General features: G+C 73.8%; 53 protein-coding genes (2 of these 53 only partly in view). 26 read left to right on the top strand and 27 right to left on the bottom strand.

Annotated features, from left to right (window positions below):
* Positions 1-16, top strand: the end of a protein-coding gene (locus ACZ7BZ_RS21990) for a thiaminase II/PqqC family protein (RefSeq protein ID WP_470359744.1). Its footprint begins 632 nt before the window's first position; the window shows 16 of its 648 coding nt (coding positions 633-648); its start codon lies beyond the left edge, outside the window; the stop codon is at positions 14-16.
* Positions 17-24: 8 nt separating this feature from the next.
* Here ACZ7BZ_RS21990 and ACZ7BZ_RS21985 read toward each other — a convergent pair whose 3' ends face one another.
* Complete coding sequence (locus ACZ7BZ_RS21985) at positions 25-522, bottom strand: hypothetical protein (protein WP_470359743.1); 498 nt, start codon at positions 520-522, stop codon at positions 25-27.
* A gap of 336 nt (positions 523-858) precedes the next feature.
* On the opposite strand from ACZ7BZ_RS21985, the gene ACZ7BZ_RS21980 reads away from it, so the two are divergent.
* A complete protein-coding gene (locus ACZ7BZ_RS21980; protein ID WP_470359742.1) occupies positions 859-2,043 on the top strand; it encodes a S1 family peptidase in 1,185 nt (394 codons plus the stop codon).
* A gap of 132 nt (positions 2,044-2,175) precedes the next feature.
* Here ACZ7BZ_RS21980 and ACZ7BZ_RS21975 read toward each other — a convergent pair whose 3' ends face one another.
* Both ACZ7BZ_RS21975 and ACZ7BZ_RS21970 read right to left on the bottom strand, forming a co-directional pair.
* On the bottom strand, positions 2,176-3,396 hold the full coding sequence (locus tag ACZ7BZ_RS21975) for an ROK family protein (RefSeq protein ID WP_470359741.1): 1,221 nt from the start codon (positions 3,394-3,396) through the stop codon (positions 2,176-2,178).
* A gap of 229 nt (positions 3,397-3,625) precedes the next feature.
* On the bottom strand, positions 3,626-4,498 hold the full coding sequence (locus ACZ7BZ_RS21970) for an SDR family NAD(P)-dependent oxidoreductase (protein ID WP_470359740.1): 873 nt from the start codon (positions 4,496-4,498) through the stop codon (positions 3,626-3,628).
* A gap of 183 nt (positions 4,499-4,681) precedes the next feature.
* Between ACZ7BZ_RS21970 and ACZ7BZ_RS21965 the strand changes: the two genes are divergently transcribed.
* Positions 4,682-6,478, top strand: coding sequence for a PP2C family protein-serine/threonine phosphatase (locus ACZ7BZ_RS21965; protein WP_470359739.1), 1,797 nt, complete (start codon positions 4,682-4,684; stop codon positions 6,476-6,478).
* 354 nt (positions 6,479-6,832) lie between these two features.
* Here the strand turns inward: ACZ7BZ_RS21965 and ACZ7BZ_RS21960 are convergent, their stop codons facing one another.
* Positions 6,833-7,219: a hypothetical protein gene (locus ACZ7BZ_RS21960; protein ID WP_470359738.1), complete on the bottom strand. Its 387-nt coding sequence runs from the start codon at positions 7,217-7,219 to the stop codon at positions 6,833-6,835.
* Positions 7,220-7,439: 220 nt separating this feature from the next.
* On the opposite strand from ACZ7BZ_RS21960, the gene ACZ7BZ_RS21955 reads away from it, so the two are divergent.
* Positions 7,440-9,089 carry an LCP family protein gene (locus ACZ7BZ_RS21955; protein WP_470359737.1) on the top strand — a complete coding sequence of 550 codons (1,650 nt, stop codon included), beginning with the start codon at positions 7,440-7,442 and terminating at the stop codon, positions 9,087-9,089.
* Between the two features lie 114 nt (positions 9,090-9,203).
* Here ACZ7BZ_RS21955 and ACZ7BZ_RS21950 read toward each other — a convergent pair whose 3' ends face one another.
* The 6 genes from ACZ7BZ_RS21950 to ACZ7BZ_RS21925 form a co-directional block, all read right to left on the bottom strand.
* Positions 9,204-9,863 carry a double zinc ribbon domain-containing protein gene (locus tag ACZ7BZ_RS21950; RefSeq protein ID WP_470359736.1) on the bottom strand — a complete coding sequence of 220 codons (660 nt, stop codon included), beginning with the start codon at positions 9,861-9,863 and terminating at the stop codon, positions 9,204-9,206.
* 97 nt (positions 9,864-9,960) lie between these two features.
* Positions 9,961-10,203: a hypothetical protein gene (locus ACZ7BZ_RS21945; protein WP_470359735.1), complete on the bottom strand. Its 243-nt coding sequence runs from the start codon at positions 10,201-10,203 to the stop codon at positions 9,961-9,963.
* 151 nt (positions 10,204-10,354) lie between these two features.
* Positions 10,355-11,242 carry a signal peptidase I gene (gene lepB, locus ACZ7BZ_RS21940; RefSeq protein ID WP_470359734.1) on the bottom strand — a complete coding sequence of 296 codons (888 nt, stop codon included), beginning with the start codon at positions 11,240-11,242 and terminating at the stop codon, positions 10,355-10,357.
* A gap of 64 nt (positions 11,243-11,306) precedes the next feature.
* Positions 11,307-11,903 (bottom strand): helix-turn-helix domain-containing protein, encoded by a 597-nt coding sequence (locus tag ACZ7BZ_RS21935; protein ID WP_380463949.1) that lies wholly within the window; start codon positions 11,901-11,903, stop codon positions 11,307-11,309.
* A 277-nt stretch (positions 11,904-12,180) separates the two neighbouring features.
* Positions 12,181-13,716: a hypothetical protein gene (locus ACZ7BZ_RS21930; protein WP_470359733.1), complete on the bottom strand. Its 1,536-nt coding sequence runs from the start codon at positions 13,714-13,716 to the stop codon at positions 12,181-12,183.
* A gap of 245 nt (positions 13,717-13,961) precedes the next feature.
* The gene (locus ACZ7BZ_RS21925) at positions 13,962-15,131 is read right to left on the bottom strand and encodes a magnesium and cobalt transport protein CorA (protein ID WP_470359732.1); all 1,170 of its coding nucleotides are present in this window, start codon (positions 15,129-15,131) and stop codon (positions 13,962-13,964) included.
* 489 nt (positions 15,132-15,620) lie between these two features.
* Here ACZ7BZ_RS21925 and ACZ7BZ_RS21920 point away from each other — a divergent pair, with 489 nt between their 5' ends.
* Together ACZ7BZ_RS21920 and ACZ7BZ_RS21915 are read left to right on the top strand one after the other, a co-directional pair.
* Positions 15,621-17,042, top strand: coding sequence for an NAD(P)/FAD-dependent oxidoreductase (locus ACZ7BZ_RS21920; protein ID WP_470359731.1), 1,422 nt, complete (start codon positions 15,621-15,623; stop codon positions 17,040-17,042).
* A 257-nt stretch (positions 17,043-17,299) separates the two neighbouring features.
* Positions 17,300-18,901: an ABC-F family ATP-binding cassette domain-containing protein gene (locus tag ACZ7BZ_RS21915; RefSeq protein WP_470359730.1), complete on the top strand. Its 1,602-nt coding sequence runs from the start codon at positions 17,300-17,302 to the stop codon at positions 18,899-18,901.
* Positions 18,902-19,023: 122 nt separating this feature from the next.
* On the opposite strand, the gene ACZ7BZ_RS21910 is transcribed toward ACZ7BZ_RS21915, so the two are convergent.
* From ACZ7BZ_RS21910 to ACZ7BZ_RS21900, 3 genes are read right to left on the bottom strand one after another with little or no spacing between them, the layout of a single operon-like run.
* Entirely contained in the window at positions 19,024-19,785 is a 762-nt protein-coding gene (locus ACZ7BZ_RS21910; RefSeq protein ID WP_470359729.1) for a class I SAM-dependent methyltransferase, read from the bottom strand.
* A 7-nt stretch (positions 19,786-19,792) separates the two neighbouring features.
* Complete coding sequence (locus ACZ7BZ_RS21905) at positions 19,793-20,173, bottom strand: hypothetical protein (protein ID WP_470359728.1); 381 nt, start codon at positions 20,171-20,173, stop codon at positions 19,793-19,795.
* Positions 20,170-20,718 carry a hypothetical protein gene (locus tag ACZ7BZ_RS21900; RefSeq protein WP_470359727.1) on the bottom strand — a complete coding sequence of 183 codons (549 nt, stop codon included), beginning with the start codon at positions 20,716-20,718 and terminating at the stop codon, positions 20,170-20,172. Before ACZ7BZ_RS21900 ends, ACZ7BZ_RS21905 begins: the two co-directional genes overlap by 4 nt.
* 228 nt (positions 20,719-20,946) lie before the next feature.
* On the opposite strand from ACZ7BZ_RS21900, the gene ACZ7BZ_RS21895 reads away from it, so the two are divergent.
* A complete protein-coding gene (locus ACZ7BZ_RS21895) occupies positions 20,947-21,492 on the top strand; it encodes a hypothetical protein (RefSeq protein WP_470359726.1) in 546 nt (181 codons plus the stop codon).
* 10 nt (positions 21,493-21,502) lie between these two features.
* Entirely contained in the window at positions 21,503-22,285 is a 783-nt protein-coding gene (locus tag ACZ7BZ_RS21890) for a class I SAM-dependent methyltransferase (protein WP_470359725.1), read from the top strand.
* 234 nt (positions 22,286-22,519) lie between these two features.
* On the opposite strand, the gene ACZ7BZ_RS21885 is transcribed toward ACZ7BZ_RS21890, so the two are convergent.
* From ACZ7BZ_RS21885 to ACZ7BZ_RS21870, 4 genes are all read right to left on the bottom strand, one after another.
* Positions 22,520-23,767, bottom strand: a complete 1,248-nt coding sequence (locus ACZ7BZ_RS21885) for a glycosyltransferase (RefSeq protein WP_470359724.1) — start codon at positions 23,765-23,767, stop codon at positions 22,520-22,522.
* Positions 23,764-24,561: a MerR family transcriptional regulator gene (locus tag ACZ7BZ_RS21880; protein ID WP_470359723.1), complete on the bottom strand. Its 798-nt coding sequence runs from the start codon at positions 24,559-24,561 to the stop codon at positions 23,764-23,766. The genes ACZ7BZ_RS21885 and ACZ7BZ_RS21880 overlap by 4 nt, the downstream gene beginning before the upstream one ends.
* A gap of 150 nt (positions 24,562-24,711) precedes the next feature.
* On the bottom strand, positions 24,712-25,821 hold the full coding sequence (locus ACZ7BZ_RS21875) for a DUF6745 domain-containing protein (RefSeq protein ID WP_470359722.1): 1,110 nt from the start codon (positions 25,819-25,821) through the stop codon (positions 24,712-24,714).
* 168 nt (positions 25,822-25,989) lie between these two features.
* Positions 25,990-26,316: a hypothetical protein gene (locus ACZ7BZ_RS21870; protein ID WP_465743164.1), complete on the bottom strand. Its 327-nt coding sequence runs from the start codon at positions 26,314-26,316 to the stop codon at positions 25,990-25,992.
* Positions 26,317-26,517: 201 nt separating this feature from the next.
* Between ACZ7BZ_RS21870 and ACZ7BZ_RS21865 the strand changes: the two genes are divergently transcribed.
* The 7 genes from ACZ7BZ_RS21865 (at position 26,518) to ACZ7BZ_RS21835 (ending at position 33,460) form a co-directional block, all read left to right on the top strand.
* Positions 26,518-27,483, top strand: coding sequence for an STM4015 family protein (locus ACZ7BZ_RS21865; protein WP_470359721.1), 966 nt, complete (start codon positions 26,518-26,520; stop codon positions 27,481-27,483).
* A 50-nt stretch (positions 27,484-27,533) separates the two neighbouring features.
* The gene (locus tag ACZ7BZ_RS21860) at positions 27,534-28,466 is read left to right on the top strand and encodes an STM4015 family protein (protein WP_470359720.1); all 933 of its coding nucleotides are present in this window, start codon (positions 27,534-27,536) and stop codon (positions 28,464-28,466) included.
* 14 nt (positions 28,467-28,480) lie between these two features.
* Complete coding sequence (locus ACZ7BZ_RS21855; protein ID WP_470359719.1) at positions 28,481-29,632, top strand: STM4014 family protein; 1,152 nt, start codon at positions 28,481-28,483, stop codon at positions 29,630-29,632.
* Between the two features lie 53 nt (positions 29,633-29,685).
* Complete coding sequence (locus ACZ7BZ_RS21850) at positions 29,686-30,546, top strand: STM4013/SEN3800 family hydrolase (RefSeq protein WP_470359756.1); 861 nt, start codon at positions 29,686-29,688, stop codon at positions 30,544-30,546.
* Positions 30,543-31,874 (top strand): STM4012 family radical SAM protein, encoded by a 1,332-nt coding sequence (locus tag ACZ7BZ_RS21845; RefSeq protein WP_470359718.1) that lies wholly within the window; start codon positions 30,543-30,545, stop codon positions 31,872-31,874. Before ACZ7BZ_RS21850 ends, ACZ7BZ_RS21845 begins: the two co-directional genes overlap by 4 nt.
* 11 nt (positions 31,875-31,885) lie before the next feature.
* Positions 31,886-32,797, top strand: a complete 912-nt coding sequence (locus tag ACZ7BZ_RS21840; RefSeq protein WP_470359755.1) for an STM4011 family radical SAM protein — start codon at positions 31,886-31,888, stop codon at positions 32,795-32,797.
* Positions 32,798-33,079: 282 nt separating this feature from the next.
* Positions 33,080-33,460, top strand: a complete 381-nt coding sequence (locus ACZ7BZ_RS21835; RefSeq protein WP_470359717.1) for a VOC family protein — start codon at positions 33,080-33,082, stop codon at positions 33,458-33,460.
* A gap of 132 nt (positions 33,461-33,592) precedes the next feature.
* Here the strand turns inward: ACZ7BZ_RS21835 and ACZ7BZ_RS21830 are convergent, their stop codons facing one another.
* Positions 33,593-36,319 carry a glycosyl hydrolase gene (locus ACZ7BZ_RS21830; RefSeq protein ID WP_470359716.1) on the bottom strand — a complete coding sequence of 909 codons (2,727 nt, stop codon included), beginning with the start codon at positions 36,317-36,319 and terminating at the stop codon, positions 33,593-33,595.
* Positions 36,320-36,562: 243 nt separating this feature from the next.
* The gene (locus ACZ7BZ_RS21825; protein WP_470359715.1) at positions 36,563-37,285 is read right to left on the bottom strand and encodes a rhomboid-like protein; all 723 of its coding nucleotides are present in this window, start codon (positions 37,283-37,285) and stop codon (positions 36,563-36,565) included.
* Positions 37,286-37,578: 293 nt separating this feature from the next.
* On the opposite strand from ACZ7BZ_RS21825, the gene ACZ7BZ_RS21820 reads away from it, so the two are divergent.
* The 4 genes from ACZ7BZ_RS21820 to ACZ7BZ_RS21805 all read left to right on the top strand — a co-directional run bounded on the left by ACZ7BZ_RS21820 (position 37,579) and on the right by ACZ7BZ_RS21805 (position 41,869).
* Entirely contained in the window at positions 37,579-38,298 is a 720-nt protein-coding gene (locus ACZ7BZ_RS21820) for a rhomboid-like protein (RefSeq protein WP_470359714.1), read from the top strand.
* Positions 38,299-38,395: 97 nt separating this feature from the next.
* Positions 38,396-39,229, top strand: a complete 834-nt coding sequence (locus ACZ7BZ_RS21815; protein WP_380452403.1) for an SAM-dependent methyltransferase — start codon at positions 38,396-38,398, stop codon at positions 39,227-39,229.
* Positions 39,230-39,566: 337 nt separating this feature from the next.
* On the top strand, positions 39,567-40,979 hold the full coding sequence (gene argG, locus ACZ7BZ_RS21810) for an argininosuccinate synthase (protein ID WP_380452401.1): 1,413 nt from the start codon (positions 39,567-39,569) through the stop codon (positions 40,977-40,979).
* A gap of 221 nt (positions 40,980-41,200) precedes the next feature.
* Positions 41,201-41,869: a GAP family protein gene (locus tag ACZ7BZ_RS21805; protein WP_470359713.1), complete on the top strand. Its 669-nt coding sequence runs from the start codon at positions 41,201-41,203 to the stop codon at positions 41,867-41,869.
* A 92-nt stretch (positions 41,870-41,961) separates the two neighbouring features.
* Here the strand turns inward: ACZ7BZ_RS21805 and ACZ7BZ_RS21800 are convergent, their stop codons facing one another.
* From ACZ7BZ_RS21800 to ACZ7BZ_RS21790, 3 genes are all read right to left on the bottom strand, one after another.
* A complete protein-coding gene (locus ACZ7BZ_RS21800) occupies positions 41,962-42,657 on the bottom strand; it encodes a hypothetical protein (RefSeq protein ID WP_470359712.1) in 696 nt (231 codons plus the stop codon).
* Positions 42,654-43,190 (bottom strand): RNA polymerase sigma factor, encoded by a 537-nt coding sequence (locus ACZ7BZ_RS21795; protein ID WP_470359711.1) that lies wholly within the window; start codon positions 43,188-43,190, stop codon positions 42,654-42,656. Before ACZ7BZ_RS21795 ends, ACZ7BZ_RS21800 begins: the two co-directional genes overlap by 4 nt.
* A 417-nt stretch (positions 43,191-43,607) precedes the next feature.
* A complete protein-coding gene (locus ACZ7BZ_RS21790) occupies positions 43,608-44,081 on the bottom strand; it encodes a MarR family winged helix-turn-helix transcriptional regulator (RefSeq protein WP_470359710.1) in 474 nt (157 codons plus the stop codon).
* Between the two features lie 185 nt (positions 44,082-44,266).
* Between ACZ7BZ_RS21790 and ACZ7BZ_RS21785 the strand changes: the two genes are divergently transcribed.
* The gene (locus tag ACZ7BZ_RS21785) at positions 44,267-44,677 is read left to right on the top strand and encodes an organic hydroperoxide resistance protein (RefSeq protein ID WP_380452391.1); all 411 of its coding nucleotides are present in this window, start codon (positions 44,267-44,269) and stop codon (positions 44,675-44,677) included.
* A 149-nt stretch (positions 44,678-44,826) separates the two neighbouring features.
* Here ACZ7BZ_RS21785 and ACZ7BZ_RS21780 read toward each other — a convergent pair whose 3' ends face one another.
* Positions 44,827-45,219: an SHOCT domain-containing protein gene (locus ACZ7BZ_RS21780; RefSeq protein WP_470359709.1), complete on the bottom strand. Its 393-nt coding sequence runs from the start codon at positions 45,217-45,219 to the stop codon at positions 44,827-44,829.
* Positions 45,220-45,428: 209 nt separating this feature from the next.
* Here ACZ7BZ_RS21780 and ACZ7BZ_RS21775 point away from each other — a divergent pair, with 209 nt between their 5' ends.
* On the top strand, positions 45,429-45,800 hold the full coding sequence (locus tag ACZ7BZ_RS21775) for a hypothetical protein (protein ID WP_470359708.1): 372 nt from the start codon (positions 45,429-45,431) through the stop codon (positions 45,798-45,800).
* Positions 45,801-45,873: 73 nt separating this feature from the next.
* On the top strand, positions 45,874-46,302 hold the full coding sequence (locus ACZ7BZ_RS21770; RefSeq protein ID WP_470359707.1) for a DUF6210 family protein: 429 nt from the start codon (positions 45,874-45,876) through the stop codon (positions 46,300-46,302).
* A gap of 86 nt (positions 46,303-46,388) precedes the next feature.
* On the opposite strand, the gene ACZ7BZ_RS21765 is transcribed toward ACZ7BZ_RS21770, so the two are convergent.
* Positions 46,389-47,039 carry a LamG domain-containing protein gene (locus ACZ7BZ_RS21765; RefSeq protein WP_380452383.1) on the bottom strand — a complete coding sequence of 217 codons (651 nt, stop codon included), beginning with the start codon at positions 47,037-47,039 and terminating at the stop codon, positions 46,389-46,391.
* A gap of 244 nt (positions 47,040-47,283) precedes the next feature.
* Positions 47,284-47,913, bottom strand: a complete 630-nt coding sequence (locus tag ACZ7BZ_RS21760; protein WP_380452381.1) for a CBS domain-containing protein — start codon at positions 47,911-47,913, stop codon at positions 47,284-47,286.
* 421 nt (positions 47,914-48,334) lie between these two features.
* Between ACZ7BZ_RS21760 and ACZ7BZ_RS21755 the strand changes: the two genes are divergently transcribed.
* Positions 48,335-50,182: a hypothetical protein gene (locus ACZ7BZ_RS21755; RefSeq protein ID WP_470359706.1), complete on the top strand. Its 1,848-nt coding sequence runs from the start codon at positions 48,335-48,337 to the stop codon at positions 50,180-50,182.
* On the opposite strand, the gene ACZ7BZ_RS21750 is transcribed toward ACZ7BZ_RS21755, so the two are convergent.
* Positions 50,166-51,386 carry an FAD-dependent monooxygenase gene (locus tag ACZ7BZ_RS21750; protein ID WP_470359705.1) on the bottom strand — a complete coding sequence of 407 codons (1,221 nt, stop codon included), beginning with the start codon at positions 51,384-51,386 and terminating at the stop codon, positions 50,166-50,168. The two genes, ACZ7BZ_RS21755 and ACZ7BZ_RS21750, sit on opposite strands and share 17 nt — an antisense overlap.
* Before the next feature lie 111 nt (positions 51,387-51,497).
* Between ACZ7BZ_RS21750 and ACZ7BZ_RS21745 the strand changes: the two genes are divergently transcribed.
* The 3 genes from ACZ7BZ_RS21745 to ACZ7BZ_RS21735 all read left to right on the top strand — a co-directional run bounded on the left by ACZ7BZ_RS21745 (position 51,498) and on the right by ACZ7BZ_RS21735 (position 53,558).
* A complete protein-coding gene (locus ACZ7BZ_RS21745; RefSeq protein ID WP_470359704.1) occupies positions 51,498-52,217 on the top strand; it encodes a TetR/AcrR family transcriptional regulator in 720 nt (239 codons plus the stop codon).
* Between the two features lie 78 nt (positions 52,218-52,295).
* Positions 52,296-53,096 carry a HEAT repeat domain-containing protein gene (locus ACZ7BZ_RS21740; protein ID WP_470359703.1) on the top strand — a complete coding sequence of 267 codons (801 nt, stop codon included), beginning with the start codon at positions 52,296-52,298 and terminating at the stop codon, positions 53,094-53,096.
* Between the two features lie 192 nt (positions 53,097-53,288).
* Entirely contained in the window at positions 53,289-53,558 is a 270-nt protein-coding gene (locus tag ACZ7BZ_RS21735; RefSeq protein ID WP_470359702.1) for a GlsB/YeaQ/YmgE family stress response membrane protein, read from the top strand.
* A 53-nt stretch (positions 53,559-53,611) separates the two neighbouring features.
* Here ACZ7BZ_RS21735 and ACZ7BZ_RS21730 read toward each other — a convergent pair whose 3' ends face one another.
* Positions 53,612-55,008, bottom strand: partial view of an APC family permease gene (locus ACZ7BZ_RS21730; protein WP_470359701.1) — the 3' portion only. The gene runs 484 nt beyond the window's last position; the window shows 1,397 of its 1,881 coding nt (coding positions 485-1,881); its start codon lies off the right edge, out of view; it ends in the stop codon at positions 53,612-53,614.

Raw genomic sequence — 55,008 nt, 5'->3', positions numbered from 1 at the left:
GGACACCCTGGGCTGAGCCCGGCCTCAGGCCTGCCAGTGCGGCTTTCCGCTGACCATCCGGCAGTAGATCACCCGTCCACCGGCGTCGTGGGTGCTCCGGCCCAGGTCGGCGTCGCGACAGAACTGCCCGGCCGCGTAGCAGTTGCCCGCGTTGGAGCGGATCTCGCAGCCCGAGCCGCCGACCGCCGCCTGGGTGTGCTGCGGCTCGGGATCGGTCGGCGGCTGCGCGGTGGTCACCTTGGGCTGCGGCTTGGCGGTCGGCGTCTGCGGGTGCCCGGTGGTCGGCGCGGACGGCGGGGCGGCGGACGGCGGCACCGACTGCGTCGGGGCGACCGGCGAGGACGGCGCCGAGGAGACCGCGACGGTCGGTGCGGCGGAAGCGGCGGCGGTGGGCGACGCCGTCGCCTTGCCGTCCGCCGCCGACGGGTCGCAACCGGTCAGCGCCAGGCCGACGGTGAGGACGAGTCCGGCGAATCCGGCCAGGCCGGCCGCCCGGCGACGCCCGGGTATCGGTGAAGCCATGAGAGGAGAACGCTCCGTTCCGTATGGGTGAGGCGTGCGATTCAAGCAGAGCCCGCACACGCCGCGACCACGGTTTCCCCACTCGTTGGCAGATCGAGACCTTCCGACCACCGAACGTGACGACCGGCAACGGCGACTGACACACGGCGGCCGAACGTGACGACTGCACGCGGCGGCCGAACGTGACGGCCACGAACCTGACGGCTGGGAGCGGGCGGCCACGGCCTGGCGACCGGGGGTATAGCGCCGGAGCGCGGGGCTTTATGACATGTTCCGGACAGCACCGGCGGATCGCTACGGTTCCGGCAACCCCCACACCGTACGAGGAGATGCCCCATGCTCCGATTCCGTGCGCTCGCCGTCGCCGCCGCCTTCGCGACCGTCGCGCTCACCGCAGCCCCGGCCGTCAGCGCCCCCGCTGACGACCCGTCCATAGCCGCCGCCCTGGCCGCCCCCACCCCCGCCTCCGCCCGCGCCGCCGCCGTACCGGCCGCCCTGCTGCACGCGATGCAGCGCGACCTCGGGCTGTCCCCGCAGGCCGCCGCCGACCGGCTCGCCCGGGAGGGCCGGGCCGCCGCCGTCCGCAGTGCCCTCACCCGGGCGCTCGGCGACCGCTGGGCCGGTGCCTGGGTCGACGGGCCGCGGGCCGAGCTGATGGTCGCCACCACGGACGCCTCCGCCGCCCGGACCATCACCGCCGACGGCGGCCGGGCCACCGTCGTCCGGCACTCGCTGAAGTCCCTGGACCAGGCCAAGGAGGCGCTCGACCGGGCCGCCACGGCCGCCGCACCGGATGCCACCCCGGTCTGGTACGTCGACGTCCGCGCCAACACCGTCGTGGTGCAGTCCGTCGACGACGCGCGCACCGCGGCCTTCCTGGACCGGTCGGGCGTGGACCGCTCGCTGGTCCAGGTCGAACGGGCCACCGAAGCGCCCCGGCCGCTCGCCGACCTGCACGGCGGGGACGCCTACTACATCGACAACGCCGCCCGCTGTTCGATCGGCTTCCCGGTCACCCAGAACGGCCAGCCCGGCTTCGTCAGCGCCGGCCACTGCGGCCAGCCCGGCTCCAACGCGGCTGCCTCCGACGGCAGTTCGATCGGCACCTTCCAGGGCTCGACCTTCCCCGGCAACGACTGGTCCTGGGTGGCGGCCGGCTCCGACTGGACGGCCCAGCCGCAGGTGAACGACTACCAGGGCGGCGCGGTGACGGTGGCCGGCTCCAACGAGCAGTCGGTCGGCGGCTCGATCTGCCGCTCCGGCTCCACCACCGGCTGGCACTGCGGCACCGTCGAGGAGCAGAACGCCACCGTCAACTACCAGGAGGGCAGCGTCTACGGCGTCACCCGCACCAACGTGTGCGCCGAACCGGGCGACTCCGGCGGCTCGTTCATCTCCGGCGACCAGGCCCAGGGCGTGACCTCGGGAGGCTCCGGCGACTGCACCTCGGGCGGTGAGACCTACTTCCAGCCGGTCAACCCGATCCTCAGCACCTACGGGCTGACCCTGGCCACGGGCTGACCGGCTAACCGGTCCGGGGCCGATGGATCCCGCGGAACCCACCGGCCGCGGAGCCCACCAGCCCCGGCCTCACAGCCCGGCCGACCCCGGCGTCACAGCTCCACAGCCTCACGGCCCCACCGGCCCCCGGCCTCACAGCCCGGCCGTCCGACGCTCGAACACCTCGGGGCGGGCGGTCTCCAGCGCCGTGGAGACCGCGCCGAGGAGCACCGCCTCCTCCCCCAGCAGGCTCGGTGCGAGCGTCGGACGCATCGGGGCGAAGCGGCCCAGGGCCCGCTCCAGCGGTTCCAGCAACAGGTCGGAGCTGCTGCCGATGCCGCCGCCGAGCACCAGGAGGTCCGGGTCCAGCACGGCGGAGAGCACCGCGACCGCGTAGGCGAGCCGGTCCGCCTCCCACTCCACCGCCCGCAGTGCCGCGTCGTCCCCGGCCCGGGCCCGCTCGAAGACCTGCTTGGCGGTCAGCCGCCGGCCGCCCGTGCCTTCCAGCCCGAACTCCCGTGCGGCCCGCACCACCGCGTCCGCCGCGGCCTCCTGCTCCAGCGTCGTCCCGGCCGGCTCGCCCGGTCGGGCGGGCAGCGGCACCAGGCCGATCTCGCCCAGCGCGCCGTGGGCGCCGACCAGCAACTCGCCGTCCTTGACCACACCCACCCCGAGCCCGGTGCCGACCAGCAGGTAGGCGAACATCCGGCTGCCCCGCCCGGCGCCCAGGGTGTACTCGCCGAGCGCGGCGAGGTTGGCGTCGTTGGCCACGGTCACGGCCGCGCCCAGCCCCTCGCCGATCCGGTCGAACAGCCCCGGCCGGCCCCAGTCGGGCAGGCTGGTGGCGTAGCGCACCCCGCGCCGCTCCTCGTCCCACACGCCGGGCGTGCCGATCACCGCGTGCACGATGTCGGCGGGCACCAGGCCCGCCTCGGCGGTGGCCTCGTGGGCAGCGGCGACCACGGCGTCCGCGACGGCGTCCGCCGTCCGCCCCCGGTTGGGCACGTCCCGCCGGGCGACCACGGTGCCGGCCAGGTCCGCCACCGCGACCCGCAGCCGGGCCCGGCCGACGTCCACGCCGAGCACGTGCCCGGCCGTCGGGTCGACCTCGTAGAGGACGGCGGTGCGTCCCCGCTCGGGTGCCACCCGCCCGGCCTCGCGGACCAGCCCGGCCTGCTCCAGTTCGGCCAGGGCGGCGGACACGGTGGGCTTGGACAGGCCGGTGTCCCGGGCCAGTTGGGCGCGCGAGGTGCCCCCACCGGTGCGCAGCAGCTCCAGCAGCAGCCACTCGTTGTTGCTGCGCAGCCGCTGCCGGTTCCACGGCACCCCTGGGGCCCCGGCCGCCGGGCGACTGGTCGGCTGGTGGGGGCTCATCGGTTCCTCCGGTCTGGGCTGCTGACGCGCCGCCCCTGGCGGCCCGTTGCTGCGAGCGGCGCCGTGGCACCGCCGGCGGCATCCGGTGTCGGACGCCGCCGCCCAAGTATGACCGGTGATCACCCGGCGCCCGGCGGACGACCGGTGACACCCGGCACCCCGACACCCAGCAGACGACCGGTGACACCCGACACCCGGCGACCGGACCCGCCCGGCCGCCGCCCCGGGGTCAGGCCTCCACGGAGCCGACCCAGCCGCCCGTCATCGTCCGCACCGCCGAGCCGTCCAGGTCCGCCAGCTTGACCCCCGCGAAGGCCCGGGCCGCCTCGGAGGTCTGCACCCGCAGCGGCGGGTTGTCGGCGGTCAGCACCTCGACGATCGGCGCGGCCGCCTCCTCCGGGGTCTGGGCGGCGCCGAAGGCCTTCAGCGTGCGGTCGACGTACGCCTGCAGCGCCGGTCCGTACGGGCCGGCGGCGGCGACCAGCGCGGGCACGTCCAGATCCTGGTTGCCGATGAACTCGCTGGCCACCGCGCCGGGTTCGACCACGGTGACGGCCACCCCGACGGTGGCGGCGACCGGCGCCAGCGACTCCATGAAGCCCTCGACGGCGAACTTGGCCGCGCAGTAGGCCTCGTTGAAGGGCTGCCCGACCACCCCGCCGACGCTGGTCACGGTGACCACCCGGCCACCGGCGGCCCGCAGGTGCGGCAGCGCGGCCCGGGTCACCTCGACCACGCCGAAGTAGTTGACCTCCATCGCGGCGCGCACCGGCGCCAGGCCGTCCTGCTCGATGGTGCCGACGAAGCCCGCGCCCGCGTTGTTGACCACCGCGTCCAGCCGCCCGTGCCGCTCGAGGACGACGTCCAGGCAGTCCGCGACGGAGGCCGGGTCGGTCACGTCCAGCCGCTCGATCTCGATCAGCTCGGCGACGCCGGCCTGCTCCGCCGCGCGGAGGAGGCCCCCGGCCCGGCCGGTGTCGCGCATGGTGGCCACCACTCGCCAGCCGGCGCCGGCGGCGGCCACGGCGGCGGCCAGGCCGATCCCGGAGGAGGTGCCGGTGATCAGAACGATCCGAGTGCCGTTCATCGGGGTGACTGCCATGGGGCCCTCCTCCCGGCCTCCGGACCGAGCCCGAACGCCGAAGACTGTGTGCGTGTGCACGCACTCTACAAGTGTGTGTGCGCGCACGCAACTGGTCGCCGTTTCGACGCACCAACGTCTCCGGGCAGTCAAGGTTTCACCCGGTCATGGGCGTGCCGCGCCCCGACGCGTGATCATGGACCTATGCACTTCCGGCACGGCAACCGATCAGAGGGCACCCCTCCCCCGGACGCCCGCTCCCTCGCGGCGACCGCGGCGGCCCTCGCCGCGCGCCTCGACTCGATCACCGGCGGTGACCGCCCCGGCGATGACCGCCCCGGTGGCGACCGCCCCGGTGGTGATCCCGGCGGCGACCACCCCGCCGCCGTCCCGGACCTGCTCCGCGACGTCCTCGCCGCCGCCCCGGTCGGCGTCGCCCTGCTGGACGAACACCTGTGCTGGCGCTACCTCAACCCCGCCTTCACCGCCGTCACCGGACTGCGCCACGCCGACCTGCTCGGCCGCGCCGCCGAGACCACCGCCTTCGCCGGCGCCGTAGCCACCCTGCGCCGCGTCCTCGCCGACGGCCACGACCGCGAACACATCACCGGCGGGCCCGACGGCATCGGCTCCCCCGTCCCGCCCGGCCTCCGGGTGCGCTACCGCCCGCTGCGGCACGCCGGACGGACCACCGGCCTCGTCATCGCCGTCCTGGACGACCCGTCCCCGGCCCGCGAGCAGCTGCACGAACTCGAACAGGCCCGCGCCCGGCTCGCCCTGCTGGACGCGGCCGCCGAGCGGATCGGCACCACCCTCGACGTCGACACCACCAGCGCCGAACTCGCCGCCTTCGCCGTCCCCGGCCTCGCCGACCTGGCCACCGTCGACGTGCTGCCGCCCGAGACCGAGCCCACCCGCCCCGGCCGCGGCGGCGCGCGACGGCTGCACCGCGCCGCCGTCCGGGCCGTACCCGAACTGACTACCGCCCTCGCCGCACTGGCCCGCCCCGGCGAATCCGTCCGCCACCGCGAGGGCACCGCCGCCGCCCGCAGCCTGGCCACCGGCGTCACCGTGCTCGGCGAACCCGGCCCCGCCGACGCCTGCCCGGCCGGCACCGCCTCCCTGCTCGTCCTGCCGCTCGCCGCCCGCGGACGGCTGGTCGGGCTGCTCACCCTCGGCCGCACCGCCGCCAGCCCGGCCTTCACCCCCGACGAGGCCGCCCTGCTCGGCGACCTCGCCGCCCGGGCCGCCACCGGCATCGACAACGCCCGCAGCTACACCCGCTCCCAGGGCATCGCCCTGGAACTCCAGCGGGCCCTGCTGCGCGAGCCCGGCAGCCCGCACCAGAACCTCTCCCTCGCCTCCCGCTACCTGCCCTCCGGCAGCAGCTCAGTGGTCGGCGGCGACTGGTACGAGACCGTCCGGCTGCCCTTCGGCCGCACCCTGCTGGCCATGGGCGACGTCATGGGCCACGGCGTGGAGGCCGCCGTCGACATGAGCCACTACCGTTCGGCGCTGCGCGACATCGCCGGCATGGACCTGCCCCCGCACCGCATCCTGCGCCAGCTCGACAACGTCATCTCCGCCGACGACACCGCCCGGCCCGCCACCTGCCTGCTGGTCCTCGCCGACCCCGGCCGCGCCCGCTGGACCCTCTCCAGCGCCGGCCACCTGCCGCCCGCACTGATCACCCCGGACCACCCCACCGAACTGCTGCGGGTGCCCACCGGACCACCGTTGGGCACCGGCCTCGGGGGCTACGAGCAGTCCACTTACCCGCTCGTCCCCCGACAGACCCTGCTCCTCTACACGGACGGCCTGGTCGAGCGCCGCCACGAGGACATCGACACCTCACTGGAGCGCCTCGCCGCCCTCCGGCTCCCCGTCACCGGCGACCTCGACGACCTCCTCGACGCCGTCCTGCACTCCCTCGTCCCACCCCCGGCCCCCGCCGCCGAGGACGACATCGCCCTCCTCGCCGCCCGCCCCAAGGCCCGCTGACGGGCCCCGGCCGCACTACTCCTCGAAGCTACTCCTCGAACCAGACCACCAGCCGGACGTGCTCCCCACCGTGCACCTCCGCCGGGGTCCGCATCACCGTCCGGACCCCGGCTGCCACGGCCCGTCCGCGGGCACGGCGTCGCGGCGCCGGTCGCGCTCGGCCCCGAAGACCAGCCGGTGAAGTCGCTCATGCCGCCCATGCTGCGACGCCCGGGTCGGCCGGGGCAGGGCCAATCGCGGCCAAGTGGCCTGCCCCGGGCGCTACTTCGGCTCCCAGGGCGGGCCACAACGGCTCAGCGACTCAGTCTCTCGGCGACTCAGCCACCCGACTGCTCAGCGAGTCAGTGCCTTGCCTCAGCGGCGCCGGAACATCTTCCGCACCAGGTGAACGATCCCCCAGATCACCAGGATGATGAACAGGATGATCAGAATGACGACGACCAGCAGGAACTTGCCGAGCTTGGCGAAGAAGCCGGACTTCTTCTTCTCCTGCTTGGCCGCGAGCTGCTGGACCGCGCCGTCCTTCGCCGCGGCCTGCCGCACCCCGGCGGGGGCGCCGACGGCGAGGCCGGCGGCCGGGGCCCCGGCGGCTTGCGCCCCGGCGGCGGGGGCGGCAGCCGCGGTCGCGACGGGCCGGGGTGCGGCCACCGCCGTCGCGCTCGACGCTGCGGCGCCGAGGCCGACGGCGCCCAGCAGTGCCACCAGGGCGCCGGCTATCGAACGTGCGATCCGGTGAGTCATCGTGCTCCTCGTGCGAGTACGGAGCGACGGAGATGAGACCAGGTCGACCACCTCTCATGGTCTGACCAGTATTTTTCTCATCTGCGCCTAGTATGCTCCTCTGAAAGTTCTACAGCGGTGTAAAAGTTTAGCGACGGGCCGACCCGGATCGAATCCAACCCAGGACCACGCAAGCCACCGCTCCGACGGGGGTTCCGTGGCAACTGTGGAGGATGACGCCGTGTCGGGTCGCAGGGGTTCCACCGAGACCGAGGATTCGTCGCGCCGAGCCGGTGGACGCCGAGCGGCGAACCGCGGATCTGGTGCGGACAAGGGCCGTTCGGACAAGGACATATCGGGCGACCGGCCGACCGGCCGGGCCAAGCCGAAGCCCAAGCGCAGCACCAAGCAGAAGGTGCTCTGGGTGACGGCGGGTTGCACCGCCCTGCTGGTGCTCGCCGGCGGCGCCGTCTACTACCGGCTGAACGCCAACATCACCACCTTCGACGGCGGTGCCCTCAGCAAGGACCGCCCCGAGGCGGCCGCACCGGACGCCCAGGGGCGCACCCCGGTGAACGTGCTGCTGATCGGCTCGGACAGCCGTGGCAACGGCAACAGCGACCTGGGCGGTGGCGGGGACGACGGCGCCCGCTCGGACACCGCGATCCTGCTGCACATCTACGCCGACCACAAGCACGCCGTCGGGATCTCGATCCCCCGCGACTCCCTGGTCAACATCCCGCCGTGCAAGCTCCCCAACGGCAAGTGGACCAGGGAGCAGACGAATGTGATGTTCAACAGCGCCTTCTCGGTCGGCAACACCAACCAGGGCAACCCGGCCTGCACCCAGAACGCCGTGGAGAAGCTCACCAACCTGCGCGTCGACCACACCATCGTGGTGGACTTCAGCGGCTTCGCCTCGATGACCTCGGCGGTCGGCGGCGTCGAGGTCTGCCTGCCGAACAACGTCTACGAGGGGGACCTCAACCCCAACCTCGGCCACAAGGGCAAGCTGGTCTTCGCCAAGGGCAAGCAGAAGGTCGAGGGCCAGTCCGCGCTGGACTACGTCCGGGTCCGGCACGGCATCGGCGACGGCTCCGACATCGGCCGCACCAAGCGCCAGCAGGCCTTCCTGTCCTCCCTCATCAAGGAGGTCAAGTCCCGCGGCATGGACCCGACCGCCCTGCTGCCGCTCGCCGACGCCGCGACCAAGTCGCTGACCGTCGACCCCGACCTCGGCTCGGCCGCCAAACTGATGTCCTTCGCCATGTCGGTCAAGGACGTCAACCTGCACGACGTCAAGTTCCTGACCGCGCCCTGGCGTTACGAGGGCCCCCGGGTCGCCCTGGTGCACCCCGACGTGGACCAGCTCTGGGCCGCGCTCAAGGCCGACCGCACCATCGACGGCCAGGACGCCAGCGCCCCGAGCCCGGCCGCCACCGACTCCGCCGCGCCCAGTTCTCCGCCCGCCGCCGAGGCCACGCCCTCCCCCACCGCGGCCGCCAGGAACGACGTCAAGGTCGCCGTGCTCAACGGCACCGGCGAGGGCGGTGTGGGCAGCAAGGCGGCCGAGGCCGTCAAGGGCGCCGGCTACACCGTCACCACCATCGGCAACGCGGCCGGAAAGGCCCGCAGCACCACCGTGGTCGAGTACGGCACCGGTGAGCGCACCGCCGCCGAGGCGCTCGCCAAGCTCTTCCCAGGGGCGACCGTCGAGCCCGGCGGCAAGGGCCTGAGCGTGGTCGTCGGCCGGGACTTCGCCGCCGCCCCGGCCTCCGGCGCCACCGCGGCCCCCGGCGCCCCGAGCACCCCGGCGCCGCTGCCGACCAGCGTCAGCGGCACCGCCCGCTCGGCGGACGACGACCCGTGCGCCAACGTGTCGTACGGCTGACCGGCCACCAGGGGAACGGAAGAACGGGCGGGGCGCCCGCGGACACTTCGTCCGCGGGCGCCCCGCCCGTTGCCGCAAACGGCTACCGGGAAGTGGCCACCGACTACCGGCCGCTCAGCGCCTCGCCCCGCAGGACGGGCAGAACGCGGCCCCCTCCGGCACGTCCTGGTGGCACTGACCGCACTGGACGGGCTGAGCCAGCTTGAAGCCGCAGCCGGGGCAGAACGGCGTGCCGTGGGTCTCCGTCCGGCACTGCGGGCAGACCAGTTGGCGCGGCGTGCGGACGTCGTACTCCGCACCGGACTGCCGGCCGAACTGGTAGGCCCGGTCCGTCACCATGTCGTTGAGGCCGCGCCGCTGCGCCGCCACCGCCTCGGCCGCGGTGTCCGGGGCGCAGCCGAAGCACAGGCCCTGCTCCGGGTTGAAGCAGCGGCCGCAGACGTAGTGGGTGCACCGGGCACAACGGCTGAAGTGCGGCCGGGCGTTGTCGATCGCGCGCTGGAAGGCGGCGTCCCGCGCGGTGCCCCAGGTCTGGCCGGCCAGGCCGTCCGCCGCGTTGCTGATGGTGTTGGCGTTGCCGCCGATCAGGTTCCAGGCCGCGCTGACGCCCTTGCCTATCCAGCCGGCCACCTGCCCCGTGGTGAACCGCTCGAACGGCGAGCGCCAGGTGTCGGAGCAGCGGTAGCAGGAGAACTCGAACTGGAAGCCCGCCCCGGTGCCGTGCTGTTCGCACATGTCGCGGTAGTTGTTGCTGAAGTTGATCTCGGAACTCACGTCGTCCCCGGTTGCTGAAGAGTGGCCTCGTCGGCGTTCGCTCCCAGGGACGACAGGGGCCCTCGAACGGTTCCGCCAAGAAGTTCTGACACTCTCTTCACAACCCGGAGGTCGGTAGCAGCCGTACCCGCTCGGGGTCGAACGGCCGCCAGCCGGCGGCCAGTCCGCCGCGGCAGAGCCGCAGTCGGCACCAGCTCCGCCCGACCGGGTCCTGCCACCAGCCGCTGATCCGGCCGGGCGCCCAGGCGCCGTCACCGAGGTCGACCTCGACCGGCTGGTACACCCACCGGACCTCGCAGTCAGCCGGATCCACCGACGGGCCGCCCGGACTGTCAACCACGGCTCCGCCTCCTGCCCCGACCACACGGACCGACCGTACGGGCCGAATACCCGGACCGACCGGCACGGCCGCGCCCGGCGCCACGGCCCGTCGCCGGAACTCTACAGCTGTGTAGAACACGGCCGCCGGAGTTCCGGCGAAGCCGTCCGGCTCAGCCCGCCGCGCGCCGCGAGCGACGGCGCCGCCACAGCGCGATCGGCACGACCCCCGCGAAGGCGAGCGCCGCCGGTGCCGGGGGCGTCTCCAGCGGGGTGCCCGCAGCCCTGGAGGGCACCTTGTCGAAGGTGTCCGGGACGGGCAGGGTCGACCAGTCGGAGATCGGCCAGGCCACCACGAAGGCCCGGCCGACCACGTCGTCCACCGGTACGAAGCCGTCCCCGGTGAGCAGGTGGTGCGGGCGGGAGTCCCGGGAGTTGTTGCGGTGGTCGCCCATCACCCAGAGCTTGCCCTTCGGCACGGTGACGGTGCCCACCGGGTCGTTGTCGCAGGGCGCCGCCCCGGGGAACACGTACGGCTCGTCCAGCGCCACGCCGTTGACCTTCACCGGGCTGCCCGCGTTGCACTCGACGGTGTCCCCGCCGACCGCGATCACCCGCTTGATCAGGTCCTTCTCGTCCGCCGAGGGCATCAGGCCGACAGTGCTCAGCGCCTTCTGGACGGTGTTCATGAAGCCGCCGGAGCTGGTCGTCGGACCGCCCTCCAGCCAGCCGCCCGGATCGTGGAAGACCACCACCTCGCCGCGCTCCGGCTCGGCGCCGAACCACGGGGTGAGCTTGTCGACCAGCACCCGGTCGCCGATCTGCAGGGTCTTCTCCATCGAACCGGAGGGGATCGAGAAGGCCTGCACGAAGAAGGTCTTGATGCCGAGCGAGAGCAGCAGGGCGATCACCAGCAGGATCGGCAGCTCCTGCCAGAACGGGCGCTTCTTGCGCGCCGGCTTCGCGGCCGCCCCGGCCCCCGCCGCCGCCTCCGGTCCGGCCGTCGGCCCTTCCCCGGTTCCGTCGCTCTCGCCGGACTCCGTGCTCTGCTGCACACTCATGTGATCGGCCCCTCCCGATGGCCTGGTGGGAGCCCGAAGCGGAGACCCCCTGTCGGGAACGAACCTACCGAACAGAGGTTCCCGGGCGCGCCCTGATGTGGATCCGCTCGCCCTGCGGGCCGAACAGGCTGAGGAACTCCACCGGCTGCGGACCGGCGTTGCCGAAGGCGTGCGGGGTCCGGGTGTCGAACTCGGCGGCCTCACCGGCCGTCAGCTCCAGGTCGTGCGGGCCGAGCACCAGGCGCAGCCGGCCGGACAGCACGTACAGCCACTCGTAGCCCTCGTGGACCTTCAACTCCAGTTCGGGCCCGCTGTTCCGGCCGGGCGGCACGATGTGCTTGTACGCGTGCAGACCGCCCAGGTGGCGGGTGAGCGGCACGATGGTCTGACCGTTCCTGGTCACCGGGCGCGGGTGGATCCGCGGGTCGCCGGTGGCCGGGGCGCCGACGAGCTCGTCCAGCGGCACCCGGTACTCCCGGGCCAGCGGCAGCAGCAGTTCCAGGGTGGGCTTGCGCTGCCCGGACTCCAGCCGGGACAGCGTGCTGAGTGAAATGCCCGTCGCGGCGGCCAGTTTGGCGAGCGTGGTGCCACGCTCGCGGCGCAGGGCCCGCAGCCGGGGGCCCACCGTGGTGAGGACGTTCTCGAACTCTTCGTCGGCCATGCCTGCTATTTGCCGGGACGGCAAGGGTGTTTGTCAATCCGGCACACCGGTGACGGCTCGTCCCGGGCCCTCCCGCCGGGGAGGCGCACGGCAGGGCCCGGTGGCGATCCGCCGATCGCCACCGGGCCCCCGTCTCCGGCTTCCCGGATTCCGCTCTTCCAGTCACGGTCCCGGCACTCCCCCGGCCGCCCCGCCTGGTATTCCCCGGCCGCCCAGCCGAGTACTCCCCCGGCCCGCCGCCAGGCCGGTCAGCGGCCTGCCCGGGCCCTGCTCCGCGCTAGCGGTACTCCCGCAGCCGGGGCCGCACCCCCAGCGCGGTCAGGCCCAGCGCCGCCACCAGGACGGCCCCGCCCAGCACCGCCGTGGTGCCGTCGAGGTCGCCGTCGGTCGCCGCGAGCGCCGAGTCCATCGCCTTCTGGTTGACCGTGATGGTGTCCCCCATGGCGGTGCTCAACTGCTCGAACTGGTAGTTGGACTGGCCCTTGGCCAGCCCGGTGTTGAGCGTGATCGCGTCCTTGAGCGCCCCCGCGGCGCGCAGGTCGCGCATCCGGTGGTCGATCACCTGGTACTCCTCGAAGGCGCCCAGGACCCGCTCGGCGGCCTCCTGTTCGCCGGGGAAGGTGATGTTGTTCAGCTCGCTGCCGAGGAAGCCGCCGAAGGGCACGACCGAGCGGTCCGCGCGGTGCCGGTCGGCCTCACCCTGCAGCTGGGTGCGGTAGCTCGACAGGGTCGCGCCGTCGAGGTGGGCGATCGCCTGGCTCTGCTCCAGGTAGGCCTGCTCCCAGACGGCCGCGCGGCCCGGGTCGATCAGGTAGCGGCTCTCGTCGGCGTTCATGTCGTAAGCGACGGCGCGGGCCCGGCTGAGCGCTATCACCGAGTCGTAGGCGTTGCTCTTGGCGGTCACCAGGTGGTCCTCGGTGCGGCCGACCAGGGTCAGCCCGGTCACCAGCACCACGCCGGTCAGCAGGGTGACGGCCGCTACCGCCGGGTTGATCACCCGGCGGTAGCGCACGGCCAGCGCGCGCTGGAGCCCGAGCAGCGCCGCGAGGGCCAGCAGACCGACAGCGAACAGCCACCACCAGCCGCTGCCCAGGGCGTCGCGCTGCTGGGCGTAGACGTGGTCGACGGTGGCCTCGTTGGCGGCGGTGACCTGGTCGGCGGCCGGCAGCAGCTGGCTGCGCAGCAGGTCGGAGGCCTGCCGGTAGGCGTCCAGGGCGGCGGGCGAGGGCTGGCCGGCCGGGGCCTTGGCCTGCTCCTCCAGCAGCTGGGCGCGGGCCACCAGTGCCTCGTAGCTGCCGAGCCGGCCGAGCACCAGCTGGACGGCGCGCTGCCCGGCCGGGTCGTCGCCGGCGGACTGCGCGGCCTGCTGGAGGTCGTCGTCGGCCTGGTTGCGGCGCTGCTCGTAGGTGTCCAGGGTCTGCTTGCGCAGCGTGGCGTAGTCCTGGTCGTCGCCGACCAGCAGCAGGTTGGCGGCCTGGGCGTCCATGTCGCTGAGCGCGAAGTAGAGGTCGGCGGCACGGGTGGCCTGCGGTGCGGCCTGGTGGCCGATGGTGTCGGTGCCGTCGCGGGCGCCGCCGAGCACCGCGGTGGCGGTGGCACCGAGGCCGATCAACGTGGCCAGGCTCAGCGCGGTGAGGCCGCGGACCAGGCGCGGGGTGGTCCAGTAGGAGCGGCTGCCGACCGTCCGCAGGCCCCGGCCGAACCGGGCCAGGGCGCCGGGCGGAACGCCCGGTCCGGCAGGCCCGGGACCGTCGTCCCCGCCTTCGGCCTCCTCCTCCGAGGTGGTCTCCCTGCCCGCTGTCGAGGTGGTCATGACCGCACGTCCCTTCCCCCGTGACACGGTCCGCCTGGGTCCCCGGTGGGAACCGAACACAGAACCGTTTCTCTCCGCCGCGCGACGCTAGTGCCGCGCCACCAGCGATGAGACGCTTCCTGACGCCTCCTTGACGCCGCCCGGCGGGGTCCTTGACGCTTCCTTAGCGCGGAGGTCGCCGGGGCCCGTCGGGGGGGGGTCGTCGGGGGGGTCGTCGCGAGCCCTCGGGGGCCGTCGGGGAGGGGTCAGAGCCAGTTGCGGCGCTTGAAGGCCAGGTACAACCCGGTACAGACCAGCGCCATCAGACCGATCGCGAACGGATAACCGAACGCCCACTTGAGCTCCGGCATGATCTCGAAGTTCATCCCGTAGACCGTGCCGATCAGGGTCGGCGCGAACAGGATGGCCGCCCAGGAGGAGATCTTCTTGATCTCGTCGTTCTGCGCGTGGCCCGCCTCGGCGAGCTGCTTCATCTCCTCGTTCTGCCGCTGCGCGACCAGGGTGGCGTTGACCGTGAGGATGTTCTGCAGCATCTGCCGGAAGCCGTCGACCCGCTCGGCCGCGTACGTGGCGTGGTCGGCGACGTCCCGCAGGTTGCGCTGGAGCTCGTCGTCGGTGCCGTACTTGCCGAAGCCCGCCTCCAGGCTGCGCATGATCTCCAGCAGCGGCCGGGTCGCCCGCTGCAGTTCGATCACCTCGCGGGACAGCTCGTAGATCCGGCGGGAGACCTGAGGGTCCCCGCCGAAGACCTCGGTCTCGATCTCGTCGATGTCGTGCTGCAGCCCGGCGATGACCGGCGCGTAGCCGTCCACCACGGCGTCCAGCACCGCGTACAGCACGGCCTCCGGGCCGAGCGCCAGCAGCTCCGGGTCGCCCTCCAGGCGCCGGCGCACCGCGGACAGGTCCGGGGCCTGCGAGTGCCGGACGGTGATGACGAAGTCGGGCCCGACGAACAGGTGGATCTCGCCGAAGTCCACCTCCTCCGCCTCGTCCAGGTAGCGCGCGGCGCGCAGCACCACGAACAGGGTGTCGCCGTAGCGCTCCAGCTTCGGCCGCTGGTGGGCCACGATGGCGTCCTCGACGGCCAGTTCGTGCAGGTTGAACCGGTCCGCGGCCTCCAGCAGCTGCGCCTCGGCCGGGCGGAACAGCCCGATCCAGGCCATCGCGCCCGGCTGCTCCGGCAGTTCGCGGTAGATGTCGGCGAGGTCGGCCGGCGCGGCGGTCCGGCGACCGTCCCGGTACACCGCCGCGTCGACCACGGAACGCTCCAGCGCCACCGGCTCGACGGCCTGGTCGGGCCTCGGGTCCATCGAATGCTCGGGCGCCGACCGGGGGTCGACGGGCCGCCGCGGGGCCGCCGGACGGGAGAACGGACGCTTGCTCGCGCGCACGGCGCGCACACGCCAGTCGGACATGGCGGGGAACCTCCACGATGGGTGCCCGGCCCGCGCCGCACACGGCACGGCGAGCCGGTGGCGCCCGGCCGGCCGCCACCCGCACGGCGCGACCGGCAGCACCCCGCCCGACGGCGGGATCAGAGCTGCGCGGGAGCCGTACCGGAGGAGGAGTGCCGGGGGCCGCGAATCCTGCGGGACAACCGGGGGCGGGGCCGACTTCGGCCCGTACTACTGCACTCCACGGCTCTCACCTCCTCGGTCCCCGCGCCGGGGACGCCGACGCGACCCGGCCGATTTTAGTACCCACACGACCGACCCTTCACACCGGGGCTCGCGGCGGCCTCCGGCGGCTCGACCGCTGCCGCCCGCTGCGCCCCCTGCCGCCCCCCTGGCGCCCCCTGCGGCTCGGCGCGGGACCCGAGGCGGCGTCAACTGGCGATCCCCTGCTGCGGGTTCGTCCAGCAGGACCGATTACGGACCGGCGCCGCCACCACTACGCTACGTCGCATGACTTCTTCGGAGACGGCCCCCGGGCGGGGCACGGCGGTGGTGATCGGCGGCGGGCTGGCCGGCGTGGTGGCGGCCTGGGCCCTGCGGGGCTTCGCCGAGCGGATCGTCGTGGTGGAGCGGGACCGCTACCCGGACGAGCCGGCGTTCCGGCCCGGGGTGCCGCAGGGGCGGCACGCGCACCTGGTGCTGGAGGCGGGCCACCGGGCGCTGGAGGAGCTGATGCCCGGCATCAACCAGGAGTTGACGGCCGCGGGGGCGCGCCGGGTGTCCACCTCGGGTGACCTCAAGTGGCTCAGCTCGGCCGGGTGGATGGTCGACTACCCGGCCCGGGTGTCCTTCCTCTCCTGCACCCGGCCGGTGCTGGACAAGCTGGTGCTGGACCGGGTCCGCACCGAGCCGTCGATCGAGTTCCTGGAGGGCACCGACGTGGTCGGGCTGCTCGGCTCGGGACGGGCGGTGACCGGGGTGAAGGTCCGCGAGCGGGGCTCGGGGCGCGACTCGGAGCGTGGGTCTGGGCGTGGGTCCGAGCGCAGCTCTGAGCGTGGGTCCGAGCGTGGGTCCGAGCGCAGCTCTGAGCGCGGCGAAGTCCGGGACATCCCGGCCGAGTTGGTGATCGACGCCTCCGGCCGCTCGACCTCCGTACCCAAGTGGCTCGCCGAACTGGGCTGCCCCGCGGTGCCCGAGGAGCGGGTGGACGCCGGCGTCGCCTACACCTCCCGGCTGTTCCACCGCCCGCCCGGCGTCGACCTCGGCTACCAGGCGATCTACCTCCAGACCAAGGCCCCGGACAAGCCGCGGATGGGCGTCCTGCTGCCGGTGGAGGGCGACCGCTGGATCGTCAGCCTGGCCGGGATGCGCGGTGCCGAACCCGAGCCCGGCACCGAGGGCTTCACCAAGCACCTGTCGCAACTGCGCGACCCGGCCCTCCAGGAGATGCTGCGGGAGGCCGAACCGGCGGGCGAGGTACGCGGCTTCGTCCCCGGTCCGGGCGTGCGGCGGCACTACGAGCGCAGCGCCCCGGACGGCCTGGTGGCGGTCGGCGACGCGGCGAGCACCTTCAACCCGGTGTACGGCCAGGGCGTGACCGTCTCGTTGTTCTGCGCCCAGGTGCTGCGCCGCACCGCCGCGCGGCACGGCGGCGTCGGACACGCCACGGCCCGCGACGCCCGGCGGGAGGTCGCGACGGTGTCCAAGACGGCGTGGATGATGTCCAGCGCCGAGGACGTCCGCTTCAGCGCCACCACCGGTGGCCCCTCCGGCGCCCTGGTCCGGCTGCAGCACCGCTACCTGGACAAGGTGCTGCAGGGCGCCACCCACAACCCCGAGGTCACGGCGGCCTTCCACGAGGTGCTGTCCCTGGTGGCGCCGCCGACCCGCCTTTTCCACCCCTCGGTGGTGGCCGCGGTACTGCGCGGCTGACGGCCGTCGCGGACGTACCCGTACGTGCCCTACCCCGGGTCGCGCACGGGTACGTCCAGGCACGTCCGGGCACGTCCTGGTATCTCCGGGTACGCCCCCGAGCACGTCCGCGCGCATCCGGGCGCATCCGTTATTCGGATGCGCCCGTTCCGACCGGTCGCTAGCCTGGCCGACATGTCTACGCCCCGAATCTCCTAGCTGACGGACCCGCCTCCACGCCACCCGTGTGTCCGTTAGTCGTTTCGGAGCGTTATCCCATGATCACCACCCGTGGTGTCGACCTGCGCGTCGGCGCCCGCCTGCTGCTGTCCGACGTCACCCTGCACATCGCCCCCGGCGACCGGATCGGCCTGGTCGGCCGCAACGGCGCCGGCAAGACCACCCTGCTCGCCACCCTCGCCGGGCAGCTGCCGCCCGCCGCCGGCACCGTCACCCGGACCGGGCCGGTCGGCTACCTCCCGCAGGACTCCCGCGCCGCCGACCCGACCGTCACCGTCACCGACCGCATCCTGTCCGCCCGCGGCATGGACGCCTCCGTACGCGCGCTGCGCGCGGCCGAGCAGGCCATGGCGCTGGCCGGCTCGCCCGCCGGGGAACGCCGGGCGATGGCCGCCTACGCGCGCGCCGACGCCGAGTTCCAGGCCAGCGGCGGTTACGCGGCCGAGGCCGAGGCCGCCCGGGTCGCGGCCGGGCTCGGACTGCCCGCCCGGGTGATGGACTCCGCCGTCGGCACGCTCTCCGGCGGTCAGCGGCGCCGGGTCGAGCTGGCCCGCATCCTGTTCGCCGACCACGGCACCCTGCTGCTGGACGAGCCCACCAACCACCTGGACACCGACTCGGTCGCGTGGCTGCGCGGCTTCCTCGTCGCCCACCAGGGCGGGCTGGTGCTGGTCAGCCACGACCTCGGCCTGCTGGCGGAGACCGTCAACCGGGTCTTCCACCTGGACCCGCAGCGCGCCGCGATCGACGTCCACAACACTGGCTGGCAGGCCTACCTGGACCAGCGCGCGGCCGACGAACGCCGCCGCACCCGGGAACGGGCCAACGCCGAACGCAAGGCCGCCGCGCTGCACGCCCAGGCCGACCGGATGCGGTCCAACGTGGCCACCGCGACCACCGCCCGCAGCATGGCCCGCCGCGCCGATCGGATGCTCGCCGAACTCGAACCCGTCCGGCAGGCCGAGCGCACCGCCCGGATCCGGCTGCCCGAGCCCGCGCCCTGCGGCCGGATGCCGCTCGGCGCGGTCAGCCTCGCCAAGGCCTACGGCGACCGGACCGTGCTGACCGATCTGGACCTCGCCGTCGACCGGGGCGCCCGGCTGGTCGTGCTCGGCCTCAACGGCGCCGGCAAGACCACCCTGCTGCGCGTCCTGGCCGGCCACGAGCGACCGGACTCCGGCCGGGTCGTCCCCGGCACCGGCCTGCGGATCGGCTACTTCGCCCAGGAGCACGACACCCTGGACCCGGCACTCAGCCTCCGGGACAACCTCGCCGCGGCCGCGCCCGACCTGACCGACGGCGAGCTGCGGACCGTCCTCGGCGCGTTCCTGTTCCGCGGCGACGACGCCGACAAGCCGGCCGGCGTGCTGTCCGGCGGCGAGAAGACCCGGCTGGCGCTGGCCGGCCTGGTCCACTCCGGCGCCAACGTGCTGCTGCTCGACGAGCCGACCAACAACCTCGATCCGGCGTCCCGGGCGGAGGTACTGGCCGCGGTGGGCACCTACCCGGGCGCGATCGTGATGGTCACCCACGACCCGGACGCCATCGAGGCCCTGCGCCCGGACCGCGTGCTGCTCCTGCCGGACGGCGACGAGGACCTCTGGCACGACGCCTACCTGGACCTGGTCACCCAGGCCTGAGCCCGGGGCCGGGCGGGCTCCCCGGCCCGCCCGGCCTGCCCGGCCTGCCCGGCCTGCCACCGCCTGCAGGCCCGGCCCACGACGGCTTGCTACGGCTTGCTGGCCCCGCCCGCCACGGCTTGCTACGGCTTGCGCGCATCGATCAGGAAGCGCGCCGAATGCGCGACGAACGGCCCCTCGGCCCGGATCAGGGCGTCCAGCTCGTGCAGCCGGTCCAGGTGGGCCTCCACGGTGAAGCCGGGGACCATCCAGATCACCTTCCGCAGGAAGTACACCACCGCACCGATGTCGCGGAACTCCATCCGCAGCCGCTCGGAACGCAGGTCCACGACCTCCAGCCCGGCCGCCCGGGCCTCCGCGCTCTCCACCTCGGGGCGGCGGCCCTCGCGGGCCTCCGGCTGCGGCCCCAGGAAGTACTCGACCAGCTCGAAGACCGAGGCGGGGCCCACGTGCTGGGCGAAGTACGCGCCGCCGGGCCGCAACACCCGGGCGATCTCCGCCCACCAGGCCTTCACCGGGTGCCGGCTGCTGACCAGGTCGAAGGCCTCGTCCGCGAACGGCAGCGGCGGCTCGTCCGGGTCGGAGACCACCACCGCGCCCAGCGGGTGGAGCAACCGGGTGGCCTGGGCCAGGTTCGGCGGCCAGGACTCGGTGGCCGCCAGCACGGGCGGGCGGCCACCCTGCCGCAGGGCGCCGGCCAGCACCTCGCCGCCGCCGGTCTGGATGTCCAGGGCCGCCGTCGCCGTGCCCAGCCGCCCGGCCAGCAGCCGCTGGTAGCCCCAGGAGGGGCGTTCCTCGGTGGCCCGGCCGTCGAGCCAGGAGAAGTCCCAGCCGTCCACGGAGACGGACTCGGCCTCGGCGATCAACTCTTCGAAGGTGCGCATCGTTGCATCATCGCGGCCCCGGCGCCGCCCTGCCATCGTATTCGGGGCCGCTGCGGTGCCGCAGCACCATCCCGGGCCGCACCTCCACGCCGCCGGCGGCGATCAGCCCGCTCACCGGCTCCGCTCCGCCGCCATCCGCCTCGAAGGCGAGCAGCACGCCCGGCTGTTCGCCGCACTGCCGCCCGACCAACCGACGCTCCTCGGGGGTCGGCTCGCGGAACACCGGGTCCTGGAAGGACGCCGGGCAGCGGACGTACACCGGGTCGGTGAGGACCAGCTCCAGGCCGTGGTGGTAGCCGAGGTCGTACCCGGCGGCCAGCCGCAGCTCGCCCGGACGCCAGGAGTACACGTCCCAGTCCCACCAGGACCCCTCCGGCAGCTCGATCACCCCGGCCACCGGGCCGCGCCGTCCGCCACCGCGGCGATGGCCGGGTGGCGGACGGCCTCCAGTTCGGCATCGGCGAGCAGGTCGGCGATCAGGGCGGGCGGGCCGAAGACCTCGGTCGCGCTGAGGTCGCAGTCGGTGAGGACGAACCAGGAGCGGTCCGCCGGCCACCAGTGCGCGGGGAACCGACCACCCTCCGGCCAGGCGTCATGGTGGGCCACCGCCTGGTCCAGCCGGCCCCGGCGGGCCGTCACCGGTCGCAGCAGGTCCTCGACCGCGGCCGAGGCGAACCGGCAGTCCGTGGCCGGACCGTCGGTGCTGTGCCGGGCCAGCACCTCCACCAACCGGGCGAGGCAGGCGCGGTCCGGCTCCCCGATCCGCGGCTGCTCGACCTCGCCCGCGAGCGCCCCCGGCCCGTCGAACACCAGGTGCGACAGGGTGAACGGCCAGTCGGCGAGGCGCAGCCCCGAACCGGCCAGCGCCTCGGCCGAGCGAGCCCGCCGTCCGTCCACCCGCAGCGTGTGCAGCACCCAACAGCGGTCAGCCAAGCCCTGCCCGTTTCTGCTGCCGTTGCTGTTGCCGCTTCCGCTTTCGCTTCCGGGCCAGGAGCCTTCCGGCTCGTAGCCGAGGACCGCCCCCCTCCAGCAGCGGGCGCAGTCCGTCCAACCGGTCCTCGTCCGGCATCCGTTCCACGGACCGCCCCCTCCCCCGGTTCCGAAACCGCGGCACGGAAAACTGGTGCTCCGTGCCGGTACGTCTGGGCGAGGATAGCCGCCATGACGGACGAACAGACCGGCGAGCCGCTCGGCCACGGAGTCGTCGCCAACGTCGCCCGGGAGACGGCGCACGGCGAGGGCGGGCTGGAGATCCGCCGGGGCCTCAAGCACTTCGGCCCGGGCGCCAAACTGTGGATCGCCCCGCCGCGCTGGCACCCGTTCGACGACGTGGTGGTGGTAGGACGCCACCGGGGCAACGGCCGCCGCTACGTCACGCTCGTCACCAAGGTCCGCTTCCTGGAGAACTTCCGGGTCCGTGGCGTCTACAGCCCCGCCCTGCTGCGCGCCCTGTCCCGCCCGGAACCCGGCTTCGAGCAGCACGGCGGACTCTGGACCGTGGAACGGGCCGAGGAGTACGCCGAGTTCCACAACACCCACCGGCTGGAGGTACGGACCGACGGACCCGACCGGGTCCGGCTGCTGGTGTCAGACCCACCGCCGATGGAACTCGGCCACCAGGGCACCACCTTCCACCTCGCCCACTTCAACGCCTACTACGCCCGCTACTCCACCCAACCACCGCCCGTGGAGACCCCGACACCATGACCCCGACACCATGACCCCAAGGCCCGCGTCCGCCCTCGGCCGCTTCTACGACGACTTCGCTGAGGACTACCACCTGCTCTACGCCGATTGGGACGCGTCGCTCGCCCTCCAGGGCGCCGCCTTGGACGCCCTGATCCGTGCACACCTCGGCGAGGGCCCCGCCGAGGTGCTGGACTGCGCCTGCGGCATCGGCACCCAGGCGATCGGCCTGGCCGCGCTCGGCCACCGGGTCACCGGCACCGACCTCAGCCCGGTCGCCGTCACCCGGGCCACCGCCGAGGCCGCCGCCCGCGGGCTCCGACTGCCCACGGCGGCCGCCGACATGCGCGCACTCCCCTTCCCGGACGGACGGTTCGACGTCGTGGTGTGCGCGGACAACGCCCTGCCCCACCTGCTCACGGCCGAGGACGTCCACACCGCCCTGACCGAGCTGCGCCGGGTCCTGCGCCCGGGCGGCCTGCTGCTGCTCTCCACCCGCCCGTACGACGAACTGCGCCGGACCCGCCCGGCCTCCACCCCACCACGGACCACCGAACGGGACGGCCGGCGCTCGGTCCACTTCCAGCTCTGGCAGTGGCACGAGGACGGCGAGCGCTACGACCTCGAACTCTTCCAGCTGCTGCCCGCCGACACCGGCCAGTGGCGGGTCGCGGTCCGCCGCACCAGCTACTGGGCCCTCACCCAGGCCCAGTTGGGCACCTTCGCCACTGTGGCAGGTCTCACCGAGACCACCTGGCAACAGCCCGCCGCCACCGGCTTCTTCCAACCCCTGCTGATCGCCCGGGCACCCTGACTCCTACGTCACCACCTGACCACATGACCACCTCACCGGCCCCGCCGCCTCCTTCCATCGCCTCGTCCATTCCCTCGTTCACGTCAAGCAGAGGGCCAACGTTGCTCCGATCCAAGGCCGTCTGGCAGCTTCCTCCCCACAGTCCGGCCACCTCGCCTCACTGACCCATCGCATCGCCCGCGCCCGGGCCGGAGGCCCGCGTCCGCACCTCGGCCATCGCCACGTCAGCCACCGTCAGGCGGACCACAGGCCCGAGCACCGCCGCAACGGCAGCTCCGCCACCGCCTCCGCGACCTGCGCCGCACCGTCCTCCCCCGCCATCCGGCCGGCCGTCGCCTCCGCCCGGTCCCGGTACGACCGGTCCTCGACGGCCTGCCGAATGGCCTCGCCCAGCCCGGCTGCGGTCAGGTCGGCGAACGGTATCGGTCCGGTGGCCGCTCCGAGCCGGGTGAGCCGTCCGGCCCAGAACGGTTGATCAGCCGTCACCGGGACCGGGACGCTCGGCACCCCCGCGCGCAGCGCCGCGGCCGCCGTACCGGCACCCGCATGGTGGACGACGGCCGCCGTCCGCGGGAACAGTAGGGAGTGCGGCAGTTCGCCGACGGTCAGCACGTCGTCCCCGTTCGCGCCGAGCCCCGCCCAACCGGACTGCAGCACGCCCCGCACACCCGCGCGCCTCAGCGCCTCGACGGCGAGGCCGCTGAGCCGCTCGCCATGGCCGCCAGCCATGCTGCCGAAGCCGATGAACACCGGCGGCGGCCCGGCCTGCAGGAAGTCCTCGACCTCTGCCGGGAGCCGCTGGTCAGCCGCAACGTGCGGCCACCAGTTGCCGACCACCGTCAGCCCCTCCCGCCAGTCGGCCGGGCGCGGGACGAGCGTCGGGCTGAACCCGTGCAGGACCGGCCAGTTCGCCCGTTCCACCGCCCGTCGGCGCGCCGTCTGGGAGCAGGCGGGCAGCCCCAGCCGCGTCCGCAGTCGCCGCGCCGCCCCCGCGTGCAGCCGGTCCACCACCCGCTGGCCGAACGCACCCGTCGCCCGGTTGCCCCAGCGGCCGAGCGGCCGGCCGGGGCCGACCACCGGCGGGAACTCCCCTGTCGGCAGTGTGGGTTGGAGGTAGACCCCGAGACTCGGCACCTCCATCGCCTCGGCCAGGTGCCAGCCGAGCGGTGCCGTCGTCGTGGCGAGCAGCAGCAGGTCTGCCCCGGGAACGGCCGCATCGGCGAGCCCGTCACCGAGCCCCTCCACGAAGGCGGCGGCCCGCGCCAAGAGCGAGGATCGGCCCTCCTGCTCCCCCGCGGTCGCCCCGCCCCGCGGGTCGACCGGCAGCGAACGGAACTCTAGGCCGCTGCCGCTCACCAGGTCGCGGAAGGTCTCCGGCGCGGCGAGGGCGACCTCGTGCCCTTCGCTCCGGAGCCGAACCCCGAGGCCGGTATAGGGGGCGACGTCGCCGTAGGAGCCCGCCGCCGTGACCAGGATCCTCACCGGGTCACCTCCGGGCGGCCCGCCCCGGCCTGCTGCTCCGCGTTGGCGCCGATGGCGCTCCGGAGGTAGCCGGCCAGGCCCGGGCGCTGCTCGGCCGACGGCACGACGAGCGCGAAGGCCCTGGCGTCCGCCTCGTAGTCGTCGGCGATCCGGCAGTGCGTCTCGGGAGGGCAGGGTGTGAACCAGCGGATGATGTGCTGGCGGTGCTCCTCCGCGAGCTCCAGCACCTGCTGATGGTCGACGGGCAGGTCCTGGTCGAAGGCGGCGAGCAGGCGCCCGCGCCAGTCGGCGGCCTCCGCCATCAGGCGTCGCCAGTCCTCCTTGGTGTGGGTGGCGGCGCGGGCCAGGGCCTCCTGATGGCCTTCCCCGTCGCCCCACTTGAGGTGGGCGTCGGCGGCGTAGCTGAGGTCGAAGAGGACGTCGCCGAAGACCTCGAACCGCTCCTCCGGGGTGAGTTCGATCCCGGTACGCTGGACCTCGATCGCCCGCTCCGCGACATCAACCAGTCTCTGCAGCCGCGCGATCTGCTCGGTGAGCGCGTCGCGCCGGGCCTGCAGGTGGTCCAGCGCGTTGGCGAGTGGATCAGCCAGGATGGTGGCGATCTCCTCGAGCGGGAAGCCGAGTTCCCGGTAGAAGAGGATCTGCTGGAGCCTGGCGAGGTCCTCCGCGTTGTAGCGGCGGTAGCCGGCCAGGCTGCGTTCGCTGGGCGACAGCAGCCCGGACCGGTCGTAGTGATGCAGGGTCCGCACCGTGACTCCGGCGAATCCGGAGACCTGTCCGACCGACCAGCTCATGGTTCCTCCCGGTGATCCTGTGGTCCGCGTCCGTGTGTTCGCGCCTCGGGCAGCTGGGTGCTGCGCCGTCCCCACCGTGAAGCCTGACGTGGGGTAAGGGTCAACACGCGCAGTCCGTCGGCCCGTGCCGGGCGCCGGAGGCCGGGCCGGTCAGGTCTCGCGCTGCGGGTGGTAGGCCGTCTCCGGTATGCCGAAGGTCCACGCGACCCCGGCCCGGGCGGTGCGGATGCCCGGCGGGACGCGCAGCCAGTAGGTCCGGAAGGTGCCGTCGGGCTCGGGGGTGGAGTTGACCACCTCGACCATCACCACCGGTTCGTCGTCCGGCAGCACGATCCGCCACAGCACCCCGGCCTCGTCGTGGTGGACGGGCTCGGCGCCGGAGTCGGCCAGGTAGCGCTCGTAGCCGTAGTACTCCAACAGGACGCGGCGCAGCTCGGCGTTCTCCTCGGTGCGGATCCGCTCGACCGTCACCCCGCCGAGGCCCGCCAGGAACTCCGCGGGGACGGGCATGCCGCGCCAGGCGTGCAGGGCGAAGCCGTCGGCGTACTCCAGGGCCGGGCCGTCCGCCCGGTCGAGCCGGCCGGCCTCGTCCCGGTGCAGGGCGACCGGCCGCTCCGAGACCAGCGCCACGTCCCGGTACGGCCACCACCAGCCCGCCTCCCGCGCTACCTCGGCGAGCGGTGCGACGGCCTCGGCGCCCGCTCCGGCGGCCTCGAGGGCGGCGAACCAGGGCGCGTCGTGCTGGCCGCGCACGGCGTCCAGCAGGGCCAGGCGGACGGTGGTGCGGCGGGCCCGGGCGGCGGCGGCCGCCTCGGCGGAGTCCTCGTCGCGGTCGGCCTCGGGTGCGAGCCGGTCGAGCACGGCGTTGCGCACCCGGTCGGCCAGCGGTGTGGTGACCGGGCCGAGTTCGCCGCCGGTGAGCGCCCAGTGCGCCGCCCAGCCGGCCGCGCCGACCTGCTCGACGGCCTGCCGCCGGGCCTCCTCCCAGGGCCGGGTGCGGACCGCCTCGCGCACGCTCACCGCGCCGTCGGCCCGCAGCTCCAGCGCCGCCTCGGCCGCCGCGAGCGGCGAACCGAACCAGTGCACGGCGGTGGGTTCGGGCAGCCCGGCCGCCCGGTAGGCGGCCCGGACCGCGCGTTCGACCGCCGTCCGGTCGGCCGGCCCGGTGGCCGCCGAGGCCGTCCGCCACCGCGCCGTCACCCCGCCGGTGCCGTCCGCCGGCGCCGCGTCCGCCGGGTTGTCGCGGGTCACCGTCTCCATCGTCCACTCCGTTCCCCGGCCGGGCTCCCACTCGGCCATCCGTTCTGCTTCCCGTTCCGCGGTCCACGCCCGCCGGCCGCTTGCCGACCGGCCGACCGGCCCTCCGCCGCACCGCCGAGCGGCCAGCAGCCCGCAGCGCGGACCGCATCGGCGACGGCGGACCGGAGGTCAGTCCGCGACCACCCGCACCGCGCCCGGGACGTACTCGCGCTGGCGGATCACCCGGTACCACCCCTTGGGCAGCGGTATCGCCGCGTGCTCCTCGTGCACCACCCGGCCGCCCTCGGGCAGGTGCAGCCAGGCCTCACCGAACGGCCCCGCCTCCCGCCGCAGTTCGCCGGGGCCGACCACGGCGTGGGCGTGGCCGGTGACCTCGCCGAGCGCGAGCACCATCCGCCCCCGCGCGTCCCGTGGCTGCACGGCCAGCCCGGGCACCCGAAGCGGCACCACGGTCTCAGCGACCGGCACGATCAACACGTCGCCCTGGCGGTACATCAGTCCTCCCTCGCCGTACGGCCGGACCCGGCGGGCGCCGGAGCCCATGGCTCCGCCGTACCGGACACGGTCACGCTCCGGAGCCATGACCTGAACGTAGAGCAAGGGTCTGACAACGCGCCCCGGCCGCCACCCGGCCGCCGGGTTGTCGGTCCCGACTGGTAGACACTTGTTCGGTCCGAACCCCCGGAGGAGCAGCGCATGACCGTCAACCACCACCTCGAGCAGTTCCACGGTCTCCCGGTCTTCGACTTCGTCCAGGCCCTGGAGGAGGCGGGGGCGGCCGACGTCCAGCTGCCGGACGCGGCGGCGGCCGCGTGGCGGATCCGGCTCGACTACGAGTCCGAGCGGTCCTGGGCCGAGCGCTGGCAGCAGTTCCTCGACGCCGTCGACACCGAGCGGGTCACCGCCCTGGTGATCGGCCAGTGGGCGCCGGACGAGCCGGACTCCTTCCAGGAGCCGCTGGACGCACTCGTCGCCGCCGCACCCCGGCTGCCGGCCCTGCGCGCCCTGTTCGCCGGGGACATCACGTACGAGGAGTGCGAGATCTCCTGGATCCAGCAGTGCGACGTGACGCCGCTGCTGACGGCGTTCCCGGCGCTGAACGAGCTGGTGGTGCGCGGTGCCTCGGAGGACTGGGAGGGCCACGGCGGCCTCGCCCTGGAGCCGCTGCGGCACGAGGCGCTGACGGCCCTGCGCTTCGAGGCGGGCGGGCTGCCGGCCGCGGTGGTCCGCTCGGTGGCCGCCTGCGAGTTCCCCGTCCTGGAGCGGCTGGAGCTCTGGCTGGGGGTGGACAACTACGGCGGCGACGCCACGATCGGCGACCTCACGCCCTTCCTGGACGGCACCGGTCTGCCCGCGCTGCGCCACCTGGGCCTGCAGAACAGCGAGTTCCAGGACGAGATCGCCGCCGCGCTGGCCCACGCACCAGTGGTCGCCCGGCTGGAGTCGCTCAGCCTGTCCATGGGCGTGTTGACGGACCAGGGCGCGACCGCCCTCCTGGAGGGCCAGCCGCTCACCCACCTGCGCTCGCTCGACCTGCACCACCACTACCTCACCGACGAGCTCCAGCAGCGCCTGCGCCAGGCCCTGCCCGGGGTCGAACTCGACCTCTCCGAGCCGGGCAAGCCCGACGACCAGTGGCGCTACGTCGCCGTCGCCGAGTAGCCCCCGGCCCCGTCCCCTCATCCGCCCGAACGCACCTACCAGGATCCGACATGACGGTCGCGCACCATCTCGAACGCTTCCACGAGCTGCCGATCCACGAGTTCGCCCCCGACGACGCGGGGCCGCGGCCCGCCGCCGGCGAGGTCGCCTGGCGGCTCGCCCTCGAATACGACGCCAAGCACGGCTTCGCCGAGCTCTGGCGGTCCTTCCTCCGGGCCGTCGACCCGGCCGGGATCCGCGCCGTGGTGATCGGCCCCTGGTGGCAGGGCGGCTACTCGTCCGTGCGGGCCGTGGTCGAGGCGATGGCCGCCGAGGCCGACCGGCTGCCCGCCCTGGAGGCACTGTTCCTCGGCGACGTCACCTTCGACGAGTGCGAGATCTCCTGGCTGGAGATGGGCGACGTCACCCCGCTGCTGACCGCCTTCCCCGGGCTGACCTCGCTGGCCGTGCGCGGCAGCACGGACCTCTGCCTGCTGCCGGTGCAGCACGAGCGGCTGTCGTCCCTGCGCTTCGAGTCCGGCGGCATGCCGGCCACCGTGGTGCGCGCGGTGGCCGGCTCCGAACTGCCCGCCCTGCGGCGGCTGGAGCTGTGGCTCGGGGTGGACGAGTACGGCGGTGACGCCACGCTCGACGACCTCGGACCCTTCCTGGACGGCTCGCGCCTGCCGGAGCTGCGCCACCTGGGCCTGCAGAACAGCGAGTTCCAGGACGAGATCGCGGCCGCGCTGGCCCACGCACCAGTGGTCGCCCGGCTGGAGTCGCTCGACCTGTCCATGGGCGTGCTCTCCGACGCGGGCGCGACCGCCCTCCTGGAGGGCCAGCCGCTCACCCACCTGCGCTCGCTCGACCTGCACCACCACTACCTCTCGGAGGAGATGCAGCAGCGTCTGCGGGAGTCCCTGCCCGGGGTCGAGCTCGACCTCACCGAGGCGGAGGACGCCGGCGAGGACGACGCGGACCGCTACGTCGCGGTCGCCGAGTAGGCGGTGGCGGCGCGATGACACGGCGGTTGACCGTCCTCGGCAACCCGGGGCACCGGCGGGTGACGCTGTTCGCCGCCGCGGCCCGGGCCGCCGGCCTGCCCGAGCCCGCGGTCCTGCCCTGGCTGGACGTGCTGCGCGGCGGGTACCGGCTGCCCGAGGGCACCCTGCTGCGCATCGAGTCCCCGGGTGAGGAGCCCCTGGTCGACGAGTTGCTGCGCGGTCCGGCGCTCGGCTCCGGCTACGCGCCGACCAGGGTCGAGGGCACGGCCGCCTGGTACGCGGGGGTGCTGGCCGCCCTGCGCGGGTTGGCCGCGCACCCGGGCGTGCGGCTGCTCGGCGAACCGGAGGAGATCGCCGAGATGTTCGACAAGCGCCGGGCGCACGCGCTGCTGGCCGTGGCCGGGGTGCCGGTGCCCCGGGCGCTCGGCGGCGAGGTCCGCGACTGGGACCAGTTGCGCGGGCGGCTCGCCGGAGCCGGTCTGCGCCGGGTCTTCGTCAAGCCCGCGCACGGTTCCTCCGCCTCCGGGGTGATCGCGCTGGAATTCGGCCCGCGCGGGCAACTGCTGGCCACCACCTCGGTCGAGCTGGCCGACGGCCGGCTGCACAACTCGCTGCGGGTGCGCCGCTACCGCGACGAGCGCGAGGTGGCCGCGATCGTCGACCGCCTGGCGCCGGACGGGGTGCACGTCGAGCAGTGGATCCCCAAGTCCTCGCAGTCCGGCCGCTCGGCGGACCTCCGCGTCGTGGTGGTCGCGGGCCGGGCCACCCACGCGGTGGTGCGCACCAGCGCCCAGCCGATGACCAACCTGCACCTCGGCGGCGCCCGGGGCAGTCTCGACCAGGCCCGGGAGGCGGCCGGCCCGGCCTGGCCGGCCCTGCTGGAGACGGCCGAGCGGGCGGCGGCCTGCTTCCCCGGCTCGCCGATGGTCGGCGTGGACGTCCTGCCCACGGCCGGCTGGCGCCGCGCCCTGGTCGGCGAGGTGAACGCCTTCGGCGACCTGCTGCCCAACCTCACCGGCCTGCCCGGCGGCCCGGCCGAGGGCCTCGACACCTACGGCGCCCAACTCGCCGCCCTCACCCGGCACACCGACCTCGCCGACCAGGCCGTCCGCACCGACCGCTCCCCCGTCCCGACGCACCACCAGATCCTGGAACCCACCCGATGAGCCACCAGCCCACGCCCGAACCGGCCACCCCCGAGCCCGACCCGAACCCCGACATGAACGCGGTGGTGGGCAGCCACGACCTGCTGCTCGTCACCCTCGACACGCTGCGCTTCGACGTCGCCGAGGAGCTGGCCTCGGCCGGCCGCATCCCACACCTGGCCGCCTTCCTCCCCGGCGGCCGCTGGGAGCGCCGGCACGCGCCCGGTAGCTTCACCTACGCCTCCCACCAGGCGATCATGGCCGGTTTCCTGCCCACCCCCGCCTCGCCCGGCGGCCCCCACCCCCGGCTGTTCGCCGCCCGCTTCGCCGGTTCGGAGAGCACGGCCACCCGGACCTGGGTCTTCGACGCGCCCGACCTGCCGACCGCCCTGGGCGCGGCCGGGTACCGAACGGTCTGCATCGGAGGCGTCGGCTTTTTCAACAAGCAGGGCCCGCTCGGCTCCGTGTTGCCCGGCCTGTTCCAGGAGAGCCACTGGGCACCGGAGCTGGGTGTGGCCTCCCCGACGTCCTTCGAGGAGCAGGTCGCCCGGGCCGAGCGGGTCGCCGCCGAACAGCCCGCCGAGCAGCCGCTGTTCCTGTTCCTGAACGTCTCGGCGCTGCACCAGCCCAACTGGTTCCACCTGCCCGGCGCCACCCGTGAGCACGGTGACTCCCGGGCCAGCCACGCCGCCGCGCTGGAGTACGTGGACGCCCACATCGACCGCCTGTTCGCGGCGATGAGCGCCCGACGCCCCTGCTTCGCCATCGTCTGCTCCGACCACGGCACGGCGTACGGCGAGGACGGCTACACCGGGCACCGGATCGGCCACGAGGTGGTCTGGACGGTCCCGTACGCCCACTTCACCATCCCCACCCGGCCCACCGGCACCGCCGCCACCGCCACCGCCGCCGCCACCGCTGAGGAGCGTCGATGACCGCCGCACCCCCGCTCCCCGACTCGCCGTACCAGTCGTACGTCTACGCCTACCCGCACAAGACGGCCTACCGCCCGCTGCCCGAGCGCCCGCCGCTGAGCGAGCTGTGGAGCGGAGAGCCGCAGCACGCCCTCTCGCTGTACCTGCACATCCCGTTCTGCGAGGTCCGCTGCGGCTTCTGCAACCTGTTCACCCGGATCGGCAGCCCCGAGGGCCTGACCACCGCCTACCTGGACGCCCTGGAGCGCCAGGCCGTCGCCGTGCGTTCGGCGCTCGACGAGGGCGCCCGGTTCGCGCTGGCCGCGTTCGGCGGCGGAACCCCCACCTACCTGACGGCCGCCGAGCTGGAGCGGCTGTGCGACATCGCCGAGCAGCGGATGGGTGTCGACCTCCGGGCGGTGCCGCTGTCGGTGGAGGCCTCGCCCGCCACCGCGACCGCCGACCGGCTGGAGGTACTGGCCGCCCGGGGCACCACCCGGCTGAGCATGGGCGTGCAGTCCTTCGACGACACCGAGGCCCGCTCGGCCGTCCGCCCGCAGAAGCGGGCCGAGGCGGAGGCCGCCCTGGGCCGGATCCGCGCCGCCGGCATCCCGGTGCTGAACATCGACCTCATCTACGGCATAGCCGGCCAGACCGAGACGAGTTGGCTGCGCTCGCTGGACGCCGCCCTGCACTGGCACCCCGAGGAGCTGTACCTCTACCCGCTGTACGTGCGCCCACTCACCGGCCTGGCCCGCCTCGGCGAGCAGGAGAGTGCCGCCGCCTGGGACGCCCGCCGGCTCGCGCTCTACCGCGCCGGCCGGGACCACCTGCTGGCCAACGGCTACGAGCAGGTGTCGATGCGGATGTTCCGCCGCGCGGCCTCCCCGCAGGCCGGCGCGAGCGAGTACGCCTGCCAGACCGACGGCATGGTCGGCCTGGGTTGCGGCGCCCGCTCCTACACCTCGCGGCTGCACTACTCCTTCGACTACGCGGTGAACGCCTCCGAGGTGCGCGGCATCATCGACGACTACGTCGCCACCGAGGACTTCCACCGCGCCGAGGTGGGCCACTGGATGGGTGGTGCGGAGCCGCGCCGCCGCCACCTGGTGCAGTCGCTGCTGCAGGCCGAGGGCATGCCGCTGGCCGACTACCGCGCCCGCTTCGGCGGTTCGCCGGGCGAGGACTTCGGGGCGGAGCTGGCCGGGTTCGCCGAGCGCGGCTGGCTCACCGACGATCCGGAGCACTTGAGGCTCACCCCGGATGGGCTGGCGCACTCGGACGCGGTGGGCCCGCTGCTCTTCTCGCCCGAGGTCCGGGCTCTGATGGCGGCCTACGAGGCGAAATGACCTTCCTCGGCATGCCCTCGGCCGCGCCCGCCGCCGGGGGCGACGACGACGCGCAGCCCCGGGACCTCACCCTGCTCTACCGCGGGCCGCTCTCCTCCTGCGACTACGACTGCCCCTACTGCCCGTTCGCCAAGCGCCGCGACACCCCCGATCAACTGCGGGCCGACCGAGCGGCGCTGGAACGCTTCACCACCTGGGCCGCTTCCCGCGCGGGCAGCGGCGATACCCTTTCGCTGCTGTTCACCCCCTGGGGTGAGGGCCTGGTGCGCTCCTGGTACCGCCGCGCGCTGGTCGAGCTGAGCCGGCTCCCGCACGTGCGCCGGGTCGCGATCCAGACCAACCTCAGCTGCCGCACCGAGTGGCTCGCCGAGGCCGACCGCACGGCCCTCGCCCTCTGGGTCACCTACCACCCGGGCCAGGTCCGGCACGACCGCTTCCTCGCCAAGTGCCGCGAGCTGGACGCGCTCCGGGTGCGCTACAGCGTGGGCGTGGTCGGGCAGCCGGAGCACCTCGCCGAGGCCCGGCGGCTGCGCGCGGCGCTCACGCCCGAGGTGTACCTGTGGGTCAACGCGGCCGAGGGGCGCAACTACACCGACACAGAGGCCGACCAGTGGACGTCCCTGGACCCGCACTTCGGCTACAGCCGGCACGCCCACCCGAGCGCCGGGCTGCCCTGCCGCACGGGCGAGTCGGTGTTGTCGGTGGACGGCGACGGCACGGTGCGCCGCTGCCACTTCGTCCGGGACGTCCTCGGCAACCTCTACGACGGCAGCTACCGGGCTCAACTGCGGCCACGCGCCTGCCCGTCGTCGGTGTGCGACTGCCACATCGGCTACGTCCACCTGGAGACCCTGCCGCTGTACGAGCTGTTCGGCGCCGGCGTCCTGGAGCGGGTCCCGGAGGCCTGGCCGACAGGAGGGTGATAAATCGGTTGCGAACCGACCACGCCGGGTGACAGCGTACGAACCACTCGGCAGCACAAGGACGTTCAGGAAGGAGGCCCGCCATGACGGACGGTATACGACCCGCAGCCTGCCGGCCCCCGCGCCGACCGGCCGCCTACTGACCGCTCCTTGACAACTGCATCGTGTCCCTGCCTGAACTCCTCGGCGTGATCGGCCGCCCACGGCCCGGAGCGGTCCCCGCCCGCCGAGCGACGGGCTCCCTACCTCCCTAGCCTGGTAACCGAGAGGAGGCGAAACACCATGCTTGGAGACGGACCGCTGCAAGCGGTCATCCCCGCCACCGATCTCGCCCGCGCCAAGGCCTTCTACACCGGCACCCTCGGCCTCAAGCTCGTAGAGGAGGGTGAGGAGGAACTGACCTGCGAATGCGGCGCGACCCAGTTCACCGTCTACCGCACCCCCAGTGGTGGACAGGCCGCCCACACCCTCGCCAGTTTCAAGGTCGCCGACCTCGACGGTGAGATGTCCGCCCTGGGTGAGCGCGGCATCACCTTCGAGGAGTACGACTTCCCCGGCCTCAAGACGGTCAACGGCGTGGCCGAGGGCGAGGGGATGCGCGCTGCCTGGTTCAAGGACAGCGAGGGCAACATCCTCTGCCTGGCCCAGCGCGTCGGCCAATAGCCGGCCTCGCCGCGCGCCCACCTACCGCATCCATCCACTGCGCCCACCCGCGGCACCGGACGCCGGCCGGACGCGCCGGTGCCCGGCCCGCTCGTGCCGAGCGGGCCGGGCACCGGAAACGAAGCGGGACGATCAGCCCTGGCTGTCGTCACCCTGGCTGTTGTTGTCACCCTGGCTGTTGTCGTCCTGGGACAGCGCGTGCGGGTCGATCGACCAGATGCCGCGCCCGAAGGTGGCGGCGTAGAGGCGGCCGTCGGGGCCGGTCCTGAGCTGCTGCACCGCGGTGGTGGGCAGGTTGCGGCCGAGCACCGAGAACCGGCTCTCGCCCGGTGCGCGGTAGAAGGCGGCGAGATCGGTGCCGAGGGCGAGGCCGCCGCCGGGCAGGATCTTCACCGAGGTCGCCGGGACGTCGGGCAGGTTCGCCGACACATCGGTCCAGGTCGCGCCGCCGTCACGGGTCTCGAAGAGGTGGCCGATGCCCGCGCCGGGGCCCTCGGTCCAGGTCCGGGAGAACCCGTTGAAGGCGACGAGGACGTGCCGGGCGTCCTTCTCGTCCACCGCGAAGGAGGAGATGTAGCGGTTCGGCAGGGTGCCGTCTACGGGCAGGCTCAGCTGGTGCCAACCGGTGCCGTCGATGTTGCCGACCGCGATGCCGCGGCTGAACCCCTGGTTGTTGCACGGGCCGCACCAGCCCGCGTACACCGTGCCGTTGACGGTGGCGACGGCCGTGGCGACGTGCCCGGCGCCCAGGTCGTACGCGCTGGTCCACTCGCTGCCGCTGCGGATCGCGTACCCCTTGTGCTGCACCCAGACGTGCTGACCGCCCGCGATCCAGGTGTTGCTGTCCTTGGGGTCACTGGTGAGCGGCGCGATGAAGCGGGCGGCGCTGGTGTCCTTGTCCGGCGGGGCGATCTCGAAGGACGTGGCCTTGCTCGGGTCCTTCGTCCAGCTGCCGTCGTTCACCGCGCAGTTCTGGGTGACCCACATGTCCAGGTAGACGTACTCCTCGGCGATGTTGCAGCCGTTGGCCGGGTCGACCAGGGTGTCCGCGCCGTCGCCGCCGAAGTTGGAGCCCATCACCTTGTCGTGGGCGCGCAGGATCGACTGGCCGTTGTCCTGGAGGCCGCCGGTGACGATGACGCCCTTGCCGGAGCGGTCCGCCGGGTCCTTGCCGATGCCGACCGAGTAGTACTGGAGGGTGTCGATGGTGCCGTCGTTGAGCGGCGTCCAGTCCTTGCCGTGGCCCCAGGCGTCCAACTGCCCCTTGCCGGGGCGCCGGTAGATGCCGCCGTCGTTGCCGACGTAGACGTTCACCTTGCCCTGGTAGCTGCCGAAGGCGACGGCGTGCTGGTCGGAGTGGGTGGTGGGCGAGCAGTCACCGGTCTGCTTGCTCGGGTCGATGCTCCAGCACGGGAAGCCGTTGTTCCAGTACGGCCCGACGGTCGCCCAGTTGCTGCCGCCGTCGGTGGTCTCGAAGACCTCCTCCAGACCCGCGTAGACGTGGTCGGGGTTGGCCGGGTCGACCTGGAGGGACTGGTTGTACCAGGCCTGGATACCGGGCTGGTATCCCGCGTCCTGGAGCGCGGAGCCCGATCCCTTCAGTTTGTCCTTGTCCGCGATGAGCGTCCACGGGCCGTACGGGGAGCCGGACTTGGAGACGTAGATGCCCTTGAGGCCGGTGTCCGGGTTGTGCGCCATGACGTCCGGAGACTGGTCGATCGCGTAGTAGCGCGAACCGTCGGCCGAGCGCGCGAAGGTCACGTTGCCGACGTTCGCAGCGTCCGCCGGGAGGTCGCCCATCGAGGCGACGCGCTGCCAACTGCCGTCGGCGGCCTTGCTGTAGAAGCCGTTGTAGGTGTCACCGCCGCGCCAGCCGACCGCCAGGATGACCTTGGACGGGTCCTTGGGGTCGATGGCGATGTCATTGGCGATGTTCTTGTACGGCGCGCTCGGGTCCTTGGCCATGGAGCCACCCGGCAGGTAGTCCGGGTTGGGCGCGAACTCCAGCGTCCACGGGCCCGACAGGTCGGAGGTCGAGTGGCTCCACACACCCCGGCTGGTGGCCGCCCAGACCTTACCGCCGCCGAAGCGCAGCGCGTGGATGATGGTCGACTCCAGCTCCGCCCCGCCCACCCGGTCGCCGGGCTGGAACTTCCCGTGCTGCGGATCGGACAGCACGTACACGCCCGTGCCCACATAGGAGGTGGCCCCGGTGTTGGACTCACCGGTGGCGTACCAGAGCCGGCCGCCCTCGTCCAGGTTTAGCGTGCCCGTGGACAGGGTCGGCAGCTTGTCCGCGATCGGCTCCCACTGGCCGCCACCGGTACGGGAGCGGAACACCCCGCCGTCGGCGCCGCCCGCGTACACATAGCCGTTGCTGTCGGCCGCGATGCCGGTGATCCGGCCGGTCACCAGGCCGGCGCCGCCGCTGGAGTTGGAGTTGACGTCCCGGTAGCGCGGGTCGTCGGAGTTGTACGGCTTGTCGGTGACGTGCTTCCAGTTTCCGCCGGCGCGCGGCATCGACTGCAGCTGCGCCCAGGCCGCGCTGTACGCGCCCGGCGCCACGACACCGGGGGCGGTGCGCGCCTCCGTGTACTGGGCGACGCCCTCCGCGGAGTTCTCCGCCTCGTCGCCGCCGTCCCCGGCCTCCGAGTCGGCCTTGGGGCTGAAGGTCGAGAGGGCGGTGGCCTTCTTGGTCTTCGCGGCGTGCTGCTTCCCGATGTCCGCCTGGTGCCGCACCTGCCAGGGCTGCGCCGTGGGCGACGTCGACGGCGCGGCGAGTGCCTGGGTGGTGGTCAGTCCGAGGGCGGTGAGCGTGACAGCGCTGAGCAGCAGCCGTCGATGTTGCCTGATGGGCACGAGTGCGGTCCTCCCCTGAGGCCGGCCGCGCGGTCGCACGGTCCCGGCGAAGCAGGGAGTAAGCCTGGTGGGTGTGCCCGTCGGAGGGAAGGCCCGTTCGGTAAAGGACGGTTAAGAGCCATACACTGTCGAACAGTTGGCATTCAGCGAATGCCCGGTGCTGCCACACCGCGTCGGCCGAGTGTCGAGCACGGCGCACGATCACCGTTCGCCCATCACCGCTCGCCCCTCACCGCTCGCCCCTCACCGCTCGCGCAGCCTCCCGCGCAACCGCCGCCCGACCGCCCGCACGAAGGCGACCGGGTCGAAGGAGCCCGGTCGGTCCCGGGCGATCGGGTAGCAGGCGAGCCCGATCAGCGCCGCGCTGAGGTGGCCGATGCTGGTGTAGTCCCGGCTGTGGTGGACGCCGTAGACGTACACGGCCAGCACCCCCACCAGGTACAGGTACCGCCAGGGCCGCACGATGAGGTAGGTGAGCACCGCGACCACCCCGGCGAGCGCGTAGCTGACGCCGTAGTCCAGCGTGTAGACGGCCTTCGGCGCGGCGATGCCGCGGTGGATCGCCCAGCCGAGGACGCCCTCGCTGAGGTACGTCGCACCGACGTGCGCCAGCACCGCGACCGAGAGCCAGCGCAGTGTGCCCAGCCAGCGCTCGGCGGGCACGTGGAACAGGTTGTACAGCACGAAGTAGCCGAGCCAGCCGCCGCCGGCGATCCACAGCGCGCTGGTCGCCAGCACCCGGACCGGCGAGACCTGCAGATGGTGGAGGTTGGTGGAGCGCCGCTCCAGGATCCGGTCCGCGGTCACCGGGTCGACGTGCCGGATCACCTGGGTGGTGACCAGCAGGATCGCCAGCCAGATGTAGGTGCCGGGAGCGCGCCGGATGTACCGCCACACCGCCCGAGCCGCGCGCGCCCACCAGGGCCCCCGGCGCGCCTGCCGCACCCCGGTGGAGCTGCCGGTCATCGACGCCTCCTCGACGGTCCCCCTCACCCTCGCCCGGCCGGGCCCCCGCCCGCCGCCGCGGCGGCCCATTCGGGTGATCCCGCCCGACGACCGCCCGCAGGCCGCCTGCGAGCCGCTTGCCGACCGCTCGGGCTCCACGGGCCGCACGGGCCCCACTGGCGTCACGGGCGTCACCGCCGTCACCCGTCCGGGGACCGTCGGCGGACGGGCACCCCCGACTGCCGTAGGCTGGCTCTCCGGCTGCCCGTGGAGCCGCCGGCACCGGATACCGCACAGCAAGGGCGCCAGGCACGATGACGGACCGCCTCGGGACGACGAAACCGACCGACCCCGCCACCGCCCCGCGAGCGGCGTCCAGAACGGCCGCCCTCCGCTCGACGGCCCGCAGAACCGCCCTCCGGCTGCGCCTCACCTCCGTCTACGTCGTCCTGCTGACCCTCACCGCCTCCTGGCTCGCCAACGAGAGCCATGCCGCGCGGGCCCGGTTCGTCCGGCACAACAGCAGCAACGTCCACCACATGGAGGTGGGCAAGTGGTGGACGCTGTTCACCAGCGGCCTGGTGGTCGACGGCGTCCCGGCGTGGGTCGGCATCGCGGCCGTCGCCGTCGCCCTGGGCCTGGCCGAGTGGCGCTGGGGCCCGGCCCGCGCGGGCGCGGTGTTCGTCCTCGGTCACCTCGGCGCCACCCTGCTCACCGAGGGGGCGATGTGGGTGATGCTGACCGCCCGCATCCCGGGCGCGCTCTCCCGCGCGAGGGACGTGGGGATCAGCTACGGGCTGGTCGCCACCGTCGGCTGCCTGCTCGCCCTGGGCCCGCGCGCGCTGCGCCGGTACGGTCTGCCGGCCCTGGCCCTCGCACTGGCCGGCGCCTGGGCGTCGGACCAGCAACTGGCCGACGCCGGACACCTGGTGGCCCTCGGCCTCGGCGTCCTCGCCGCCCGGATGCCCTGGCTGCGCGCCCGGGCCTCCGCCGACACCGGTGACCCCCGTGGTGAACCCGCCCCGGGGCGCTGATCGTCCTTCCAAGTGGGCCGGGTACGATGCAGAACCGATCAACCGGCTGGCTGCCAGCTTCTGATGACAGTTGATCAGGCCAAACGGAGGGGACCCGATGCCCGAGTTCGACAACGCCACGAACACCACGGACGTGACCGACCCGGCGGGCTTCGTGGACCCGGTGATGCTGCAGACCCACCGCCCCCACCCGGCCCGGATCTACGACTACTGGCTGGGCGGCAAGGACAACTTCCCGCCGGACCGGGCGGCCGCAGAGCACGCGATCGCCGCCGCGCCCGACATCCCGCAGGCCGCCCGCGAGAACCGCGCCTTCCTGCGCCGGGCCGTCCGGCTCTGCGTCGAGGCCGGCGTCCGCCAGTTCATCGACATCGGCTCCGGTCTGCCCGCCCGGGGCAATGTGCACGAGGTCGCGCAGGAGCTGGCCCCGGACTCCCGGGTGGTCTACATCGACAACGACCCGATCGTGCTCGCCCACGGCCGGGCGCTGCTCGCGAGCAACGACTCCACCACCGTGCTGACTGGCGATCTGCGCGATCTCGACGAACTGCTCGACCGGCCCGCGCTGCGCGAGCTGATCGACCTCTCCCAGCCGGTCGCCGTCATGCTGGTGGCCGTCCTGCACTTCGTCGACGACGCCCAGGCCGCCGCAGCCGTCCAGGCGGTCCACCGTCGGCTCGCCCCGGGCAGTTTCCTGCTGCTCTCGCACAGCACCGCCGAGGGCAATCCGCAGCGGGCCGCCGAGGTCGTGAAGACCTGGGACGACACCGACTCGCGCATCCGGCTCCGCGGCCGCTCCGAGGTGGAGGCCTTCCTCACGGGCTGGGAGCTGCTGGAACCGGGTGTGGACTTCGTCCCGCTCTGGCGCCCGGACGGCCCGACCGCGGGCTCCACCCGCTGGATGTACGCGGGCGTCGGCCGCAAGGCCTGACCTCGCACCCCCGCCACCACTGCAGGGCCGGACTCCCCTCGGGAGCCCGGCCCGTCGTTTTCCCCGCCGCTTCCTGCAGCTCCCCGCCAGTCCCCGACCCGCGCGGCCCGAGCAACCCGTCAAGGCCACCAAACGCCTCCCCATCCAACGGAGTTGATGCCCGGAGCGGCCAGGGGGACCCACCCACAGGAGCAGCCACCCCGACCGACGCGTCCGTATGCTCTTGCGGTACTCTGCAAATCTATGCCAGAGTGCGGGCATCGGATCAATCAGGCCGAATCCCCTCACACGTCGCTAAATCAGGAGCCCGCACCGCGGGTGGGTCAAGGGTGCATGCATGTCGAAGGTCTTGAGCAAGCTGCCGGTCGGTGAACGGATCGGCATCGCATTCTCGGGTGGGTTGGACACCTCCGTCGCGGTCGCGTGGATGCGCGAGCACGGTGCCGTCCCCTACGCCTACACGGCCGACATCGGCCAGTACGACGAGCCGAACCTCGCCGATGTCCCGGCCCGTGGCCGTGCCTACGGCGCCGAGCAGGCCCGCCTGATCGACTGCCGGGCCCCGCTGGTCGAGGAGGGCCTGGCCGCCCTGGCCTGCGGCGCCTTCCACATCCGCTCCGCCGGGCAGACCTACTTCAACACCACCCCGCTCGGCCGCGCCGTGACCGGCACGCTGCTGGTCCGGGCCATGCAGGAGGACGGCGTCTCCATCTGGGGCGACGGTTCCACCTACAAGGGCAACGACATCGAGCGGTTCTACCGCTACGGTCTGCTTGCCAACCCCAACCTGCGGATCTACAAGCCGTGGCTGGACCAGGACTTCGTCGACCAGCTCGGCGGCCGCAAGGAGATGTCCGAGTGGCTGGCCGAGCGCGACCTGCCCTACCGGGACTCCGCCGAGAAGGCTTACTCCACCGACGCCAACATCTGGGGCGCCACCCACGAGGCCAAGCGGCTGGAGTACCTGGACACCTCGATGGAGATCGTCGCCCCGATCATGGGCGTCGCCTTCTGGGACCCGTCCGTCGAGATCCGGACCGAGGACGTCACCGTCGACTTCGAGTTCGGCCGTCCGGTCCGGATCAACGGCCGTGAGTTCGACACCGCCGTGGAGCTGGTGCACGAGGCCAACCAGATCGGCGGCCGGCACGGTCTGGGCATGTCAGACCAGATCGAGAACCGGATCATCGAGGCCAAGAGCCGCGGCATCTACGAGGCCCCGGGCATGGCGCTGCTGCACATCGCTTACGAGCGCCTCCTGAACGCGATCCACAACGAGGACACCATCGCCACCTACCACACCCAGGGTCGGCGCCTCGGCCGCCTGATGTACGAGGGCCGCTGGTTCGACCCGCAGGCGCTGATGCTCCGCGACAGCCTGCAGAAGTGGGTCGGCCAGGCCGTCACCGGCAGCGTGACCCTGCGGCTGCGGCGTGGCCAGGACTACTCGGTGATCGACACCCAGGGTCCGAACTTCAGCTACCACCCGGAGAAGCTGTCGATGGAGCGCAGCGTCGACGCCGCCTTCGTCCCGGACGACCGGATCGGCCAGCTGACCATGCGCAACCTGGACATCGCCGACTCCCGCAGCAAACTGGAGCAGTACGCGGGTCATGGCCAGCTGGCGCAGTGGAGCGGCCTGATCGGCGAGCTCGCCCCGGGCGGCGCGGCGCCGATCGCCGCCGGCACCGGCGACGAGAACCGGTCGACCCCGCTCGACCACGCGGCGATCGAGTCCGGCACCGACTGACCGGGCACCGACGGACCGGGGCACCGGCCGACCCGGTCCGTCGCGGGGACCGTCACACCACACCGGTGCGGCGGCCCCCGGCCGTCACGCCGGACATCGCCCCGCCACCGGCTCGACCTCACCCGAACGGCCGTACCGGCCGTGCGCCCCGCCGCCGACGGTAGCTGAATGGCGGACGGCGCCCGGGGACGGGAAGGCAGGTCCGCGGATGGGTGAGGCGGATGGGTGAGGCGATCGGTCCGATGCTGGCCTCGGCGGTGGCGGTCGGGCTCAGTCCGCTGCCGCTGATCGCCGTGCTGCTGATCCTCGCCTCACCGCGCGGTCGGGCCAACGGATCGGCGTTCGCGGCCGGCTGGGTGCTCGGCCTGGCGGCGGTCGTGGCGCTCGTGGTGGCGGCCGGGCGCGCGCTGAGCCCGGACGGCGGCAGACCGACCTGGTCGTCCTGGCTGAAGCTCGCCCTGGGCATCGCCCTGCTCGTCCTCGCGGCCCAGCAGTGGCGCAACCGCCCGCGGCCAGGGCACGTCACCGCGCCACCGACCTGGCTGCTGGGGATCGATCGCCTCACCCCGACCCGGTCCGCCGCCCTCGCCGCGGCCCTGGTCTGGTCCCGCCCCACCACCCTGATCCCGGCCCTCGGTGGCGCCGCCTCGATCGCCGCCACCCCCTCCGGCGCCGGAGCCCGGGCAGGGGCCGCCGCCCTGCTGGTACTGATCGGCTCGCTGGGCACCATCGTCCCGCTCACCGTCCAGTTCCGCGGTGCCGACCGCTCGGTCCACGCCCTCGGCGAGTGGCGCGCCTGGATGGCGGCGCACCACGCGGCGATCATGACCGCCGTCCCGATCGTGCTCGGCGCCGACTACCTCGGCAGCGCCGTCTCCGGACTCAGCTGACCAGTACCCGCCGATCCGCCTGGCCCAGAGCACCGAACCCGTCACCGGATCCACCCGGTCACCGCACCCGGCCCACCACCACACCAGCCCCGTCACCGGATCCGCACCACCCCCCGCCCCCGCACCGCGCGCACGCCCAGCCGCCCCTCGTCCGCCACCGACGGTGCCGCCACGACGCCCCGCAGGGTCAGCAGAATCTCGCCGTCGTAGCGCTCCGCCAGCAGTCGGGCCAGCTCGGCGGCGCAGCCCGGCCGGGCCTCCGGGGCGAGTTGCGGCAGCCGCCCCGGGTCGCTGAGGTCCTCGGCCTCGGCGGCCCAACGGGCGGCGTCACGCCGTTCGCCCTCGGCGGCGTAGTGGACCGCCAGGCAGTGGACGGCCAGCTGGTCGCCGTACTGGACGGCGATCCGCCACCAGAAGACCCCGTCCGCGGTGCGGCCCATGCCGTAGAGCAGGCAGCCGAGGGTGCGGAACGCGGCCTTCTCGGCGAGTTCGAGGTCCAGGGCCAGCTCCCCCGGTTCCACCGCGCCCGCCACCCCGGCGCACAGGTGCCGCAGGTCGCGACGCAGTTCGGACCGTCCGGCGGTGCCTGAATGGTCCCAGGCCGCCGGGGCGTGCGGCGGCCGGGCGACGGCAGGTGGGCGGGCGGGTCGCTCGCGCCCGGTGGGGGTGGTCCGGCGGGCGGCGGCCAGCCGTTCGGCCAGCCGGCGGGTGAAGGCCACCGGGTCGTGGTCACGGAACTCCTGGTCCAGCTCGGCGGTGTGGGCGCGCAGCAGCCCGGTGACCTTCATGTCGCCTGCCCGTCGTCCGGGTGCTCCAGCAGGTACTCCAGGTGCCGCCGCCCCAGGCTGTAGTAGGTGCGGGCGGTGGTGTGCGCGATGCCGAGCGAGCGGCCGATGTCGTGGTAGGACAGGCCCGCCTGACGCAGCCGGACGACATCGGCCTGGACCGGCGCGGCGCGCGCGAGTTCGTCCATCGCCCAGTCCAGGGCGTCCAGTTCGGCGAGTTCCTCCAGCTCGTCCTGGCTGGTGTCGGGGCGGCGCTGGGCGATCACCCGCAGCCGTTTGCGTTCGGCGCGCCGGCGCTCGCGCAGGACGTCGACCACCGCATCCTTGACGATCTTGAACGCGAAGGCCTGCGGGTCCTGGCTGGCCAGGGCCCGGCGCCAGTTCTTGTAGAGGGTGGTGCCGGCGTTCTGAACGGCGTCCTGGGCGTCCTCGCGGTGGCGCAGGCGCTGCTGGGCGTAGCGGAGGTAGCCGGTGTTCTCGCGGGTGAAGAACGCCTCGAAGTCGTTCGGCAGGTCGTCGAGCGGGTCCGCTCGCAAGCTCCGCTCCCCGCCCGGCCCGGGAGTGTTCACACGCGCCCCCTTCCTGAGTCAGCTGGCCGGCCCACCCGGGTGGCACGCCGACGGCCCCCTCGGGGGGCTCGTGCTGTAACCGTTCGGGAGGTGCGGGTTGTCGACCGGATCGGGCGGACATTTGGGAACGTTTACGTTCATTTTCGAACAGTGCCGCTGACCTGCTCCTTTGGGCACGCGGATCACCGCCCACCAGCCCGGACGTGACCCAGATCACACTCGGCCCGGAGGTCGGCTTGACAAGCCGGACGATGCCTTCGCCACGGTCGACGCCAGCCCTCGCGACACCCGCGCCACGGTCGACGCCAGCCCTCGCGACACCCGCGCCACGGTCGACGCCAGCCCTCGCGACACCCGCGCCACGGTCGACGCCAGCCCCAGGGACTACGGCGCCGGCTCCACCTCCGCCGAGTCCAGCGCGACGGTCACCCGCTCCAGCAGGACCTGCAGCGCGGCCAGGTCCTCGACCGGCAGTCCGGTCGCCGCGAGCAGCCGGCGCGGCACCTGGCCGGCCCGCCCGCGCAGCGCCGATCCCTCGACGGTGAGGCTGACGGTGACCGACCGCTCATCCTCGGGACTGCGCACACGGTGCACCAATCCGGCCGCCTCCAGCCGCTTGAGCAGCGGGGACAGGGTGCCGGAGTCGAGCCGCAGCCGCTCGCCGATCCGCTTGACGGGCAGTTCGCCGTCCTCCCAGAGCACCAGCATCACCAGGTACTGCGGATAGGTGAGCCCGAGCTCCCGGAGCAGGACCCGGTAGACGCCACCGAAGGCGCGCGAGGCCGCGTTGAGCGAGAAGCAGATCTGCTGGTCGAGGCGGAGCAGTTCCTCGTCCGCCATACCGGGGAGCGTGGTCATGACCCCATGGTACCGACCATCGCCGCACTATTCAGTTGTGCCCAATTGAATGGTGTGCTCTAATTATGGGGCGGTCACCGACCGAGCCCACCGCAAGGGGCCGGCCACGGCCGACGCAGCACGACCCCCACATGCCTCCGCGCACCTCCACGCACCACGGACCGCGCATCACGAAGGGACCCACCATGGACGCGCTCTACACCGCCGCCGCCACCGCCAACGGCCGTGAGGGCCGCGCCGTCAGCTCCGACGGCCAGCTGGACCTCGCCCTCGCGATGCCGCCCGCGCTCGGCGGTAGCGGTCAGGGCACCAACCCCGAGCAGCTGTTCGCGGCCGGCTACGCCGCCTGCTTCGCCAGCGCCCTCGGCCTGGTCGGCCGGCAGGCCCGGGTGGACACCGGCGAGGCCTCGGTGACCGCCGAGGTCTCCATCGGCAAGGACGGCGCCGGCTTCGGCCTGTCCGTCGTGCTGCGGGTGGAGCTGCCCGAGTCGCTCGCGGGCGAGACCGGCGAGCTGCTGGTCAAGCAGGCCCACGAGGTCTGCCCGTACTCCCGCGCCACCCGGGGCAACATCTCGGTCGAGCTGATCGTCGAGTAGGCCCCCGCCAGAGCCCGTCCGGCGGATCCTGCCGGGCAGACCCGAGTCCCGCGCTCCGGCGGCCCCGCCGGCAGGGAGGCCCGCCGCACCCCGTGTGCGGCGGGCCCCACCCGTTCCCCCGCCCCTCCATCCCCGGATCCCCCGGTCGGTCAGCCGCCGAGACCGTCCGGACCACCCGCGCCAGTCGGACCGCCCGGACCTCCCCCGCCACTCGGGCCCTCCTGGCCGCCCGGCGAGCGCAAGGTCTCCAGCCGGTGCCGGTACTCCTCCGCGTCGATCTCGCCCCGCGCGAACCGATCCGCGAGCACCTGCTCCGGGGTCGGGCCGTGCGACCCCCACCCGTGCGGCCCGCCACCCGCCACCCCGGAGGCGCCCGGTCCGTACGGGATCGGCTGCCGCGAGCGGGAGACGTACCGGAACAGGGCGACGGCCAGGAGCACCAGCACCGCCAGGACGAGCAGCGAGATGATCACCATCACGGCGATGCCCCAGCCGCCCGGTCCGTGACCGGGGCCGTAACCGTGCCAATGCCAGTGCCTCATCAGGTCCTCCTCCTCCGGCCCAGCGGGCCCGCCGAGGTGAGCGGCGCCGTGGCGACCCACTCGCCACGAGGCCCGAGCTGCCGCGCCGCCCGGGGTGATCAGCGCCTTACCACCATCGTGCGCCCGCACCTGGTCAAAGCGCCGTGAAGAAAGCCTGAGAAAACGTTCCTGCCGAAGCGGCCCCGCCCACCGGAGTAGCGTTTCCGCCTATGAACCACCATCCGCCCGACGGCCACCGCTCCCCCGAGCAGCTCGTCGCGGACGGCCTGCTCCGCCGCCACACCGACCACCGGCCCCACCCCGCGCTCCGCCACACCCCGATCGCCTACCTCTCCACCGCGCTCTGGAGCGAACTCGCCGCCCTCGCCATCGCCCCCAGCGCCGCCGAGGCCACCGTCACCGCCCTGCTGCGCGAACTCGCCGACCAGGCGGTGGACGCCGCGCTGGCCCCCGGCAACGAGCGCGCCCCGCGCGACGACCTGTACGTCACCGACCCCGCGCACATCGGCCCGCACCGCCGGGCGGTCTGGTTCCAGCGCTCCGGCCCGGGCGGCCCGATCACCGCCGCGTTCGCGCCCTAGCCGCGCCTCTGACCGGCACACCCCCGCGCAATGGCGTTGACCCGACGGCCGGGCCGTCGGCCAGACTGCTCCCGTGCTCCCCCGACGCTTCGTGACCCTCGACCAGGACGGCCCGCCCGAGGGCGGGTGGCTGCACGTGATCGTCGCGGCCCCGACCGGTGTCGTCCACCGGCAGCAGTACGGCGGCCAGGAGTGCCGCCGGGGCCGGGCGGAGGGCTTCCTGGTGCCGGTGTTCGACCCCGCCACACTGGACGCGCTGCGTCGGCTCTTCGAGGAGGAGTTCGCCGGCGCGGCCACCTGGAACCGCTCCTGCCCCGAGGACGAGCGCGCGAGGTTGCGCGGGATCGTCGGACGCGTCCCCTACAGGACCTCGGACGGGCGAGGCCGACGCACGGCACGCCCTGGAGCTGGACGGGGGCCGCATCCACGAGGCCGACTAGACCTGGGTGCCGGTGGCCACTCCGGACGGCCCCGGACTGCTGTGTGGTCCAACTCGGACTGAGCCCGGAACGAAAGCACAGCTGTCGGACCGAACAGACCGAACGCGGACCGAACGCGGAGCGACAGCGGTGACCCCGCCCCGCCGGGTCAGCGCTCGACCGTCAGGCTCTCGCACACCCAGCTCAGCCGGTCCGGCCCGTCGAACGCCGGCCGGTCGTGGTACGTCCCGTCCGCCACCGACAGGTTGACGATCAGGTAGGCGTGCCAGCCGGTCCCGACCCCGTGCAGGTCCGCGTAGACCAGCTCGTCCTCCACGTACCAGTCCACCGAGTGAGCGCCGAGCGCCACCCGCAGGCCGACGCTCGCGCCGGGGGCGACCCCGACGCCGCCGCCGTGCCAGTACCGGAAGCCGCCGCGGACGTGGTTGGAGATCTCCAGGAGGTCCGGGTTGTCCGGGTGGTACTCGAAGACGTCGACCTCGTTGCCGCCGTCCCTCCAGGTCCAGATCGCCGGCCAGGCACCCAGCCCGGTGGGCAGGGTGACCTGGGCCGACAGCACGTCCCCGGTGCGGACCTGGAAGGCCTCCGGACTGCCCTCGGTGGTCAGCAGGTTGCAGGTCCAGAGGCCGCCGGTGCGCCGCCGGACCGCGCTGAACACCCCGCCCGGGCAGTACTCGTGGCTCAGGTAGTCGAGCTTGTGGTCGCTCCGGTTGGTCGGCCCCATCCGGGGGTACGCGCTGCTGCGCCCGGCGATCCACTGCCTGGTCGAAGTGAAGTCCGCGTCGAACACGACTGCCACGGCCGCCTCCCCGAAGCTCCGGCGTCCCGGCAGTCCGAACCGCCAGGCACACAGGGTGAGTTACCCGATACGCTCCGCAGTATGCAAACCGGGCCGACACGACCACGACAATCCTGAGCCGACGCCGGAGCCGACACGCGACACCCGACACCCGACACCCGACACCCGACACCCGACACAACGCCGACGCCGACTCCGCGCGGACACCGGATCCGCGCCGACACCGGAGCCGACGATCGACCACTCAGCCGACCGAGGCCGTGGCACCTCCGGCCCGGAGCCGGTCGGTCACCGAGACCACCCCGTCCACCGAGCGGCACAGGTTCAGCACGATCGGCACCAGGTGTGCCTCGGGCACGGTGCCGCTGAGCACCACCCGGCCCTGGTCTACCTCCACCCCGATCTCCGCCGGGCTCACCCCGTCGATCCGGCCGAGCACCTCCTCGACGATCTCCCGCCGGATCACCCGGTCCTCGCGCAGGAACACCCGCAGCAGGTCCCCCCGGCTCACCATGCCGACGACCCGCCCCTCCTCGTCCAGCACCGGCAGCCGCTTCAGCCCGTGCCGGCTCATCAGCCGGGCCGCCGCGACCACGCTGCTGTCGGGCGTGGTGCAGACCGGCTGGGCCGTCATCAGGTCCGCCGCCGTGATCTCGCCGCCCTGCCCGGCCCGCGCCGATTCGGGCGGGGGCAGCAGACTGCCGAGGTCTTCCTGCGCGGCCAGGGTGCGCAGCAGGTCCGCCTCCGACACCAGTCCGAGCGGCCGCCCGTCCGGGTCCACCACCGGTACCCCGGTGATGTCGTACTCGGTCAGCAGCGCGACGATCTCCCGGAATCCGGTCTCGGGTGCGATCCGGACCACGGGGCTGGTCATCACAGTTTCGACGGTGGCATGCGGCACGCCGGTTCACCTCGTCCAACGATGTTGGTCCGACCGGATGCGGATCGTCCCGGCCGGTACCGGCAGCATGGCGCCCGGCCGCGCGGATCGCCAGGGGCCAAGGGGCCGAATGGGTGGGACCAACGGCCCTGACCTGCGAACATTCCTCCGACGAACGACTTCGGCGGGCACTCGCACCAGCGCACTCCGGAGCAGCGGTACGGACCAGCGGTACGGAGCGGGGACGCGGACCGCCCGCCGCTGCCGCGCCGGCGTCCCGCCCGGACGGCGCAACCATCACATGATCGACTCGTTGGACCGTCCACCACGACAGCACGCACAGCACCGGGAGGGCCCGTTGGCAGGACGGACGGCGGGGAAGCCACCGGCGAGCCGGGGTGCGTGGGCGCGCCCGGTGGCGGAGGCCGAGGCCGCGCTGGTGCACCACTACCGCAGGCTGGTGCGGCTCGCCTACCTCGCCCTGCCGGCCGACCGGGACCGGCACAGCCGGGTGCTCGCCGCCCACGCCGCCGTCCAGCGCGCCCTGCCCTTCCGCTGGACCCGCCACCCCGATCCCCCAGTGGCCGGGCCCACAGTCGCCCAGGCCGCCCCGACCGAGCCCGCCACCACCGACCCGGTGTACGCGGCCCTGCGCCGCCGGGTGCTGCACGCCGCACTGCGGCCCCGGCCCGGCGCCCGGCTGCTGGCGCCCCGGGTCTGGGGCCTGCGGCTGTTCACCCCGCCCGGCGGCGAGCAGGACGCCGCGCTGGACCACGCGCTCGGCGCACTCGACGCCCCGTCCCGGGCCGCGTTCGCGCTCCTGGCGGTGGAGGAGCTGACCGGGCCGCAGGCGGTGGAGGTGCTGCGGGAGGCCGGGGTGGCCCAGCCGGAGGAGGCGGTCGCGGCCGCCGCCGAGGTCCCGGCCGGGCCGGAGGCCGAACCGCCCGCGTTCGACCCGTGCTCCGTCCGGGTGCAGCCCACCGACCTGCTGCGCCGCCGCCGTACGCTCGCCGCCGCACTGGTGGTCGGGGTGCTCGGGCTGACCACGACGGCGGCGGTGCTGGGCGGCGGTTCCACTCCGGCGGGCAGCACCGTGGCGCCGGACGGCGGCCGGCCCGGCCCGACCGACCCGGCCCGGCTGGTCCGGGTGGCGCCGGACGCCTGGCAGCACACCGCGCGGGTCGACTTCACCGCCTGGCCCGCGCGCGGCGACCGGCGCGAGGACGGCGCCCTGCTCGGCCGCGCCCTGGCCGCCTGGTCGCAGCCGGGCCCGCGGACCCGTGCCGAACCGGGCACCGACACCGCCCCGCCCGTCACCTCACCGCAGTTGCTGTTCGCCGGGACGGTGGACGGTACGGGCGTGGCGGTGCTGTACGACGGCCGCCGGATCGCCCGGTTCGCCGACAGGCCCGGCGGCGGGCTGGACCTCGCCCGAGCCGACGCCTCGGACCCGACCACGGCGGGCGCGGTGGTGCTCAGCCGTCAGGGCACCGCCCTGCGCTACCTGCTGGCGCCCTGGGTGGACACCGCCGAGACCCGCCGGATCGACCAGCCCGACGCCGCCGCCCGCCCGCTGGACCACCCCGGCGGGGTCACCGCGGCCGCGCCGGGCGGCGGCCCGGCGGACTGCCGCGGCGCCACCGTGCTCCAACTGCACTCCTCCCCGGTGATCGCAGAGAAGCACGCCTTCCTGCTGGCCGACGTCGGCGGCCTCCTCCCGGCGCACCTGAGCTACACCCCGCCGCCGGACCGCGGCCAGCCCGCCCGCGAGCCGCGCGAGGTGGTCGCCCCCGAGGCGCTGCAGGCCTGGGCCCGGGCCGGCTGCGCGGTGCCGGACGGCACACCGGGCGTCAAGCAGCTCAACCTGTGGGCGTTCGCGGTGCAGTCGCTGCCGCAGAACGGGGGCTCGGCCGCCTGGTTCTGTCTGCGCGCCGACCGCTGGACGGGCGAGGGCAGCGCGGCCACCGCCGTACTGCTTCCGACCGCCCGGGGGCCCCAGCGCACCGGCGGCGGCCCGGGCCGCTCGTGCAGCCACTTCGAGCAGGACACCGTGGCCTGGACGTGGTGGCACTCCCCGCAGGGCGCGGACTACCTGCTCGCGGCGGGCAGTCGGCGGGTCACCCGACTGTCCGTCAAGGGCTCGGACTGGTCGGCCGACCGCCCCGCCCCGGACCGCACCCTGGCGATCGAGCGGCCCGCCCGGGGCGTCGTCCAGGTCGAGGCCGTGCTCGACAACGGCAACCGGATCAGCCCGCCGCACTGACCGCACCACCCGCCAGGAGCGCCGCGTAGTCCGGCAGTTCGACGCTGGAGACCTGCTTGCCGAGCTCCAGCATCCGGTCCAGCACCCACCGCCGGTTGAGCAGCCCGTTGCGCAGCCGCAGTCCGGCCCCGGTGCGCGGTGCCAGGAAGGGGCCGGTGCGGTCGCCGCCCTTCTGGCAGCCCCGGGCGTAGCCGCGCAGCAGCCGCTCGTACCGGGTGAAGGCGGTCCGGTGGTCGCCACGGGCCAGCGCCAGCTCACCGGCGAGGACGTAGGCGGCCACCACGGCCGTGCCGGTGCCCATCCCGCCGATCGTGGCACCGCAGGCGGCGTCGCCGAGCAGGGCGATCCGGCCGGTGGACCAGCTGGGGACGTCGGCGCGGCTGATCGAGTCGAAGTACAGCTCGGGCGCGGCGTCCAGGCTCCGGAGCAACTGCGGCACGAGCCAGCCGAGGCCCGCGAAGGCATCCCGGACCAGCGCCTTCTGCTGCCCGGTGTCATGGCGGTCGTAGCGCAGTTCGGGCGAGGCGAAGAGGCAGAAGGCCCCCGCCCGGGCCGGGTCGCGGGGGTCGGCGCCGACGGACATCAGCCGGCCGGGGACGTTCAGGCCGGCTCCGCCCTCCGGCAGGCCGCCGCAGTTCGGCAGCTGCCAGGTGGCCGCGTAGTAGCCGAGGTGGCGGACGAACCGCTGCTCGGGGCCGAAGGCGAGCCGCCGCACGGTGGAGTGCAGCCCGTCCGCGCCGATCACCAGGTCGAACTCGCGCGGTGCGCCGTGCCGGAAGGCGACCCGTACTCCGCCGGCCGTCTCCTCCAGGGTTTCGACGGTGTCGCCGAAGACGTACTCGGCGCGGGGGGCGCTGTGCCGGTGGAGCACCTGGGCCAGTTCTCCGCGCGGGATCTCCAGCTCGCCGCCCGCGAACTCGGCGGGCAGGTGCAGCAGTCGGCGGCCGCGCCGGTCCACGAAGGTGATCGGGCTGCCGCCGGTGTCGAGGGCGCGCAGTTCGTCCAGCACGCCCATCCGCTCCAGCACGGTGCGGTGGGCGCGCCCCCGGAAGTCGACGTTCTGCCCGCCGCCGCGCAGTGCGGGCGCGAGTTCGACCACGGTGACCTCGAAGCCGTACCGGCCCAGCCAGTGCGCCAGTGCGGGGCCGGCGATGCTCGCGCCCGAGATCAGCACCCTGGTGCGGGTGCGCGCGGAAGCGCTCATGGGAACCACTCCGTCCGAGGATCGGAAACTGTGTCCGACGGACACTGTTTGTTGCTGTGTACGGTAGACACAGTTGGCGGGCGGGGGCAACCCCCGGGACGGGAGCGGACGATGGGCGAGACGGCGAACGACACGGTGCGACTGCTCTGGGAGCAGCCCGCGCGGCCGACCCGCGGACCCAAGCCGGCCCTCAGCCTGGAGCGGATCGCCGCCGCCGGCGTCGAGGTGGCGGACGCGGAGGGGCTGGGCGCGGTCTCCATGCAGAAGGTCGCCGGGATGCTCGACTTCACCAAGATGTCTCTCTACCGGTACGTCCCCGGCAAGGCCGAACTCCTCGCACTGATGGTCGAGTCGGCCCTCGGCGAGCCCACCGCAGCCGCGGACGGACCCGGCTGGCGGGAGCAACTCACCGCCTGGTCACATCAGTTGTCCGCCGCCTTCGCCCGCCACCCCTGGCTGCTGGACGCCACCCTCGGCCGCCGGGTGCCCGGCCCGAGGGAACTCGCCTGGCTGGAGCGGGTGGTGGCCGCCCTCGACGGCAACGGGCTGAGCGGCGCCGAACGGATGGACGCCGCCGTACTGCTCTCCGGGCACGTGCGCACCATCGCCGAACAGGCCCGCGCGGTCGGCCCGGACGGCTCCCCCGAGGCCGAACTCCTCGCCGCTCTCGGCACTGTGGTGCAACAGCACGCCGACCGCTACCCGGCCGTGGCCGCCGCGATGGCCGAACCGGACGGACGCGACCAGGCCCTGGACTTCGGCCTGGCCCGCATCATGGACGGCCTGGCCGCCCTGATCGACCGCCGCACCGGCCCGGAGCGCCCGGCGTAGCCGCCCGAAAGCCCGCTGACCCGTCAGCCCGTTGACCCGTCGAGCCTCGACCGCCCGGACCGGCTACCATCCGCTCCCATGGCGATGTTCGTGCACCTGACGTCCACGGCGAACACGCCGCGCATCCGCCGCGCCGGGATCCGGGCCGACAGCCGAGGCCAGGGCGGAGTGCGCGGGGTGTACTGCTTCCCCGTACTGCCCTCGTACGCCCTCACCCACCAGTGGCTGCGCGAGCTGGCCCGGTTCGGCCCGAAGGGTTCGCTGGCCGCGGTGCACGTCCGACTGGACGACACCCAGCAGGTGCTGGTCGGGCACTACCGGGACCGCGCCAAGGAGGCGCAGCGGTGGCTGACCGCCGCCGAGGCGGTCGCCCGGATCGCCGCCCTGCCGGACCCGCGCGGCTGGGAGGTCGTCGTACCGCGCGCAGTGGGCGCCCGCGAGGTGCACCGGGTCCGCGCGGTGCCGCAGGTCGCGGGCTGGCGCTACCTCCCGGACGCCCACGGCACCCGGCCGTGCACCTGCTTCGGCTGCCGGATCCGCGGCGAGTACGGCGGCCGGCGGCTGCGCGAGCGCCGTCCGCACCCGCTGGACGGCCCGCCGCCACCCGTGCCCGTGCTGCTCGCCCGGATCGAGGCGGCGGGCGATCCCGGCGACCCGGACGCGCTGCGCTCCGCCCTGCACTGGTTCGGCCTGCGCCGCCGCGGCCCGGTGGAGCGCCTCGCCCGACTGGCCGCCCACCCCGATCCGGGCGTCCGCCAGGAACTGGTCCTGGCGGTCCAGGGCTGGTCCACACCGGGTGTCACCGAACTGCTGGACGGCCTCGCCGAGGATCCGGACCCGGACGTCCGCGAGGCCGTCGCGGACGTCCGGGAGCTCTGACCCCGCCGGGCAGCCCGGCTCAGGAGACGCCCTTGAGCCGCCAGGAGTTCCTCTCCGGGCTCGGCGCGGCGGAGTGCGGCGCCCCTCCCCCGACGTGCCCGTTCGACCGAACCGGGTGATCATGGGACGAACCGTGTCTTCGGCGATTCGGCGTACCGGCACCCTCCGGCCGCGCCGGGAAGGTGGACCGCGATGTTCCAGCTCCTCTGGATTCTGCTCATCGGCTTCGTGCTCGGCGTGCTCGCCAAGCTGATCCTGCGCGGGCCGCAGTCGATCCCGTGGTGGCTGACCATGCTGCTCGGCGCCGCCGGGGCCTGGCTGGGCAACGCCGTCTCCGGCTGGATCGGTGTCCGCCACACCTCCGGCATCGACTGGATCCGTCACATCCTCCAACTCGGCTTCGCCGTGGCCCTGGTGGCCATCGTCGCACCGGCCTGGAGCAAGAACCGCAGCCCCCGCTGATCGCACCCCCGGGTGGTCCGACCCGTGGGTCCGGACCACCCGGGACAGAACAGCTAGCCGACGTGCACCGCGGGCCGGCGCGCCCGGTCGGGCTCGGCCTCGCGGAGCACCTCGCGGGTGACCGGCGCGATCTCGCCCTGCCCGAACAGGAAGAACCGCAGGAACTGGGCGAAGGGGTTGCCCTCGGTCCACTCGAAGTAGATGTGCGGCTGCTGCCCGGTGAGGTCGCGCACCCGCAGCAGCAGCGCGGCCAGCGCGTTGGGCACGCTGGAGCTCTGCAGCGAGAGCACCCGGTAGCGCTCGTGCAGCACCTCGCCGCGCACCGTCAGTTCGGCCTCGAAGTCGGACGGGTCGAGCACGGTGACCTCGACGAAGACCAGGTCGTCCTCCGCCGGGATGTCGTTGTCGGCGCGGATCTGCCGGATCTTGTCCCGGTACTCGGCGATGTCCCGGCTGTTGGGCTCGTTGGCGATCAGGCGCAGCGGTCGGTGGGTGTAGTCCCGGACGAAGCGCTCCGCGACCTCGTCCAGGACCACGTCGGTGACGCGCAGTTCGAAGGCGCGCTTGAGCCGGGAGAGGAAGGAGACCAGCACGATGCCCGCGATGAAGCAGGCGCCGATCTTGACGCCGTCCGGCCGTTCGGCGATGTTCACGGCGGTGGTGTAGAGGAACACGGCGGCGATCACCGCGAAGGTGACGGTCCAGCGCCGTTCCCCGGCCTTGCGGGCGGCGATGGTGACGGCGACCGCGGCGGAGCTGATCAACACCAGCACACCGGTCGCGTACGCGCCGCCCTGGGCGTCGACGTTGGCGTCGAAGATCCAGGTGACCAGGAAGGCGATCAGGGTCAGCACGATCACCGTCGGCCGCACCGCCCGGGCCCAGTGCGGGGCCATGCCGTAGCGCGGCAGGTAGCGGGGCATCAGGTTGAGCAGTCCCGCCATGGCGGAGGCGCCGGCGAACCAGAGGATCGCGATGGTCGACAGGTCGTAGACGCTGCCGAAGGCGCTGCCCAGGTTCTCGTGGGCGAGGTAGGCGAGGGCGCGGCCGTTGGCCGGGCCACCGCTCTTGAACGCGTCCGGGGGGATCAGCAGGGTCGTGATGAGGCTGGTGGCGATCAGGAAGACGCTCATGATCACGGCGGCGGTGGTGAGCAGGTGGCGGGCACCGCGGATGCGGCCGGTGGGCTTCTCCTCGGTGTCGTCCGGGTCGCCCTCGATGTGGGGCATCACGGCGACGCCGGTCTCGAAGCCGGAGAGGCCGAGCGCGAGTTTGGGGAAGACGATCAGCGCCACGCCGATCATCGCGAACGCGTTGCCGTGCTCGGCGGTCAGCCCGTCCATCCAATCGCCGAACACGTGGGGTTCCTTGAGGACGTGCCAGATGCCGTTGGCCACCACGACCACGTTGAGCGTGAGGTAGACCGCGACCAGGACGACGGCCAGGCCGA

This window comes from Kitasatospora sp. NPDC036934 (genome assembly GCF_055608425.1).
The sequence above is the reverse complement of the archived record's forward strand: the minus strand, read 5'-3'. Positions and strand labels throughout refer to the sequence as shown.

Bases quoted from the DNA above. Each gene is read 5' to 3' on its own strand.
- ACZ7BZ_RS21985 (WP_470359743.1), bottom strand. From the start codon at position 522: ATGGCTTCACCGATACCCGGGCGTCGCCGGGCGGCCGGCCTGGCCGGA.
- ACZ7BZ_RS21980 (WP_470359742.1), top strand. From the start codon at position 859: ATGCTCCGATTCCGTGCGCTCGCCGTCGCCGCCGCCTTCGCGACCGTC.
- ACZ7BZ_RS21975 (WP_470359741.1), bottom strand. From the start codon at position 3,396: ATGAGCCCCCACCAGCCGACCAGTCGCCCGGCGGCCGGGGCCCCAGGG.
- ACZ7BZ_RS21970 (WP_470359740.1), bottom strand. From the start codon at position 4,498: ATGGCAGTCACCCCGATGAACGGCACTCGGATCGTTCTGATCACCGGC.
- ACZ7BZ_RS21965 (WP_470359739.1), top strand. From the start codon at position 4,682: ATGCACTTCCGGCACGGCAACCGATCAGAGGGCACCCCTCCCCCGGAC.
- ACZ7BZ_RS21960 (WP_470359738.1), bottom strand. From the start codon at position 7,219: ATGACTCACCGGATCGCACGTTCGATAGCCGGCGCCCTGGTGGCACTG.
- lepB (WP_470359734.1), bottom strand. From the start codon at position 11,242: ATGAGTGTGCAGCAGAGCACGGAGTCCGGCGAGAGCGACGGAACCGGG.
- ACZ7BZ_RS21935 (WP_380463949.1), bottom strand. From the start codon at position 11,903: ATGGCCGACGAAGAGTTCGAGAACGTCCTCACCACGGTGGGCCCCCGG.
- ACZ7BZ_RS21930 (WP_470359733.1), bottom strand. From the start codon at position 13,716: ATGACCACCTCGACAGCGGGCAGGGAGACCACCTCGGAGGAGGAGGCC.
- ACZ7BZ_RS21925 (WP_470359732.1), bottom strand. From the start codon at position 15,131: ATGTCCGACTGGCGTGTGCGCGCCGTGCGCGCGAGCAAGCGTCCGTTC.
- ACZ7BZ_RS21920 (WP_470359731.1), top strand. From the start codon at position 15,621: ATGACTTCTTCGGAGACGGCCCCCGGGCGGGGCACGGCGGTGGTGATC.
- ACZ7BZ_RS21915 (WP_470359730.1), top strand. From the start codon at position 17,300: ATGATCACCACCCGTGGTGTCGACCTGCGCGTCGGCGCCCGCCTGCTG.
- ACZ7BZ_RS21910 (WP_470359729.1), bottom strand. From the start codon at position 19,785: ATGCGCACCTTCGAAGAGTTGATCGCCGAGGCCGAGTCCGTCTCCGTG.
- ACZ7BZ_RS21895 (WP_470359726.1), top strand. From the start codon at position 20,947: ATGACGGACGAACAGACCGGCGAGCCGCTCGGCCACGGAGTCGTCGCC.
- ACZ7BZ_RS21890 (WP_470359725.1), top strand. From the start codon at position 21,503: ATGACCCCAAGGCCCGCGTCCGCCCTCGGCCGCTTCTACGACGACTTC.
- ACZ7BZ_RS21880 (WP_470359723.1), bottom strand. From the start codon at position 24,561: ATGAGCTGGTCGGTCGGACAGGTCTCCGGATTCGCCGGAGTCACGGTG.
- ACZ7BZ_RS21875 (WP_470359722.1), bottom strand. From the start codon at position 25,821: ATGGAGACGGTGACCCGCGACAACCCGGCGGACGCGGCGCCGGCGGAC.
- ACZ7BZ_RS21870 (WP_465743164.1), bottom strand. From the start codon at position 26,316: ATGTACCGCCAGGGCGACGTGTTGATCGTGCCGGTCGCTGAGACCGTG.
- ACZ7BZ_RS21865 (WP_470359721.1), top strand. From the start codon at position 26,518: ATGACCGTCAACCACCACCTCGAGCAGTTCCACGGTCTCCCGGTCTTC.
- ACZ7BZ_RS21860 (WP_470359720.1), top strand. From the start codon at position 27,534: ATGACGGTCGCGCACCATCTCGAACGCTTCCACGAGCTGCCGATCCAC.
- ACZ7BZ_RS21855 (WP_470359719.1), top strand. From the start codon at position 28,481: ATGACACGGCGGTTGACCGTCCTCGGCAACCCGGGGCACCGGCGGGTG.
- ACZ7BZ_RS21850 (WP_470359756.1), top strand. From the start codon at position 29,686: ATGAACGCGGTGGTGGGCAGCCACGACCTGCTGCTCGTCACCCTCGAC.
- ACZ7BZ_RS21845 (WP_470359718.1), top strand. From the start codon at position 30,543: ATGACCGCCGCACCCCCGCTCCCCGACTCGCCGTACCAGTCGTACGTC.
- ACZ7BZ_RS21840 (WP_470359755.1), top strand. From the start codon at position 31,886: ATGCCCTCGGCCGCGCCCGCCGCCGGGGGCGACGACGACGCGCAGCCC.
- ACZ7BZ_RS21835 (WP_470359717.1), top strand. From the start codon at position 33,080: ATGCTTGGAGACGGACCGCTGCAAGCGGTCATCCCCGCCACCGATCTC.
- ACZ7BZ_RS21825 (WP_470359715.1), bottom strand. From the start codon at position 37,285: ATGACCGGCAGCTCCACCGGGGTGCGGCAGGCGCGCCGGGGGCCCTGG.
- ACZ7BZ_RS21820 (WP_470359714.1), top strand. From the start codon at position 37,579: ATGACGGACCGCCTCGGGACGACGAAACCGACCGACCCCGCCACCGCC.
- ACZ7BZ_RS21815 (WP_380452403.1), top strand. From the start codon at position 38,396: ATGCCCGAGTTCGACAACGCCACGAACACCACGGACGTGACCGACCCG.
- argG (WP_380452401.1), top strand. From the start codon at position 39,567: ATGTCGAAGGTCTTGAGCAAGCTGCCGGTCGGTGAACGGATCGGCATC.
- ACZ7BZ_RS21805 (WP_470359713.1), top strand. From the start codon at position 41,201: ATGGGTGAGGCGATCGGTCCGATGCTGGCCTCGGCGGTGGCGGTCGGG.
- ACZ7BZ_RS21800 (WP_470359712.1), bottom strand. From the start codon at position 42,657: ATGAAGGTCACCGGGCTGCTGCGCGCCCACACCGCCGAGCTGGACCAG.
- ACZ7BZ_RS21790 (WP_470359710.1), bottom strand. From the start codon at position 44,081: ATGACCACGCTCCCCGGTATGGCGGACGAGGAACTGCTCCGCCTCGAC.
- ACZ7BZ_RS21785 (WP_380452391.1), top strand. From the start codon at position 44,267: ATGGACGCGCTCTACACCGCCGCCGCCACCGCCAACGGCCGTGAGGGC.
- ACZ7BZ_RS21780 (WP_470359709.1), bottom strand. From the start codon at position 45,219: ATGAGGCACTGGCATTGGCACGGTTACGGCCCCGGTCACGGACCGGGC.
- ACZ7BZ_RS21775 (WP_470359708.1), top strand. From the start codon at position 45,429: ATGAACCACCATCCGCCCGACGGCCACCGCTCCCCCGAGCAGCTCGTC.
- ACZ7BZ_RS21760 (WP_380452381.1), bottom strand. From the start codon at position 47,913: ATGACCAGCCCCGTGGTCCGGATCGCACCCGAGACCGGATTCCGGGAG.
- ACZ7BZ_RS21750 (WP_470359705.1), bottom strand. From the start codon at position 51,386: ATGAGCGCTTCCGCGCGCACCCGCACCAGGGTGCTGATCTCGGGCGCG.
- ACZ7BZ_RS21745 (WP_470359704.1), top strand. From the start codon at position 51,498: ATGGGCGAGACGGCGAACGACACGGTGCGACTGCTCTGGGAGCAGCCC.
- ACZ7BZ_RS21740 (WP_470359703.1), top strand. From the start codon at position 52,296: ATGGCGATGTTCGTGCACCTGACGTCCACGGCGAACACGCCGCGCATC.
- ACZ7BZ_RS21735 (WP_470359702.1), top strand. From the start codon at position 53,289: ATGTTCCAGCTCCTCTGGATTCTGCTCATCGGCTTCGTGCTCGGCGTG.